General features: G+C 57.2%; 46 protein-coding genes and 2 tRNA genes (1 of these 48 running past the window's edge). 13 read left to right on the forward strand and 35 right to left on the reverse strand.

Annotation, left to right across the window (positions count from 1 at the left end; genetic code table 11):
• Positions 1–539: 539 nt before the first annotated feature.
• From GQF00_RS04490 to GQF00_RS04515, 6 genes are all read right to left on the reverse strand, one after another.
• A complete protein-coding gene (locus tag GQF00_RS04490) occupies positions 540–1,310 on the reverse strand; it encodes an SDR family NAD(P)-dependent oxidoreductase (RefSeq protein ID WP_161317979.1) in 771 nt (256 codons plus the stop codon).
• Positions 1,311–1,603: 293 nt separating this feature from the next.
• Complete coding sequence (locus GQF00_RS04495) at positions 1,604–2,368, reverse strand: SDR family oxidoreductase (protein WP_161317980.1); 765 nt, start codon at positions 2,366–2,368, stop codon at positions 1,604–1,606.
• A gap of 138 nt (positions 2,369–2,506) precedes the next feature.
• Complete coding sequence (locus tag GQF00_RS04500) at positions 2,507–3,553, reverse strand: phosphotransferase family protein (protein WP_161317981.1); 1,047 nt, start codon at positions 3,551–3,553, stop codon at positions 2,507–2,509.
• Positions 3,554–3,635: 82 nt separating this feature from the next.
• Positions 3,636–4,844 carry an acyl-CoA dehydrogenase family protein gene (locus tag GQF00_RS04505; RefSeq protein ID WP_161317982.1) on the reverse strand — a complete coding sequence of 403 codons (1,209 nt, stop codon included), beginning with the start codon at positions 4,842–4,844 and terminating at the stop codon, positions 3,636–3,638.
• Between the two features lie 89 nt (positions 4,845–4,933).
• A complete protein-coding gene (locus GQF00_RS04510; RefSeq protein WP_161317983.1) occupies positions 4,934–5,614 on the reverse strand; it encodes a histidine phosphatase family protein in 681 nt (226 codons plus the stop codon).
• A gap of 300 nt (positions 5,615–5,914) precedes the next feature.
• Positions 5,915–6,544: a TetR/AcrR family transcriptional regulator gene (locus tag GQF00_RS04515; protein ID WP_161317984.1), complete on the reverse strand. Its 630-nt coding sequence runs from the start codon at positions 6,542–6,544 to the stop codon at positions 5,915–5,917.
• 621 nt (positions 6,545–7,165) lie between these two features.
• Here GQF00_RS04515 and GQF00_RS04520 point away from each other — a divergent pair.
• Positions 7,166–8,206: a 3-deoxy-7-phosphoheptulonate synthase gene (locus GQF00_RS04520; RefSeq protein WP_161317985.1), complete on the forward strand. Its 1,041-nt coding sequence runs from the start codon at positions 7,166–7,168 to the stop codon at positions 8,204–8,206.
• Between the two features lie 464 nt (positions 8,207–8,670).
• On the opposite strand, the gene GQF00_RS04525 is transcribed toward GQF00_RS04520, so the two are convergent.
• The 7 genes from GQF00_RS04525 to topA all read right to left on the reverse strand — a co-directional run bounded on the left by GQF00_RS04525 (position 8,671) and on the right by topA (position 17,204).
• On the reverse strand, positions 8,671–9,576 hold the full coding sequence (locus GQF00_RS04525) for a PhzF family phenazine biosynthesis protein (protein WP_237440398.1): 906 nt from the start codon (positions 9,574–9,576) through the stop codon (positions 8,671–8,673).
• Between the two features lie 253 nt (positions 9,577–9,829).
• Positions 9,830–10,462, reverse strand: coding sequence for a TetR/AcrR family transcriptional regulator (locus GQF00_RS04530; RefSeq protein ID WP_161317987.1), 633 nt, complete (start codon positions 10,460–10,462; stop codon positions 9,830–9,832).
• A gap of 172 nt (positions 10,463–10,634) precedes the next feature.
• Entirely contained in the window at positions 10,635–11,918 is a 1,284-nt protein-coding gene (locus tag GQF00_RS04535; RefSeq protein WP_161317988.1) for a hypothetical protein, read from the reverse strand.
• A gap of 3 nt (positions 11,919–11,921) precedes the next feature.
• A complete protein-coding gene (locus GQF00_RS04540; protein ID WP_161317989.1) occupies positions 11,922–12,716 on the reverse strand; it encodes an outer membrane lipoprotein-sorting protein in 795 nt (264 codons plus the stop codon).
• Between the two features lie 153 nt (positions 12,717–12,869).
• A complete protein-coding gene (locus tag GQF00_RS04545) occupies positions 12,870–13,640 on the reverse strand; it encodes an alpha/beta fold hydrolase (RefSeq protein ID WP_237440399.1) in 771 nt (256 codons plus the stop codon).
• A 129-nt stretch (positions 13,641–13,769) separates the two neighbouring features.
• Complete coding sequence (locus GQF00_RS04550) at positions 13,770–14,300, reverse strand: DUF6586 family protein (protein ID WP_161317990.1); 531 nt, start codon at positions 14,298–14,300, stop codon at positions 13,770–13,772.
• A 171-nt stretch (positions 14,301–14,471) separates the two neighbouring features.
• Complete coding sequence (gene topA / locus GQF00_RS04555) at positions 14,472–17,204, reverse strand: type I DNA topoisomerase (RefSeq protein ID WP_161317991.1); 2,733 nt, start codon at positions 17,202–17,204, stop codon at positions 14,472–14,474.
• A 291-nt stretch (positions 17,205–17,495) separates the two neighbouring features.
• Here topA and GQF00_RS04560 point away from each other — a divergent pair, with 291 nt between their 5' ends.
• Positions 17,496–17,942, forward strand: coding sequence for a universal stress protein (locus GQF00_RS04560; protein ID WP_161317992.1), 447 nt, complete (start codon positions 17,496–17,498; stop codon positions 17,940–17,942).
• 140 nt (positions 17,943–18,082) lie between these two features.
• Here the strand turns inward: GQF00_RS04560 and GQF00_RS04565 are convergent, their stop codons facing one another.
• Entirely contained in the window at positions 18,083–18,733 is a 651-nt protein-coding gene (locus GQF00_RS04565) for a cyclic nucleotide-binding domain-containing protein (protein WP_161317993.1), read from the reverse strand.
• A 310-nt stretch (positions 18,734–19,043) separates the two neighbouring features.
• Here GQF00_RS04565 and lexA point away from each other — a divergent pair, with 310 nt between their 5' ends.
• Genes lexA through GQF00_RS04580 form a run of 3 tightly spaced genes read left to right on the forward strand, consistent with a single transcriptional unit; the run spans position 19,044 to position 20,878 of the window.
• Positions 19,044–19,658: a transcriptional repressor LexA gene (gene lexA / locus GQF00_RS04570; RefSeq protein WP_153501689.1), complete on the forward strand. Its 615-nt coding sequence runs from the start codon at positions 19,044–19,046 to the stop codon at positions 19,656–19,658.
• 31 nt (positions 19,659–19,689) lie between these two features.
• Positions 19,690–20,103, forward strand: a complete 414-nt coding sequence (locus tag GQF00_RS04575; protein ID WP_161317994.1) for a DUF1499 domain-containing protein — start codon at positions 19,690–19,692, stop codon at positions 20,101–20,103.
• Positions 20,054–20,878 (forward strand): TatD family hydrolase, encoded by an 825-nt coding sequence (locus GQF00_RS04580; protein ID WP_161317995.1) that lies wholly within the window; start codon positions 20,054–20,056, stop codon positions 20,876–20,878. Before GQF00_RS04575 ends, GQF00_RS04580 begins: the two co-directional genes overlap by 50 nt.
• Positions 20,879–20,976: 98 nt before the next feature.
• Here the strand turns inward: GQF00_RS04580 and GQF00_RS04585 are convergent, their stop codons facing one another.
• The 3 genes from GQF00_RS04585 to rlmKL are packed head-to-tail and all read right to left on the reverse strand — an operon-like array spanning position 20,977 to position 23,674.
• Positions 20,977–21,285 (reverse strand): DUF6482 family protein, encoded by a 309-nt coding sequence (locus GQF00_RS04585; RefSeq protein ID WP_161317996.1) that lies wholly within the window; start codon positions 21,283–21,285, stop codon positions 20,977–20,979.
• A 50-nt stretch (positions 21,286–21,335) separates the two neighbouring features.
• Entirely contained in the window at positions 21,336–21,563 is a 228-nt protein-coding gene (locus GQF00_RS04590) for a glutaredoxin family protein (RefSeq protein WP_161317997.1), read from the reverse strand.
• The gene (gene rlmKL, locus GQF00_RS04595) at positions 21,560–23,674 is read right to left on the reverse strand and encodes a bifunctional 23S rRNA (guanine(2069)-N(7))-methyltransferase RlmK/23S rRNA (guanine(2445)-N(2))-methyltransferase RlmL (RefSeq protein ID WP_161317998.1); all 2,115 of its coding nucleotides are present in this window, start codon (positions 23,672–23,674) and stop codon (positions 21,560–21,562) included. The genes GQF00_RS04590 and rlmKL overlap by 4 nt, the downstream gene beginning before the upstream one ends.
• 271 nt (positions 23,675–23,945) lie before the next feature.
• On the opposite strand from rlmKL, the gene rmf reads away from it, so the two are divergent.
• A complete protein-coding gene (gene rmf, locus GQF00_RS04600) occupies positions 23,946–24,152 on the forward strand; it encodes a ribosome modulation factor (protein WP_161317999.1) in 207 nt (68 codons plus the stop codon).
• 170 nt (positions 24,153–24,322) lie between these two features.
• Here the strand turns inward: rmf and GQF00_RS04605 are convergent, their stop codons facing one another.
• The 15 genes from GQF00_RS04605 to GQF00_RS04675 all read right to left on the reverse strand — a co-directional run bounded on the left by GQF00_RS04605 (position 24,323) and on the right by GQF00_RS04675 (position 43,981).
• The gene (locus GQF00_RS04605; RefSeq protein WP_161318000.1) at positions 24,323–25,324 is read right to left on the reverse strand and encodes a quinone-dependent dihydroorotate dehydrogenase; all 1,002 of its coding nucleotides are present in this window, start codon (positions 25,322–25,324) and stop codon (positions 24,323–24,325) included.
• 312 nt (positions 25,325–25,636) lie between these two features.
• Complete coding sequence (locus GQF00_RS04610) at positions 25,637–28,006, reverse strand: RND family transporter (protein WP_161318001.1); 2,370 nt, start codon at positions 28,004–28,006, stop codon at positions 25,637–25,639.
• Positions 28,007–28,017: 11 nt separating this feature from the next.
• Positions 28,018–29,157: a YCF48-related protein gene (locus tag GQF00_RS04615; protein WP_161318002.1), complete on the reverse strand. Its 1,140-nt coding sequence runs from the start codon at positions 29,155–29,157 to the stop codon at positions 28,018–28,020.
• Between the two features lie 115 nt (positions 29,158–29,272).
• Complete coding sequence (locus GQF00_RS04620) at positions 29,273–30,682, reverse strand: DUF1329 domain-containing protein (RefSeq protein WP_161318003.1); 1,410 nt, start codon at positions 30,680–30,682, stop codon at positions 29,273–29,275.
• Between the two features lie 46 nt (positions 30,683–30,728).
• Positions 30,729–32,696, reverse strand: a complete 1,968-nt coding sequence (locus tag GQF00_RS04625) for a DUF1302 domain-containing protein (protein WP_161318004.1) — start codon at positions 32,694–32,696, stop codon at positions 30,729–30,731.
• Between the two features lie 212 nt (positions 32,697–32,908).
• Entirely contained in the window at positions 32,909–35,512 is a 2,604-nt protein-coding gene (gene pepN, locus GQF00_RS04630; protein WP_161318005.1) for an aminopeptidase N, read from the reverse strand.
• Between the two features lie 107 nt (positions 35,513–35,619).
• A complete protein-coding gene (locus tag GQF00_RS04635) occupies positions 35,620–38,013 on the reverse strand; it encodes a hypothetical protein (protein ID WP_161318006.1) in 2,394 nt (797 codons plus the stop codon).
• A 234-nt stretch (positions 38,014–38,247) separates the two neighbouring features.
• A complete protein-coding gene (locus GQF00_RS04640) occupies positions 38,248–38,520 on the reverse strand; it encodes a YeaC family protein (RefSeq protein ID WP_161318007.1) in 273 nt (90 codons plus the stop codon).
• 125 nt (positions 38,521–38,645) lie between these two features.
• Positions 38,646–39,536 (reverse strand): NAD(+) kinase, encoded by an 891-nt coding sequence (locus GQF00_RS04645; RefSeq protein WP_161318324.1) that lies wholly within the window; start codon positions 39,534–39,536, stop codon positions 38,646–38,648.
• Positions 39,537–39,596: 60 nt separating this feature from the next.
• Positions 39,597–40,670 carry a cyclic nucleotide-binding domain-containing protein gene (locus GQF00_RS04650; RefSeq protein WP_161318008.1) on the reverse strand — a complete coding sequence of 358 codons (1,074 nt, stop codon included), beginning with the start codon at positions 40,668–40,670 and terminating at the stop codon, positions 39,597–39,599.
• A 110-nt stretch (positions 40,671–40,780) separates the two neighbouring features.
• Entirely contained in the window at positions 40,781–42,148 is a 1,368-nt protein-coding gene (locus tag GQF00_RS04655; protein ID WP_161318009.1) for a hypothetical protein, read from the reverse strand.
• 721 nt (positions 42,149–42,869) lie between these two features.
• Positions 42,870–42,946: transfer RNA gene (locus GQF00_RS04660), tRNA-Asp, on the reverse strand.
• A 28-nt stretch (positions 42,947–42,974) separates the two neighbouring features.
• Positions 42,975–43,050 (reverse strand) — tRNA-Val (locus GQF00_RS04665).
• Positions 43,051–43,202: 152 nt separating this feature from the next.
• Complete coding sequence (locus tag GQF00_RS04670; RefSeq protein WP_161318010.1) at positions 43,203–43,391, reverse strand: hypothetical protein; 189 nt, start codon at positions 43,389–43,391, stop codon at positions 43,203–43,205.
• Entirely contained in the window at positions 43,388–43,981 is a 594-nt protein-coding gene (locus GQF00_RS04675; RefSeq protein WP_161318011.1) for a TetR/AcrR family transcriptional regulator, read from the reverse strand. Before GQF00_RS04675 ends, GQF00_RS04670 begins: the two co-directional genes overlap by 4 nt.
• Positions 43,982–44,140: 159 nt before the next feature.
• On the opposite strand from GQF00_RS04675, the gene GQF00_RS04680 reads away from it, so the two are divergent.
• The 7 genes from GQF00_RS04680 to GQF00_RS04710 all read left to right on the forward strand — a co-directional run bounded on the left by GQF00_RS04680 (position 44,141) and on the right by GQF00_RS04710 (position 55,018).
• Positions 44,141–45,925 carry an acyclic terpene utilization AtuA family protein gene (locus GQF00_RS04680; RefSeq protein WP_161318012.1) on the forward strand — a complete coding sequence of 595 codons (1,785 nt, stop codon included), beginning with the start codon at positions 44,141–44,143 and terminating at the stop codon, positions 45,923–45,925.
• Between the two features lie 63 nt (positions 45,926–45,988).
• Positions 45,989–46,858, forward strand: a complete 870-nt coding sequence (locus GQF00_RS04685; RefSeq protein ID WP_161318013.1) for an SDR family oxidoreductase — start codon at positions 45,989–45,991, stop codon at positions 46,856–46,858.
• Positions 46,858–48,468, forward strand: a complete 1,611-nt coding sequence (locus GQF00_RS04690; RefSeq protein ID WP_161318014.1) for an acyl-CoA carboxylase subunit beta — start codon at positions 46,858–46,860, stop codon at positions 48,466–48,468. The genes GQF00_RS04685 and GQF00_RS04690 overlap by 1 nt, the downstream gene beginning before the upstream one ends.
• A 143-nt stretch (positions 48,469–48,611) precedes the next feature.
• Positions 48,612–49,769 carry an acyl-CoA dehydrogenase family protein gene (locus GQF00_RS04695; protein WP_161318015.1) on the forward strand — a complete coding sequence of 386 codons (1,158 nt, stop codon included), beginning with the start codon at positions 48,612–48,614 and terminating at the stop codon, positions 49,767–49,769.
• 208 nt (positions 49,770–49,977) lie between these two features.
• Entirely contained in the window at positions 49,978–50,784 is an 807-nt protein-coding gene (locus GQF00_RS04700; RefSeq protein ID WP_161318016.1) for an enoyl-CoA hydratase/isomerase family protein, read from the forward strand.
• A gap of 191 nt (positions 50,785–50,975) precedes the next feature.
• On the forward strand, positions 50,976–52,943 hold the full coding sequence (locus GQF00_RS04705; RefSeq protein WP_161318017.1) for an acetyl/propionyl/methylcrotonyl-CoA carboxylase subunit alpha: 1,968 nt from the start codon (positions 50,976–50,978) through the stop codon (positions 52,941–52,943).
• A gap of 245 nt (positions 52,944–53,188) precedes the next feature.
• Positions 53,189–55,018: a long-chain-acyl-CoA synthetase gene (locus tag GQF00_RS04710; RefSeq protein ID WP_161318018.1), complete on the forward strand. Its 1,830-nt coding sequence runs from the start codon at positions 53,189–53,191 to the stop codon at positions 55,016–55,018.
• 422 nt (positions 55,019–55,440) lie between these two features.
• Here the strand turns inward: GQF00_RS04710 and GQF00_RS04715 are convergent, their stop codons facing one another.
• From GQF00_RS04715 to relA, 3 genes are all read right to left on the reverse strand, one after another.
• Complete coding sequence (locus tag GQF00_RS04715) at positions 55,441–56,454, reverse strand: porin (protein WP_161318019.1); 1,014 nt, start codon at positions 56,452–56,454, stop codon at positions 55,441–55,443.
• Between the two features lie 173 nt (positions 56,455–56,627).
• Positions 56,628–57,410, reverse strand: a complete 783-nt coding sequence (mazG, locus tag GQF00_RS04720) for a nucleoside triphosphate pyrophosphohydrolase (protein WP_161318020.1) — start codon at positions 57,408–57,410, stop codon at positions 56,628–56,630.
• Positions 57,411–57,548: 138 nt separating this feature from the next.
• Positions 57,549–57,671, reverse strand: the final stretch of a protein-coding gene (relA, locus tag GQF00_RS04725; RefSeq protein ID WP_161318021.1) for a GTP diphosphokinase. It continues 2,115 nt past the right edge of the window; 123 of the gene's 2,238 nt are visible here — the last part of the coding sequence; its start codon lies beyond the right edge, outside the window; it ends in the stop codon at positions 57,549–57,551.

A 57,671-nucleotide genomic window follows, 5' to 3' on the forward strand; every position in this document is an offset into this window, starting at 1 on the left:
GTGCCTACGCACTTAATACATGCTCAGTTCGTCATCTGAATTAACAAAAACTTTGTTGACTCGTTCAGAACTGAAATCTCTTAAAGATCCCATCCCGAACAGGTCCCACACGTTTGCTTGCCTGATTGTTAAAGAGCGTCTCAACCGAAGCACCGTCTTGCGTTGTTGCCCCGTCGAGGAGTGCGCATTCTAGAGATTTTCCGGGGGGCGTCAACACCTTTTTTCGAACAAAAGTCAGAAATAGTGATTTCCGCTGCGTAGGGGTGTATTTCATGGCCAAAATGCCGAAAAAACAGCCAGTTGCCCGAGAATTGGTGCCTGCCGCAGCGCGGCTGGTAAGCTGTCATGCCCTCACGTTCTAATGCGCTGTATAGGCTTTGGGCACAATTGCAAATAATGGCATTTTCCAGCGGCACGCTGTGAGCCCCTCTCGACCCAACCTGGGAGGCGCCACACTGGGACCCAATAATGTCAGGATGCCCCCATTTGGGTGCCAGGGATGCAGGTTCGCTGCAGGCACACTCCCACGGCTATTCCACCTAGAACGCCGAGACGCCGCCATCCACCGCCAGCGCCTGACCGGTCATGTAGCTGTTGGCCGGGGACAGCAGCATCAGCATGACGGTAACAATCTCTTCCGGTTGTCCCAGGCGCTTCATGGGACTGCCGGAGGCCAGCATGGCGTGCACCGTTTCCTTGTTCTCTGACAGTTCGCCCTCGTCCACCATCGGCGTGTGAGAGTAGAACGGGCAGATGGCATTGATGCGGATGTTACGACGGGCATATTCCACCGCAGCAGTTTTGGTCATGCCGATCACCGCATGCTTGGCTGCGGAGTAGGCGCCAATCTTGGGTGCGCCCCCGAGCCCCGCCATGGAACTGACATTGACGATGGCGCCACCGCTTTCCTTCATGGCTGCGATCTGGTGCTTCATGCCGTACATGACGCCCTTCACGTTGATGTTGATCTGCTGATCCAGCACCTCGTCAGTGAGCGCCTCAAAGGGGATAAATCCATGGGCGATGCCGGCGTTGTTCACTGCCATGTCAAGATGGCCGAACTGGGCCAGGGCAGTGTCCACCATGGCCTTGCAATCCGCTTCGCTGGACACATCGCAGCGCACTGCCGCCACCTTGATGCCCTGCCCGGCCAACGTGTCCGCCACCGCATTGAGCGCATCCATATTGATATCGCCCAACACCAGACAGGCACCGCGCTTGCCCAGCTGTTCCGCCAGCAGCTTGCCAAAACCACTGGCCGCACCGGTGATGATGACGCTCTTGGCAGTGAAATCGAGGATTGGATCCATGGGTGTTCTCCTTCGTTGAACAGCTGCGAGCTACAACAGGGGATGGGCTGGCAGTTAATGAACCGCGCCGGGCTCCTCGCGGCAACGGGATTGGTAAAACATTGCCATGTGGCCGCTGTAGGAGCGCCGTTCACGGCGCGAAGACGATGACTTCGCGCTTTATGCAGGCCTCCAGGCAGCAGGATCTGGTGTGATCTGAAATCCCTGATCCTCCTGCGGTGGATGCCGTGCCGCGCACGGTTCGTCCCCTGGAAGGGAACTCCTGCAGCGGCTTCTGCGCTCGTAGCTCGTATTTAGATGGTAAAGCCGCCGTCCACCACCACACACTCGCCAGTGACATAGCTGGACGCATCGGAGACCAGATACAGTACGGTGCCAGCCATTTCTTTCGGCTCGGCGTGGCGGCGCATGGGGATCTGGGCGATGGCGTGCTTGTAGATGTCATCGTTGGTAAACAGGGCGCCAGCGAACTTGGTCTTGGTCAGACCGGGCAGCAGCGCATTCACGCGGATATTGAATGGGGCGCATTCCTGGGCGAAGGATTTGGTCATGCTGATAACCGCGGCCTTGGAGATGGAATAGATGCCCTGCATGTCGCCTGGATGCAGGCCGTTGATGGACGCGGTGTTCACAATGGCACCGCCACCGTGCTCTCGCATCAGCTTGGCCCCGTTCACTGACATATAGAAGTAACCACGCAGGTTCACGTCCACCGTCTTGTCGAAGGCATCCACCGGCGTATCGAGGATATGCCCGAAGTACGGATTAGCAGCGGCATTATTCACCAGAATATCCAGCTTGCCGTGGGTCTCGCGGATATGGGCAAAGATTGCTTCGATCTGCGCCATCTCGCCAATGTGGCACGCGAACCCTTCGGCACTGCCGCCGTCCGCGTTGATGGCATCCGCCACCGTCTGGCAGTCATCCTGCTTGCGACTGGAAACGATCACATGGGCGCCCTGCTCCGCCAGCAGGCGGGCTATCTCTTCACCGATGCCACGGCTGGCGCCAGTAACCAGGGCAATCTTGCCCGTTAAATCAAACAGCTTGGTACTCATCATTACTCTCCCGGAAAAAACGCTTCAAGCTACAAGCTGCAACGCGTGAGACGGGGGCTTCCATCCGGCAACGTCCTGCCCGCGCATCATGGTTGTTTTTAGGTTTTATTGAAGCTTGTAGCTTGAGGCTTGGGGCTGTTACGCCCCGTTATGGATAATATCCACCGCCATGCTGGCCAGTGGCTCTACCAGTGCGCCAACGGTGACTGCCTCCTTGCTGGAGGCATTGCCGTCTTCAGCGCGTTTGGCCACACCCTGGCAGATGGCGGCCAGGCGGAAGAAGCTGAAGCACAGGTAGAACTCCCAGTTGTCGATTTTGTCGATACCGCGTCGTTTACAGTATGCGGCCACGTACTCTTCTTCGGTGGGGATGCCAAGTGCCTTGCGATCCACCCCGGCCATACCCGCCATCTTGGCTTTACCCTGCGGCATGCGCATGCCCATACACTGATAGGCCAGGTCCGCAAGAGGGTGGCCCAGGGTAGACAGCTCCCAATCCAGTACGGCGATCACTTTCGGTTCGCCGGGATGCCACATCATGTTATCGAGACGGAAGTCGCCATGGGCCAGGGCCACCTGGCCATCGTCTTCCGGCTGATGCTTTTCAAGCCAGGCCATCAACTCATCCATGGCAGGAATCTCTTTCAGCTTGGACGCTTCATATTGCTTGGTCCAGCGGCCCAGCTGACGCTCGAAATAATTGCCCGGTTTGCCGTAATCGCTCAGACCTGCCGCCTCCAGATCCACACTGTGCATGGCCGCCAGCACCCGGTTCATCTCGTCATACATGGCCGCGCGCAGGGCATTCCCCTCTTCGCCTTCCCCACACTCCGGCAGGGAAGCGTCCCACAGGATGCGCCCTTCACAGAACTCCATGACATAGAACATGGAACCGATCACGTCACGGTCTTCGCACAGGTGCAACACCCTGGGCACCGGCACATCGGTGTCCCTGAGAGCATCCATGACACGGTATTCACGATCTACGGCATGGGCAGACTTGAGCAGTTCACCCGGCGGCTGGCGGCGTAATACATAAGCACCGGACGGCGACGTAATCTTGAAGGTGGGGTTGGACTGGCCCCCCTCGAATTTGTCAGCTTCGATGGGACCCTTGAAGCCATCAATGTTTTGCTCGAGGTACTCGGCCAGTTTTACGGTATCCAGCGAATCCACCTGGGACATGGAGCTCTCCTGTTATTCTGTCTGCTGCGCAAATGGCTCATCACGACACGCCCTGATTCAGGGCGCGCCGGACACGATCGGTTCAGGCGAATTGCTTGGCCAGGGTCCGGCCCAGCTGCATCATGTGCACCTGATCCGGTCCGTCTGCCAGCCGCAGGCTGCGGGCATAGCTGAAGAAGTGGGCCAGCGGCGTATCCTGACTGACACCCACGGCACCGTGGATCTGAATCGCCCGATCGATGACATTTAACGCCATATTGGGCGCAACCACCTTGATCATTGCGATCAAATCCTTGGCGACTTTGTTACCTTCGCGGTCCATCAGGTCCGCCGCCTTCAGAGTCAAGAGGCGAGCCTGCTCGATTTCGCACCAGGATCTGGCCAGATCTTCACGCACGGAACCCTGTTTGCTCATGGGCTGACCGAACACTTCCCGCTCGTTAACCCGTTTGGCCATCAGCTCGAAGGCTTCCTGAGCCGCCCCGATCAGACGCATGCAGTGGTGAATACGACCCGGGCCCAAGCGACCCTGGGCGATTTCGAATCCCCGCCCCTCGCCGAGAATGATGTTTTCCCTGGGCACCCGCACGTTCTCGAAAATCACTTCTGCATGCCCTTCCGGCGCATCGTCATAGCCGAATACTTTCATGGGGCGCACGATCTTGACCCCCGGCGTGTTGGTGGGCACCAGCACCTGGGACTGCTGCACATGGCGGCTGGGGTTATCCGGGTCGGTCTTGCCCATGACAATGAGGATCTCACAGCTCTTGCGCATGGCCCCGCTGATATAGAACTTGCGGCCATTGATGACATAGTCGTCACCGTCGCGCTCGATGCGGGTTTCGATGTTGGTGGCGTCAGACGACGCTACCTCCGGTTCGGTCATGGCAAAGGCGCTTCGAATTCGGCCTTCCAGCAAGGGCTCCAGCCACTGCTTCTTCTGCTGCTCATTGCCGTATTTGGCCAGCACTTCCATATTGCCGGTATCCGGCGCGGCGCAGTTGAACACCTCGGACGCTATCAGGCTACGGCCCATTTCCTCCGCCAGCGGCGCATATTCCAGGTTGCTCAGGCCGGCACTGTACTCGCCATATTCCTTCGGCAGAAACAGGTTCCAGAGCCCCTTCTCCTTCGCCCTGGCCTTGAGTTCATCCATCACCGGCGGGGTTTCCCACGGGTTGGCCGCCAGTTCCTCACGGAACCGGGCTTCGGCCGGACGGATTTCGGTGTTGATGAATTCACGAACCTGAAGCACCAGATCCTTCATCTTGTCGGTGTATTGAAAGTCCATGCAGCTCTCCCTGTGCGCCTTGGCGCCTTGTCTGATTGCAAACGATAGGCGGTCTTGCTGCCGCCCTTGAACGCTGCGTACGTTGCTGTCTAGAAATAGGTAATGGCGTCGAACCGGTCTGCCCGATCCAGATGCGGCACATTATTGAAGCTGGCCACGCGTACCGCCTTTCGATTAAAGAAACCGTGAATTACGCTGGTGTTGCGGATCTGCAGGTTCAGCTCCACCACGGTGTCATCCGCGGTGTTGAGGGCATGCTTCATGAACATACCCATGGCGCCACCGGAACTGACGATGACCACCTTTTCCTTGTCGCTGTAGTGGTGCTGAATGTGGTCGCGAGCGGCGGCAACACGGTCAGAGAAATGTGCCCAGCTCTCCGGCAGCTCGCCATCCAGCTCACCATGACGCCAAGCCTGCATGGCGGCCTTCAATGCCTTGTAAAAAGCAGACGCATGAGCTGCATCAGCTTTAGCGTTGTCTTCAGGGTGCTGTGCCTGCCAGGCGTTGACGATAGCGTGGAAATCGAATTCATTGAGGCCGGTGTGAATCTCGGAAGGCAACACGATACCCAGCCCTTCGCAGATCCCCGCACCGGTTTCCTGGTGACGCACCAGATCGCCAGTGATCAGCCCATCAAACTGCATGTCCCGTTCGGCAAAGTACTCGCCCAGCCAGCGCGCCTGCTGGTGCCCCAGCGGAGATAGCTGATCGTAGTTATCACTGCCGAACGACGCTTGTCCGTGCCGGACAAGGTAAAACTGGGCCATGCGCTTCTCCATTGGGGCGATTTTCAAAGTAAGCCCAGACTAGAACAGGCCGCACTGTTAGTGAAATTGATATTTTGAATCCCAACCAATAAGTTTCATGCATACCAAACAAATGGAGAAAAGCTGGACGGGACGTCATGGCCGGACAGGCGATTGCCCGCGAATTGATCGGGGAGAGAACGCTGAAGGGTCAAGGCTGGTGGAAAAACGGAGAACCCCCTGTGCGAACGGGCAGCGCCATCTTCTCTGTTGATAGACGAAAGCCGACTCCCGGCGAGGGCAAGATATCCTGTGTTGTACTCAGCCGGTCCGCATCACACCCTGCAGGGCCACGTCCACCACTTCTCGCACCAGATGGTCTAATTGCTCAGGCGTTTCGTGGTCGCGGGGGTGGTACCAGTTGATCACGGAGTTCATGGCACCAAACACCGGCTTGATGGCCACACGGGGCCGACGGGCACGCATGGATCCTTCTTCTATCCCCTGCTCCAGCACCGAAAGAAACAAGCCTTCGCATTGATTGCGCCGCGCCTGCAGGCTGGTGAGTTGCTGGCGCTGGGTTTCCGTGGTGGAACTGCGCAGCAGCATCTGCACGGCTTCCGACACCGTGCGCTGGTAGTGCCGAGTGAGAATCAGGGTACGCACATAACGGTGGGCCATTTCACTGAATCGCTGGGAAGCGGGCATGTCGGCCGAGGCTAGCGGAGTGACTTCATCCAGCAGGGCATCCATGGCCCGGTGGTGAATCTCAAAGAACAGTTCAGCCTTGGAATCAAAGTAGTGATAGACCATTCCCTTGGTGGCGGACAGTTGCCGGGCGATATCGTCAATGCTGGTGGCACTGAATCCACGCTCCATGAAGCACCATGCCGCAGCCTCCAGAATGGCATCACGGGGGTCACTGGCCAGGGCTTCGCTTTGTTGCACCATGGTGGCTGTCCTCGGTCTTCTTGTTTTACACAGGAGTAAATACTTACCTTCTAGTCTGGCACAGGGCTGGGGTTACACCATTGACCTTGCGGCGCAGACAACACGTTGGCGCGCCCTACTGTTGGGCATTTTTTGGCCCGATCCCACCTCTACATGTTTTGCTGCAGGGGTTATAGCCGTGCACTATCCCTGCAAGCTGGATTTTTGCTTGCAGCGATGGCGGACGCTGGTTAGTCTGATGCCATCTTGAACAGGAAAGATTGATGATGAACGCGATTGCCACTTCACAACTGCACCAAACCGCCTCTGTGTTGGTTCGTGCTGCCGTGTCTGTCGCTTTCTATTTCGGGTATTGGTTTAGCCGCTCGCGCGCCTGACTTTACCCAGGCGCGCCCGCTACGGGACGCCTGCCGAAACCTCTGAAAACCCCGGTCGGTATCCCGCCCGGGGTTTTTTTATGCCTGATCGCCTGACAAAACATCGAGACGCCACACGGGAGAGACACCATGTATCGATATCAGCCGACAACACTGCAGCTCAAGGGCCTCTGGCCACAGATCCTTTTGACATTACGACGATGAATGAACGCGTGCCGTTGCACGCAGAGCACAAGGAAAGACCATGCAACAGCTTCAGAATAGTGCTATCAGCAGCCACACCGATGAATCCCGGCGCAGCCTGCCGCTGCCCACACCATCGGTGCTGCGCGAGCGCCTGCCCGTGGACACCGATCTGGCCCGGCAAATTGCCAGCCACCGCCAGACCATCCGTAATATTCTCAACGGCGACGATGCGCGGCTGCTGATCATCACCGGGCCCTGCTCACTTCACGATCCCAAATCGGCGCTGGAATACGGCCACAAGCTCGCTGCACTGGCGCAAAGCCTGTCTGATCGCGCTTTCATCGTAATGCGTGCCTACGTGGAGAAGCCCCGCACGACGATAGGCTGGAAAGGCATGCTTTACGATCCCCATCTGGATGGCAGCCATGACATGGTCACCGGGCTGAATGTGTCCCGTCACCTGTTGCGGGATCTGGCCCGGCTGGGTTTACCGCTTGCCACGGAGCTGTTACATCCCATGGCGGCGGATTACCTGGGCGACCTGCTCAGCTGGGCGGCCATCGGTGCGCGCACCACTGAATCACAGGTTCACCGGGAAATGGTCAGCGGCCTGCCTATGCCCGTGGGCTTCAAGAACGGTACCGATGGCAGCATCGGGGTAGCCTGCGATGCCATGGGCTCCGCCGCCCATCCACACAGCCACATGGGCATGGACGAGCAAGGCCATGCCGCCCTTCTGCAAACCGCCGGCAACCCGGATACCCACCTGGTGCTGCGCGGCGGCCATGATGGCCCCAACTACGATGCCGACAGTGTTGCGCAGGCGGTGGCAGCGCTGCAGCAGCGGGGTCAGAATCCACGTCTGATTGTGGACTGCAGTCACGCCAACAGCGGCAAGGATCCATTGCAGCAGCCTGCGGTGATGCGCGATCTGTTGGCACAACGGGCCGCAGGTCAGCAGCACATTGCCGGGGTGATGCTGGAAAGCCACCTTGAGGATGGGCGCCAGGGCCAGGACGGCGAGCTGGCTTACGGGGTGTCCATCACCGATGGGTGTCTCGGATGGGAGAAGACCTGTGCGTTGCTGGAGGGAGTTTAGCTACAAGCTGCAAGACGAGGGATGGGTGGTGAGTCATTTGAACCGCCCTGCCCGCGCAGCATCGATGGCCTGGCTTTTTCTGATGGATGTTACCTGCAAACAAAACAGGTAGGCTGAAAGGCTTGGCTTGCAAGCAATCTCCCACCGATACCCCTCTGTCGCAGTGGTGGCTGAAATACCCTTCGATAAAAACCCGCCACTGCCCACCGGATTTCATTTTCGACTTTAAACTTTGAACTTTTAACTGAGTCCCGCGGGCACAGCCTTTCCGTCCAGAACTCCCTACCCCGCGCCTTGCAGCTTGAGGCTTGTAGCTTGCAGCTCTTTATTTGCCCCGCTGGTTTTTCAGGTAGACCACGAACGCTACACAGGCAATCACCAGCAGAAAAATTACCAGAGCGGTGAGCCATTCATACAGTGTCAGATCATTCAGCACAGTCTGCTCCCGGTTACTTGATCACAGTTCAGGAATACAGCAACGAACCGACACCCATCTTCACCACCTTCCCGCCAATACGACAACGCAGCGCCTTGCCGGCATGCTTGTCGAACTCTGCCCGTAACAGGCTTTTGCGGGTATCAAGACTGCCGCGATCAATAGAGAAAGTATGGGTACCCTCTGCGGTGTCTTTCTGTTCAGCCAGGTACGCAATAAATTCCGGCATCACATTGCCAATGGGCGGATAGACATCCCTGGGTAAATTCGGGTTGAGAATCCTGCCATGGAAATCGGATTCGCCGGTAATGGTTCCCGGCGCGAACAGGAAAAGCTCAGTGGTATAAACATGTCCGCTCAATGCCGCCCAATAGCCGGTATTCAAACTGGCGGCCAGCACATGCTCTGGCTTGGTAAACGGCACGATCAGAGTGGGCTTGTCCACGCTGACCACCATGGGTTTGTACTTGCTGAAAGAGATATGTTTTTCGTGCGTATTCAGGGCCGCTGCAAGCTTGCTGATTTCCGGGGTGTAATGATCGATAGCGGGATCCAGCTCACGGGCAAACTGGATGGCACCAGGCCCGGCCTCGCCTTTGTCCACAAAACTCTTGATCAGCTGGTCATTCTGTTTCAGCAGGAAAGACGCAAAGGTGCCCTCATCCTTGGTCAGGCCCATTTCATGGGCGACGTAGGAGGCGGCCAGAATGGTATGGGCACCGAACAGCTGCTGGCCTCGTCCATTGAACACGGACACCGGGGAGCGACTGTTGCCGGGTTCAATAAAGACGGTTTCCGTTTGCTGGAACTCACTGGCAATTGCGGCCTTGCCGCGTGCATCAATGGGTTCACTGCCAAGCGTTACCACGGGTATTTGCGTACCCTGAAAGGGGGCGCCAGCGAATACATCCAGCAAGGCATAATCGAGGGCCATAACATCCATCCTGTTTATTGTTTTTCACCCTTCGACTATGCCCTACAGATGATTTTTTGCAATGGGGATTGGGCGCCCAACGCCGAATGCCAGAGGCATAACGACTCGGGCTATGCAGGAATGCTGTGCCCGGCATGTCAGCGGGTTTAACGTGGAAAGTTAAAACTCAAAACGGGTCGCGTCGCGCTGTACAACTTTAAACGTTGACCCTGCAACTCGCCCGTATGGCTTCCCGCGTCAGGCGTCCTGCCTGTTAGGGCATCGGCGCGGTGATGCCGCCGATCAGGAAAGGCAGCAGACGGCGGGTAATGTCTGCCTCAGTGACTTCCATGTTGAAGTCGTTGCGGCTGATTTCCTTGAGGGATTCCATGCCAGACAAAGTGAAAATGGCTGCGCCCAGCCCAAACTGGACTCGCCAGAACAATTCGCGGGGCGGCATCTGCGGCAGGGCTCGCTGCATGTGATCCTGTAGTCGGCTGAAAACCGCACCGTATTGCTTGTGAAGATACTCGCGCAAATGGCCCACCGGCTGGCTATAGGCTTGCCCGGAAAGTCGAAAGAAAATGGCGGCGCGGCGGGGATCGTCAGGATGCGTGCCGAGTGCGAGACGAGAGATCAGGGACAGCAAATTTTCCGGCGTATCCGGTGTGCCGGTCTCTTCCATTTCAGCCAATTTGGCATTCAGCGCTTCGGAAAACGGGGACAGGAACCGTTCGAACACGGCCTGTATCAGCGCTTCCTTGGAACCAAAGTGATAATTGACTGCGGCAAGGTTAACCCCGGCCTTGCTGGTAATGGCTCGCAAACTGGTTTCCGCAAACCCTTTCTGGGCAAACAGCGCCTCCGCCGTATCCAGAATCCGGTCCACTGTTCCCGGCTGTGCCATACCCTGCCCCTAGCGTTCAAAACATACGTTTCAAACATACGTTTGGCAGAAGGCGCGGTCAAGGCTTCCTGACTGGCTACAGCCTGAATCGATGACGCTGCTGCCAGGGCTTTGACCAGGCGCCGCAGTGCGGAAGCAGAGATGGCCTCCCTTCCAACTTTTAACTCAATACTCAGAAGTAATACACCAGTTCCGCCTGCACAAAATCCGATCGACTGATCGGGCCCAGGCCCGGGTTGGTGTTCACGTTACGCAGGGCATCGCGATACAGCGCGGATGGACTTCTCGGGTCTGCGGCATCGGTGTAGAAACGGGCTTCCAGGGTTGCCTTCAGGTTATTGCCGAAACGCCGGCTGGACTCCAGGCTGATGGCCTTCTCTTCATCCTCGGTGTCATAGATGATGCCGGCAAGAATTTCTGTGGAGGCCACATCGTTGAAGGTAAACCGGGTACCCAGCAGTACATCGCTGGCCACCGGAGAGGCCAGGCTGTCGTCCCTATCTTCCCAGATGTATTCCAAAATCCAGCCCAGATCCGTGGCGCTGCCGAACAGACCTACCTGGGTATATTCAAAGCCGCCATCCAGTGCGTTGAAACGTTCGCCCTGTCCGGACCGGCTGATGCCTTCCAGTTTCCACAGCCAACCGTTGCGCAGGTACTGCAGCTCCAGGCCGGTCTGATCGATGACGTTATAGAGCGGAGTAAATTCCGGATTGGTACCGCTCGGTAACTGTCCGGTGGCCAGCAAGGTCTGCACTTCTGCCAGCGTCAGGTTCTGGGGAATCAACAGCGGATCCCGGCTGGTACCGGAAAAATGCGACAGGGCCAGTTCAATGCCGTTATCGAAGTATTGCTGGTAGCGAATGGCGAAATCCACCCGTCCATCTTCTTTGGATGATTCATACACCGCATCGTCGGATACCGGCAGCGGTGTGCGCGGGCGCCCTTCTTCACCAGCGAAGGTTCGCTCGCGGAACCCCGGCAGCACGAACAGGTCGATGATCCCCCAGTCTCGCACCAGGGACAGGTTGATCATGGGCTGACCAAGCTTTTCCTCGCCGTCCACCTGATCCACCTGATCGGTCTGGTTGATGATATCCACCAGATGTCGCCCTTCAGTCACACCCCAGAACACCTTGCGAATGCCCACCCGGGATTCCCAGCCATTGCCCACATGAATCCACGACAGTTCGCGGATATCCCAGTGCGTTCGCTCGCTGTCGTTTTCGTCCACACGGACGTAGGGAATGAACGTGAACAGGTCATCCCGGTTGTTCCATTCGTGGAGCAATTCGGGTTTCAGGTACGCAGAGCCGTTGCTGGAGTAATCCGCTTCGGGGTAAGGCGATTCCTGGGTGAAGTAGCGACCTTCCAGTGCCGCTTCACCGCGGAATTCCCAGCCCGGCGAGAGCAGCGGCAGGGCCAGCAGCGATGCCGTTAAAAAACATTTTTTCATGGCTTAGCGGGCGCGCTTGAGGCTGTTCTTGTTGAAGTCCGCTTCGCCAAGACCAGTGTCATACTGGTAGTTGCTCCAGAACAGGTCGGTTGCCTTGCCGGTCTGGTGGTTAACCATGGACATCTTCGCCGGCTGCCAGAACTTGCCCTTGTACTGGGTAAAATCACTGGATTCCAGGGTCTTGAGCAAGCTGCCACGGCGGTCGTAGTAATCCACTTTCCAGGTCCGGTATTCCTGCTGATCCAGCCAGACCACCATTTTGGTATAGCCGGAGTGTTCATCCGTGGGGTAACGCTCCATCACGTAGCAGGTCAGTTCACCACAGGCTTCGTCGCGCAGGTACTTATAGGTGTACTTTTCCACTTCCTGGCCACGCATGTCCTCGAAGCTGAATTCACTGCCCATGAACGGGCCGGACTTGTTGCGCGAGGCAATGGTCTTCACCCGGCGCAGTGCCGGCAGGTACAACCATTGATCATCGTCTTTGGTCTTGTAGCTGAAAGTCAGCATGGCAGTGCCACGGACATCGCGGGGGGTATCGAAAATGGTCAGACTCTTGTCACCCTCTGCCTCGCCGCTGCCTTCCAGGGTTTTGACGCGCAGTTCGCGCTCGGCCTGATCGCCACGCTTGGTGATCAGCACCATCTTCATCTCCGCCTGAAAGTCACCAAAACCTTCCCCGCGGGCATCCGCTTCGCGGGCAATTTCCAGCCCCTTTTCTTCGGGAGTCTGGGCAGCTGCAGAAAGGGGAAAAGCGATGGCCAGTGCCAGGCCGGCAGTCAGCAAACGAGATGTCATGGGTGTCCTCATACTGTCAGGGATCGTTGTTGTAGCGACGACGTGGGCAACATCGTGTTTACCATGATACCTGCCCCGCCGGAAACAGCGATGCCTATGAGGCCAAAACTTCGGACGGCAGTGTCAATTAATATCACTGTCCCGATATAGATGTCAGATCGAGGCCCCCGCCCTGCTGAAATAACCGTATTCAAGAAAGGCTAGAACCTGTTGGATGACCGCTCTTTTTCGCATGATAAAAGCATGGCTGGCGGGCACTACCAGATAGTCTCGCATTTCCTTGAGGCGGGTGCTGGGCAGCGAGACCTTGCCGTCATCATCGCCGGGAATCATCCACGACAACCAGGGATCCACTGTGCGGGTACCGGCGATGACACCGATTTCCGCCGCCACCGGCTCGAGTCTGGCGGCGATACCGTCAGCGCCGGTACCCAGCTGCTGCCCCGCCGGGCCGGTGAGTTTCTGAAACAGCCACCAATCCTGCATTCGATCCACCACTTCACTACCGTGATTCGGCGGCGCCAGCATCACCACACGGCCCAGTTCCGGGATTGTCTGATCCTGCAGATAGCTGCGCACCAGAATGCCACCCATGGAGTGGGTCACGAAATGAACGCGGCCGGCGGTCCGGCTCCGGCACCAGCTCAACGCCTGGCGGATTTCCTGATTGGCCAGAGACTGCACCGGTGCAGAGGTGGAAGGATAATCCTGGTTGTAGACCAGGTAACCGGCTTCGTTGAGAGAATCCTCAATCCGGGACATGGCCCAGGCAGAGCGACGCAAGCCATGGAGAATAACCACACAATCGGACTGCTCTTGCGTCAGTGCTGGTTGCTCATCCGCCCTGGCTGGCTGCATGCTCGACAGCATCCAGGCAGACAGGACAAGCAGCAAGAGGGTGGTCACGCGGTAAGGGCGAGTCATGGTGGCTCCGGCCAATCATTAACAACCGGCCACCTTTGTAGCAGCCCGGCATGCCAAGGATTCAGACTGCCGGAGGCTTTTTCAACGTTACGGGTGCCTGACGGTCGTCTGGACGGACCAAGGCACCGGTTACCACTCTTCCAGGTAACCCACGCAGTGTTCGATCAACTCGCCAACCCGGCTTGCCGCCTGCGACAGACGCTCCAGATCACCTTCAGCCAACGGCGCATAACGATCTTCCGCCATCAGGTTAAGGGCATTGGCTTCGCTGGGTGGCGCCGGGCGCCGGGCCAGACCAGAAGCCCCCAGGGCTGTCTGCATCTCACTATCCAGCCAGGCCACCAGATCGCCTCGCTCCTTGCGGGCCTGTGACAACACAGCGACCTCCGGGGCTTCCACTCCGGCCTCGACAAAGGCCTGCTCAAGAGCGGACAAACTGAACAACGAATCCGCTCCTGCCACCTGATAGGTCTTGGCGGACTGACGAATCATGCCAACCAGGGCGGAATAAAGATGAAACACCACCGCACCGCGCAGGGCCAGACGAAGAGTCGGCGTGGCATCACGCTGATCATGGGTCAGCTGACGCAACATGGCATTGGCAAAATAGATCCGCTCACGCAGGCCACTGACGGTGTTTTCACGAACCATTCGGGACATAACAAAATCCTGGAAAAAAGCTGCAAGCTACAAGCCTCAAGCTGCAAGGCGCGGGGGAGGCCATCGTGGAAATAGGGCCCGTGCCCGCGCTCCTGTTTCGTCGCAGCACGGAGCACAGAGCCTTCAGAACAATAGATGCGAGCCTCGTGTTGTAGCTTGCAGCTTGTGTCTTTACTTCTTCGCCGCCGTCTTCTTTTTGGCAGCAGGCTTCTTCTTCGCAGCGGCTTTTTTCTTGGCGGGGGCTTTCTTTTTAGTCTGCTCCTCAACCCATTTACCGTCGCGGTAGAACGCCATCCAGCCCGTCGCCTTGCCGTCGATCTCGCTCATCACGTACTGCTCTTTGGCCTTTCGGCTGTAGCGCAGTACACCAGGGTTGCCATCCGGATCTTTAGCCGGCGCCTGGGCAAGATACTTGTGCTTGGGATCGAGCTGCTCAGCCACGCTCTGGATTTCCAGAATCAGCGGCGGACGGGTTTCCCGGTTTTTCGGGAATTTGCTGGCCGCCATGAACAGTCCGGACGCACCATCACGCAGCAGGTAATGATCGTCATCGTACTTTTCACACTTGAGGTGCGGCATGGGGATCGGGTCGGCACGGGGTGGCGCCGGCTCGCCGCTCTTGAGCAGCTTGCGCGTGTTGCCACAGGCTTCATTGGTGCATTTGAAGAACTTGCCGAATCGTCCCGTGCGCAGTTGCATTTCGTGATTGCACTTCTCGCAATCCAGGGTCGGGCCATCGTAACCCTTGATACGGAATTCACCCTGCTCGATGACATAGCCGTCGCAGTCCGGGTTGTTACCGCAGACATGCAGCTTGCGCTTCTCGTCGATCAGGTAGTTTTCCATGGCGGTGCCACATTTTTGGCAGCGCTTCTTGTTTCGCAGTTCGGTGATTTCCGCTTCGTCGTCGTCCGCTTTTACATCTACCGCTTCTTCTCCGGGCAGCAGATTCAGGGTCGCGGTGCAACGCTCCTTGGGCGGCAGGCTGTAGCCGGAACATCCCAGAAACACACCGGTAGAACCGGTACGGATCTGCATGGGACGACCACAGGTGGGACATTCGATATCCGTGTCCGTGGGCAGGTTGGCACGCATACCGCCGATGGCCTGCTTGCCTGACCCTTCGCCCTGGGCCGCTTCCAGCCGGGCCACAAAGTCCTTGTAGAACTCGTCGAGCACGTCTTTCCAGTTACGCTCACCCTCGGCAATCTCGTCGAGGGTTTCTTCCATGCTGGCGGTAAAACCATAGTCCATCAGGTTGGGAAAGTTTTCCGCCAATCGATCCGTGACAATGTCACCCATCTTCTCGGCATAGAAACGGCGGTTGTCCTGGCGGACATAGCCTCGATCCTGAATGGTGGAGATAATCGCCGCATAGGTAGACGGGCGGCCAATACCGCGCTTTTCCAGTTCCTTTACCAGGCTGGCTTCGGTGTAACGGGCTGGCGGCTTGGTAAAGTGCTGTTCCGCATCCACCTGGTCGATGGCGAGCACATCGCCTTCCTTCACATCCGGCAGCAGGGTGTCTTCCTGACCTTTGCGCGAAGCCGGCGGCTGGATGCGGGTCCAGCCGTCAAATTTCATGATCCGCCCTTTCGCCTTGAGCTCGTAACCGTTTCCGGTGGCGGTGAGCGTGCTGCTCAGGTATTCCGCCGGCGGCATCTGACAGGCAATGAACTGGCGACGGATCAGCTCATAAAGACGCTGGGCATCGCGCTCCATGTCCTTGAGGTGCTCGGAGCGACGGTTTACGTCTGATGGGCGAATCGCTTCGTGCGCTTCCTGGGCACCTTCCTTGCTGGAGTAGGACAGCGGCTTTTCCGGCAGGTACTTGTCACCCAGATTCTCACCGATCCACTCACGACAGGCCGTCACCGCATCCGCGCTAAGGTTGGTGGAATCCGTACGCATGTAGGTAATGTGGCCGGCTTCGTAGAGCCGCTGTGCCATCATCATGGTCTTCTTCACGCCGAAGCCGAGACGGGTACTGGCCGCCTGCTGCAACGTGGAAGTAATAAAGGGTGCAGAGGGCCGGGACTTGGTGGGCCGCTGCTCACGCTGGGTGATGGTCAGCTGGCCTGCCGCTTCCAGCGCCTGGCGATGAGCGCGGGCATCATCACCATTGTTGGGCCGGAAGTTTTCGCCGTTATGCTTGGCCACCTGCATGCGCAGGGCTTCGCCCTGTTCACTGTGGGTGTCGCTGTACATCTCCCAGTATTCTTCCGGGGTAAAGGCGCGGATTTCGCGCTCGCGCTCCACCACCAGCTCCACCGCCACGGACTGAACCCGCCCGGCAGACAGGCCACGGGCGATCTTTTCCCAAAGCAGCGGGGAAACCATGAAGCCCACGACACGGTCCAGGAAACGACGGGCCTGCTGGGCTTCCACCCGATGCAGATCCAGCTTGCCAGGCTCTTCAAAGGCCGACTGAATGGCCTTCTTGGTAATTTCGTTAAATACCACCCGCTCAAAGCGGGCGTCATCGCCACCGATCACTTCCCGCAGGTGCCAGGCAATGGCTTCCCCTTCGCGGTCCAAATCCGTTGCGAGATAGATGCGGTCGGCTTTTTCTGCCAGTCGCTTGAGTTCGTCGACCACCTTGTCCTTGCCGGGAAGGATCTCGTAATGCGCATTCCAGCCTTTTTCCGGATCAACCCCCATGCGGTTGATCAGCTGAGCCTTGGACTTCTTCTTTTTATAGGCTTCGCGCTCTTCCTTGGGCAGGGAACGCGTATACGCCGCTTCCTTGGCACGCTCCTGAGGGGTGCTTTTTTTGGAGCCGCCACTGACCGGCAGATCCCGCACATGGCCGACGCTGGACTTCACAATGAAGTCATCGCCCAGGTAGCGGTTAATGGTTTTTGCCTTGGCAGGCGACTCCACAATGACTAGCGATTTTCCCATTCTCAGGTACTCAACATCCGATCTAAGGCTTGCGATGGGCGCTATTTAGACAGCGCCAGCATGGCCGGGTCAAGCAGGATCTGACTCGGCCTTCCTTTTTTAGTACTAGACCAGAGCCCCCACCGAGAGCAAGCCCACGTACTGAAATAGCTCATGTACAAGTACAACCTACCTGCCTCAAACCCGCATGAGGCAAGGCCTTGATCCGGGTCAGAGAATCATGACGACAGTCTCTGGAAAGCCCTCCAAAGACCGTTATACTCAGGGGAACAGCCGCTCATGGAGAAGATCGTGCCTACACCCTATCGCAAGATTCTGGTCGCCATTGATGGCAGTGACGAGTCATCTCAAGTGCTTTCCCGCGCTGCTGGCGTGCTCTCGGGCAATGAGGGCGAGCTCCACCTGATCCATGTGATCGAACCGCTGGCGCTGGCCTATGGGGCCGATGTCCCCATGGATGTCACGGATCTGCAGACTGGCCTGATGGATCAGGCCAGGGCCATGGCCTCACGCTATGCCTCGCAGTACAGCATCGACGATGCCAACGTACACGTGGAGTTGGGGTCCATCGAAAAAACCATTCTCGACATGGCCGACAAACTGGAAGCCGACCTGATAGCCGTAGGCAGCCACACCCGCAGCGGTTTGGCCCTGCTGCTGGGCTCCACCGCCCGCGGCCTGGTGCCGGGAGCGCATTGTGATGTGTTGGCGGTCAAGGTGGACCAGAACAGTAATTAATCGTTAATAACGTCGCGATGCGATGTTTCTGCTTTTAAAACGCATGAGGCCGCGCCCGGATCCGGGCGCGGCCTCATGCGTTTTAAAAGCAGGAATTCGCTATTTCGCGAACTATTAATTATTCATTATTAAGCGTCTTCTCAAGTGAGCTGCAACGCTCCCGTATTCCCCTGCCCTTCCTCATTCCAGCGACACAGCAGCTCTGCCAGGCCTTGGGCCTGGATACGCAGGGCCTCAAGCTCTTCTTCGCTGCCTTTCTCACCATTGAATACCGGTAACTTGCGCATGGACTGGACCAGTTCATGATCGGGCTCGGCCATCCGTTTGACCTCCAGGGTCCAGCGGATGTGATGGACGATCATGTGGTAGAAAGCAAGCCGAGTGGCCAGAGTATAGGGGCTGTCGTCTTCGCTGAAATCATTGAAGTCCAGACTGGCAATGACCGCCTCCCGGGAGTTTTCCGATACGCGAATATCCGCACTGCGCGGCGTGCCCAGCAACATGGACAAGGTGCCAAACACCTCCCCCGGAGACACGTAGTAGCGCGGTGGCTGCCCATGGGCGTCATCCAGCACTTCCAGTTGCCCCCGCAACAGAAAATACAGGGCGGAATCCACATCCCCGGCACGAATCACTTCATCACCAGACCCCGCAAGCCACAGGCGCGTGTTGCTTTCCAGCAGGTAAAACTGGCCCGCATCATCGCGGAAAATCTCATTGAAGAAAGGCACTCCAGACAACAGTTGCCGAATCCTTTCCTGGCCATAATCGTTGTTATCGGCCTTTTCCATCTGTTACCCCACAAACGCTGATGGACTGAAAGTCTTAATCCTATTCGGCCTGAGAAATGAGAACAATGTCTCATAGAAGCAGATTCACAAATATCGGTGTAAATGGCCCGTTTGGATTAAAAAATCACAGAAGGCCCATCTCATCTGAAGTCAAATCGACAGGCCTGTGACCTTATGGACAGGGTGGACAAATAACACTGTTCATATCATCAGTAGTCATGCTAGGATCAAAAATATCGCACAGCTTGTCAGCTTTAGCTGACACGACGGACTCTGTGCCGTCACCCTCTGCGCAAACATGGAGAAGGTTATGAGCAGCAAACTCACCGATCGTCAGCAGCAGGTACTGGACTGTATTCGCGAGTGCATCGCGGACACCGGCATGGCCCCCACCCGGGCGGAGATCGCCGACATCATGGGCTTCCAGTCCAAGAATGCTGCTTCAGACCACCTCCGTGCCCTGGAGCGCAAGGGGTATATCCGTCTGCACAGCGACCGCTCTCGCGGCATCCAGCTGTTGGATAATGCCTACTGGTCCGAGGAAGAGCTCCCCATCGTGGGCAAAGTCGCTGCCGGGGTACCCATCGAAGCCATTGAGAATGTGGAACGCACCGTGCCGGTTCCCCAGGGCCTGTTCAAGCAACGCCCCACCTATCTATTGAAGGTACAAGGTGACAGCATGGTGGACGCGGGGATCTTCGACGGAGACCTGATTGCGGTTCGCAAATCCAATGTGGCCCGAAGCGGCGAAATTGTAGTGGCACGCATTGACGAAGAAGTCACGGTGAAGACTCTAAAGTTGAACAAATCCAGCGCCACGCTGTTGCCAGCCAATGAGGCCTATGAACCTATCAAGGTTCCGGCAGATCAGCTGGTGATCGAAGGCATTTTTGTGGGGTTGATCCGTGATCCGAATTCTTACTAGCGTTTTGCTTATGGTTTTGAGTAGCAGCGTCATGTCCGATAACAACTTGCTCGCACCGTGCCCGAACTCCCCCAACTGTGTGTCCAGCCTGACCAGCAGTGACAAGCACAGAGTGGAGCCTCTGGCGGTTTCCGACAGTCGCGAAACCAGCATGGCGCGCCTCAAGGCCGTTCTTGATGCCCAATCCCGCGTGGAATATGACGTGGTCGGCGAATCCCGCATCCAGGCCCGCTTCAAGAGCCTGATACTGCGCTTCACTGACGACGTGACCTTCTATGTACGCGAGAGCGGTGTGGTTGAGGTGCGTTCCGCCTCCCGGGTGGGATACTGGGATTTAGGTGCCAACCGTCGTCGGGTAGAATCCCTGCGCGAACAGCTGGCAGAGACCCGATCCAATGACCAAAGCGCAAAGCTCAACAACGAATCCGTCCGTCCTTTGGGCTGATATCGGTGTAAATCTCACTGATAAACAGTTCCACGATGACCGCGACGCGGTCATCCAGCGGGCTCGGGAGGCCGGTGTGTGCTGGCAGTTGCTCACCGGCACCAACCTCGACGAGTCCCGCCTGGCCATCGAACTGGCCGGGCAACATGATGATCTGTTTGCCACCGCCGGTCTCCACCCCCACAGTGCCCGCTTTTACTCCCCGGACCTGGAGAAGGAATTCCGCGAATTGCTGCGCCACCCTGCCGTGCGTGCCGCCGGGGAGATGGGTCTGGATTTCAACCGTGACTTCTCTCCACGCCCGGACCAGGAGGCCGCCTTTGAAGCGCAGCTTGCCCTGGCGGTAGAGGCTCGCTTGCCGGTCTTTCTCCATGAACGGGATGCTCATGAGCGATTTCAGCCGATTCTGAAAACCTTCAGGGATGATCTGGTGGGCGCAGTTGTGCATTGCTTTACCGGTTCCAAAACCGCCCTGTTTGATTATCTGGATCTGGATTGTCATATCGGCATTACGGGCTGGGTCTGTGATGAGCGACGCGGCAAGTCACTGGCCGGGCTGGTGCATAACATTCCCGATAACCGCCTGCTCATCGAAACCGATGCCCCTTACCTCCTGCCCAGAGACCTTCCTGAAGCGCCCCCCAAAAAGCGGCGTAACGAACCGTCTCTGCTGCCCTGGGTCGGGCAGCGCATAGCGACTTTGCGACACCAGGACGTGGAAACCGTGGCAGCCATGACCACTGCCAATGCGCAGACGTTGTTTGCCGCAAGGTAAGTCAGTCTACGAAAGACGGGGAAGCTGGGCCGGCAGAGGTCTGGGCGGGTTCGCATTGCTCCGGGATTGCCATCACTTTAAGGCGAGCGGTTGCCTATTCAGGCGTGGTCACTGCGCCAGTGAAAGTTCACCCTGAGGGGCGGAATCACCTCGCCTTCCGGCTGACCCACCATCTCGGCATGGGCGGAGTGATGAAGCAGAGTAGCCCTGGCCGTGGACACATGGCTGAGCTGGTTATTGGCATGCTCGGGGCCATTGAAACGCTGGATCTTGCCGTTCTGGTCAACGACCCAAAACCACTCCCCTTTGACCCGAACACGGACGGTACACACGGAAAGACAGGCAGAGGTAATTTCGATTTCCTCCACCTGCCGCTTGCTGAGTTTGCTTGCTGTGATCGTTTTCATGCACACAGGATTACGCGTTCACGGTGAATCCTGCGTCATGAGTACAATGCTCAGTTTTGCTGCAGAAAAGCCTGCACATCCAGCAGCCCAAATGGCCACCCCAACTCCTGCCCATTGCGGGCCAGTACAGGGATTCGCTCACCATAGCGAGCAATCAGATCATCATCTTCCGCCACATCCACCGCGTCAATTTCCACCCCGGGATCCACCATCAGCAACAGTTCCCGGGCCTGGTCGCAAAGGTGGCAGCCCAGAGTGGTATAGAGAACGACTGTCATGGCTCCTCCACATGGCGGATGGCGTAGAGCACATGGATTTTGTCATTGCGCCGGAAGTCTTCAGGAATGCTCCAGCGAGTCAGATCTTCCACTGCATACCACTTGGTGATGGATTCATCGAGTTTGAAACGACGGTAGTTACAGGAGAAATACAGCACACCGCCCGGCTCCAGCCTGCGCATGATCTTGCGAATCAAGTCACCGTGGTGCTCTTCCACCACGAAGTCACTACGCGACTTGTTGTTGGAAAACGTGGGCGGGTCGCAGAACACCATGTCGAACTGTTCCTTGCACTCATCAAGCCAGCGCATGGTGTCCGCCCGCTCCAGGCTATGCTGATCGGTGGAGAAGCCATTGAGCGCCAGATTACTGGCCGCCCATTCCAGATACTTTTTGGAAGCATCCACAGTGACGGTGCGCTTGGCGCCGCCGACGGCCGCGTGGACGGTAGCCGAACCAGTATAGGCAAACAGGTTGAGAAAACGCTTGCCTGATGCCTCTTCGGCGATACGCAAACGGATCGGCCGGTGATCAAGGAACAAGCCGGTATCAAGGTAATCCTGAAGATTCACCAGCAGTTGTGCCTGGCCTTCACGCACTGGCCGATAATGACCCTGGCCGTCCAGTTTCTGGTACTGCTGATTGCCCTTCTGACGTTCTCGGGTACGCAGATGCACCTGCTCACGATGCACACCAAGCGCGGCGCGCACCGCGGTCACCGCCCAATCCCGGCGCTCGCGGGCCTTCTCCGGGTCGATGGTCTTGGGCGCCTTGAATTCCTGTACCAACACCTGATCGCCGTAGATATCCACCGCCACATTGAATTCCGGCAAATCCCGGTCATATAACCGGTAGCACTGGATATCTTCGCGGTCCAACCAGCGTCGCAGGTGCTTGCCGTTCTTTTTTAAACGGTTCACCAGCGGCATGGCCCCTTCAGGCACATCGAAAGCGGCGCTGTCAGCCACCCGTACCACCTGGGCGGGCTGTTGCTGGCGCGGGGAATAGAGGCGAATAAAATTATTGAAGGGGCCATTTTTCAGTCGCCACTGGCTCTCCAGGTTCATGCCTGAGCGATCCATGACCTGAGCATCTGCGCCGAGCAAAATCACTGGCCAGTTCGGCGCCAGGCGCGCCATGATCCGGCCCAGTCCCAAGTGCAACCAGCCCGCCTGCTCCTGCTCGTCCAGGCGCTCCCCCCAGGGCGGGTTGGTAACCAACACACCCTGATCCGCCACATCGCGGGGCCGCAGAGCGCCCAGTTCACGGCGCTCGAAATGGATAGCGCTGCGCACCCCGGCGCGCTCGGCATTCTGCTGAGCCAACTGGATGGCCTTCAAATCGGCATCGAAGCCTTTCAGGGACAGTGGTGGCACAGGCAAATCAGCGCTGGCAGCGGCTTCATCCATGGCGGCCTGCCAGAGCTGACGACGACAGCCCCGCCACTGCTGGAAGCCATAGTGTCGCCGCATCAGGCCCGGGGCACGCCCGGCAGCCATCCACGCGGCCTCAATCAACAGCGTGCCGGATCCACAGAACGGATCCAGCATGGCACCGGGACGATCCGGCTTGTTCCAGCCCGCCGCCCAGAGCATGGCCGCCGCCAGCGTCTCCCGAAGCGGCGCCCGCCCCCCGGCAAGCCGATAACCCCGGCGGTGCAGCGGATCACCGGCCAGGTCCAGCCACAGATGTGCCTCATTGGGATCCAGACGAGCACGCACGCAGCAGCTGCCACGCACATCGCGGGAAATTTCAAACTGCGACGGCAACGCCTGGATAAAACGCTTGGCACTGATACGGTTGTCGCCACGAACGCCGGCGCCATGCTCCACATGGATATGGATCGGAGCATCATTACCCACCAAAGCGGGCCAATCCTGACTCGCAGCCAGTTTTTCCGGGGCGATATCCGGTGTTACCCCCAGCGTGGCCAGGTGTAACAACACTCGCTCAGCCAGGCGCGACCACAGGCAGACCTTCAGAGCATCGGCTGTGCCACCAGAGAACGCCACATGGGCTCTCCCCGTCTCCGTTACCGATATGCCCAGAGCGGTCAACTCGTCAGCCAACAACGGCGCGATTCCCGGCATACTGGTGGCAACAAATTCCATTATCAGTTCCTCGTAAGTGACTGTTTTGTGCAATCACAAAAATGTTTTTTCAATGCTTTCAGTGCGTTACACAAATGTCATCCCGCTGTCCTTTATACGTCATATGCTTAAAGAACGACGATGATATTGCTACTCGGTATTCGACACTACTCTACCCGTTTTCCATACTGAATTTGTCGACCCCGGAGGTGAAGTCCACAACACAACGGGCCTGTTCGCATTGCCCGGGGTTATTTCTTTTTGTACCGATGTATGTGAAAGGAAAGCGTCTATGAAGCGACAAAAACGAAACAGAGACGACCGCGCCTTCAACCGTGGCTACAACGCTGGCCTCGATGGAAAATCCCGTGAAGACTGCCCCTTTGGATCCCTCCAGGCCCGAACCAACTGGATGGGTGGATGGCGTGAAGGCCGTACCAATCTCGCTCAAGGCATGCTGGGTGTGGCCAGCATTCAGAATCTGAAGAACATCGGTTAATTTTTTCCTAGTTCACCAATGCGCCGACGCGTTCGCGCGCCGACCCACAGGGCCCCACCAGGGCCCTTTTTAATGGCAGTTTCACCACAGAGGGCACAGAGCACACAGAGTAAGCCCCTTCTTTACCTCAGTGATCACTGTGGCAAAACCCGTCTTGTCTTATCAGATATCTACTTCCAGGCTCGGGCAATTCTGTTGACCAGGCCCGGGCCCTGATAGATCAGGCCGCTGTAGATCTGCACCAGCTCGGCGCCCAGGACTTTCTTGGCAAGGGCATCATCAGCGCTGCGAATGCCACCCACGCCAATAATCGGGATCCGGCCATTGAGTGCCTTGCTCATTGTTTCCAGCGCCTGATTGGCTATGGGGGTTAGTGGCGCGCCGCTGAGGCCACCTTGCTCATCACCATGGGGCAAGTCTTGAACGCCCTCTCGGGATAATGTGGTGTTGCCGACACAAACGCCATCAATGCCATGTTTCACAAAGGCCTCGGCCATGGCCTGCAACTCTTCTGCGCTGTTGTCCGGGGCAATCTTGATCACCAGCGGCACCTTGCGGCGATGTTGTTGATCCAGGCGGTCCTGGGCTTCCCGCAGGGTCGCCAGCAAGCGGTCCAGGGCGTCCCCGTGTTGCAGCTCGCGCAGGCCGGGGGTATTTGGCGAAGACACATTGACCACCAGATAGGTCGCATAGGCATGCACCTTCTGCTGGCAAATCAGGTAATCCTCCACCGCATCTTCCACCGGGGTGTCCTTGTTCTTGCCGATATTGATGCCCAGCACCCCCTCATAGTTGCTCTGCTTCACCGCATTCACCAGATAATCCACACCCAGATTATTGAAGCCCATGCGGTTAATGATGGCTTCAGCTTTCGGCAACCGGAAAAGACGGGGCTTCGGGTTACCCGGCTGGGCGCGCGGGGTAATGGTGCCAATCTCGATAAAGCCAAATCCCAGATCTGCCAGCCCATCGATGCAATCACCGTTCTTGTCGAGCCCGGCAGCCAGCCCGACGGCATTGGGGAACTCGATGCCCATGACCTTCACCGGTGAAGACACCTTGCCGGCAGGCCAGAGTTTGCCAGCACGCTTGCGCAGCATGGCAAGGGTGAGGTCGTGGGACTGTTCGGCAGAAAGGGTGAACAACAGGGGTCGGGCAAGGGAATACAGCATGGATGGGTCCGCAACTGGTGAGCTGGCGGGCATTATAGCCAAGGGGGGCGGTGACTTCGATGCTTTGTGTCGGACAGAGAGGCGCGGTGCGCGGCATGCCTTACCCACACGCCAAACCCGGGATACATTACCTCCTTCCAAACTAGAAGCTTGTTGGCAAACGATACGGGTTTCTTCATGGGGTAATCACCTGCAGGCAAGTTGCCACAGGTTTTGCCTGTTGGGTGTTGCATGTACAGCCGCGGAGCGGCCACAAAAAAAGCCCGGCTTACGCCGGGCTTACACACACAACCAACGAAATCAGCGCGCCGGTTATTTCGCGGCGCTGGCCGGCTTGAGCAGGAAACGCGCCAATGCCGGAAGTAGCCACAGGGCACCGATCATGTTCCACAGGAACATGAAGGTCAGCAGGATGCCCATGTCAGCCTGGAACTTGATGGAACTGAATACCCAGAAGATCACGCCAACGGCCAGGGTAATACCGGTGAATGCCACCGCCTTACCCGTGGTCTTGAGGGTTTCCTTGTAGGCCGACTCAAGATCCATGCCTTGCTTCAGGTACTCGGACAGTTTGCTGTAGATATAGATGCCGTAATCCACACCGATACCCACACCCAGCGCGATGACTGGCAGGGTCGCCACTTTCACACCAATACCCATCTGCGCCATCAGCGCCTGACAAAGAATGGAAGTCAGGCCCAGCGGTACGATGATACAGATCACCGCTCGAATGGAACGGAAGGCGATCAACACCAGGATGGACACCACCGCATAAACCAGAGCAAGCATCGGATACTGGCTGGCTTCAATGGTCTGGTTGGTAGCGGCTTCCACACCCGCATTACCGGACGCAAGTTTGAACTCGATGACATCCGTGCTGTTGCGGGTCTCGGAGAAGTCCGCTACCGCCTTGGTCACCCGATCCAGAGTCTCGGCCTTGTGGTCATCAAGGAACACATAAACAGGGGTCAGTGAACAGTCCAGGTTGTAGAGACTGTCCGGCATGAAACCCATGACGTTGTTAAGGGCATACTGATCCCGGGAAATGGTGGCCCACTTCAAGGAGCCCTCATTCATGTTGGTGGAGATCATCTTGGTGGCGGAGGAAATGGTTACCACATCCTGCACCCCCTCCACGTTCTGCAGGGTCCACGCCAAGTCATCGGCAGTCTGCATGGCCTGGTAGGTATTACAGGCTTCCTGCGGCGTCTTGCCCATTACGACAAGCACATCGGCACTCACCGAGTAGTTGGAAACCAGGAAGTTCACGTCGTGGTTATAGCGGTAACGGTCCTTGGGCTCATAACCACGGGGGCAATCCCTGTCTTCACACGGGTCCGGCCACAGTTCGGGCGCCCCCTTGTCCAGATCCCCAATTTTCAGATCCTGGCTCAGATAGATGCCTCCGGCATAACCGATCACCGCCAACAAAATGGATGCTGCTGCCATGCCAGGACGGGTAAAGCGTGCAAACATGCCAGCCAGCGGATGGTCCTTCTTCTCCCCGGCCTGAATCTTGCGAACTGCCGCCTGGCCAACACCCACGTAGGACAACACCACCGGCACCACAATCAGGTTGGTGATGATGATCACGGCGACCCCGATGCTGGCAGCCATGGCCAGTTCACGGATTACACCGATATCGATCATGTACAGGGTCAGGAAACCGATGGCATCTGACACCAGCGCCACCATGCCCGGTACCACCAGCGCCTGCAGGGTGGACTTGGATGCGTCCAGGGGAGACTGCCCACCGGCCACATAGTTGGCCAGGGTATTCACGATCTGCACCCCGTGTGACACCGCAATGGCAAACACCAGGAACGGCACCAGCATGGAGTAGGGATCAATGGTGAAACCCAGCGAGCTGACGATGCCCAGCTGCCAGATCACCGCCACAAAGGAACAGATGGAAACGGTCAGCGCACTGCGGATACAGCGGGTATCCAGCAGCAGCAGCAAGGCAATCAGACCCAGGGTCATGAAGAAGAACATGGCCACTTCCTGGGCCGCAGACATGACGTCACCGGCTTTCTTGGCCAACCCGACAATGTGAATGCGCACATTCGGGTACTTGTCCTGATAGGTCTGGCGGATCTCTTCCAGGCTGGCAGACAAGGCAGGGATATCCACCCCGTCGTCGCCCAGTGCATCCAGCAGGTACGCATGCACCACACTGGACTGGAAGTTATCAGCGACCAGACGGCCCACCTGCCCGGAGCGCAGCACGTTGGTGCGCAGCTGCTCGAGACTTTCCGCGGAACCATCGTAGCCAGCGGGGATCACTTCCCCGCCCTGGAAACCCTGCTCGGTCACTTCGTTCCAGCGTACATTGCTGGTCCAGAGCGAGCTGATTTTACTGGGATCCACCCCTTCAAGCGCGAACACCTCATCGGTGATCTCTTTCAGCGCCGTCATGTACTCGGCGTTGAAAACATCCTCGCCCTGGGTTTCCGCCACGATCAGACGAATATCATTACCCAGACTGAGATCATTTTTATGTTCAAAGTAATTCTGGATATAGGGATGGCCCAGCGGCACCATCTTGCTGATATCCGTGTTCAGTTGAATCTTGGACGCCTGATACCCAAGCAGTGCAGTCAATGCCACAAAGAGGATCAGCACAACCTTGCGCGCCTTGAACAGCCCGCCGGCGATGTTTTGAGAAATGCTACCTGACATGCTGAGCCCCTTTATTTCACGTCTTCAATCACACGCACACCACCCCGACCAGCGATCAGGATGCCGCCCTTTTCACGGGGCAATACGGCGGAGATAGATTCACGGTCCGGCAGGAACCGAAGAGAAAAGCTTTTGCCTTCGTCATGGCTGGCAAGAATGCCACCGGCGTTGGTGACCAGCACCACAGTGCCGTCAGCGAGTACCGCACCATCATTGACGCCACGGGTCAGACCACTGGGCACCCTGCTCCAGCTGACACCGCGGTTGCCGGTCAGCCAGATGTTGCCCTGCAAGCCATAAACCAGTGCCTTGGCATCAGACAGCACCGTAGCGCCAAATAGCGTGCCGCTATAAGGGCTATTCAGACGCTCCCAGTTGGCACCCTGATCCAGTGAGCGGAACATGGCACCTTTTTCACCAACCAGATACCGCGTGGAGGTATCGGCCGCCGCACTCAGATCGTAAAGATGCCAACCGTCTCCATTTTTCAGGGTATCGAGCTTCTTGCTCCAGGTAGCACCACCATCGGTGGTCTCCAGGTAGTAGCCATACCCCCCCACGGCAATAGCGCGATTCCGGCTTTCGCACTGCACGTCCAGCAAGGGGGCACCGGAAGTATCTACCGGTCCGTTGGAGCTGGAGGCGTTATCCGCGTAGGGATCATCGCTATATAGATCGTCCCCATAGGGATCATCACTGTAGTCATCTTCAGCGTAAGCATCATCGGCATAAGGGTCGCCGTAAATGTCGTCCATGGACAGGTCATCCACCGCAACATCACCCTGAGATTCGGTTTCCTCAGTACCATCACCACCCAAGGGGTCGCTGTACTGTACCGCCCAGGTTTCGCCGCCGTCGCTGGTGCCAAGCACCAGAGCATCGTGCCCTACTGCCCAGCCATGACGGGCGTCAGCAAAACAAACGCTGGTCAACAACACTTCCGTTGGTGAGGCCGCGACTTGCCAGTGCGCCCCTTCATCATCGGAGTAGAGGATTTTTCCGCGATCCCCAACAGCAACAACACGACCACCTGCATCAGCCAGATCCAGATAGGTATTTGCCGCCACCAGAGGGGAATCATTTGCAACAAACTCTGCCTGCACAGTTGCAGACAGCACGGCCGAAACAGCCAAAACAGTTAATTTTTTCATTGTCCCATCTCTTCCCGAGGGCCCCTTCACAAGGAGCCGAGTACAAAACGACCGGGGTGATGTGCCCCGGCCGTCTTGTGCATGCGATCATGCAATCGATCGCGTTTTTTCTTTCTTAGCCACGACCACGGCGACGCAGGGCTGCCGGGTGGAAGTAACGGTCATCCGGTACCGGCTGGCTGTAGTCGAGAATGGACGGCTCTTCATTATCCAGGAACTGCACGTGATAACGCTGGGAGCGCAGATCATGGAAGGCGTCCAGCGCGGTCCACTGGGTCGGCACTTCATAGTAGTTCTTGATGTAGGCCAGGCTGACACGCCACAGCTCGCCACGACGGTCATACTGGTCGATGGCGGCAATCTGCCAGGAGTCCGCATCAATATAGAAACGACGTTTCTGGTAGATGTGACGCTCGCCTTCTTTCAGGTTCGCTTCCACTACCCACACACGATGCAGCTCCCAACGCTGATAATCCGCGTTTACGTGACCTTTCTGCAGCAAGGTCTCGTAGCTAACATCCGGGCTGTCCATCTTGTAGTTGTTGTAGGGAATGAACATCTCGACCGGCTTGGCATGAACCAGCTTCCAGTTGTACTTGTCCGGTGCACCGTTATACATATCGGTATCATCGGCTGTACGCAGGCCATCTGCAGCAGCGATCGGGGTATCGTAAGCCAGGTTCGGCGCACGACGGACACGACGCTGACCGGCGTTATAGCCCCAGGCCTGACGTGGCATCTTCTTCTGATCAAGCATTTCGTGTACCAGTACCGCACCGCCAGCCAGACGTGCCGGCGCCTTGGTGAAGGACAGGTAGTAGAAGATCACATTGTCCAGGCTTTCGAAGTTGTACTTGGGATCGTAGTAACGGAAGTAGATTTCCTGTTGGGAAGTAATCAGCGAGTAAGCGCCGCTACGCTGGACCGCCACTTCAGAAGCACGACGAACCACGTACAGACCACGCCAGCGCAGGATATGGTTCCAGATTGCCTGCAATGCCTTGTCTTCATTACTGCCACTCAGTATCGGGAACGGAATACCACCAAACGCCTGATCCACACCGGTTTCACCCAGTTTGGCCTTGCTCGCATTACTCTTGGTATTGTCGTAAACCCACTGTGGCGCCGAGGTAGAACGATGACTCGGGTACACATTCAGCTTGAAGGTATCCGGGTAGGTCTTGAGCATCGCTTTGACCCCATCCGGAACCTTGTCAGCATACTGACCGACGTTCTGATTGGTGATGGTAAAAACCGGCTTCTCATTCGCATAGGGGTCAGGGTGATGCTGCCCCGGACGGGTGTAGCTCTTGGGGATGTCCTTGCGCTGAATGCCACCAGTCCAGTCAGGAATACCCAGACCGGTAGAGACAGCTTTACCGTTGCCTTTTACTTCAGCACCGAAGGGAGTAAGGGTCTTGCCCAGTTTGGCTGCCTCGGCAGCGGGAACCGCCGCCTGAACCGTGGCCGCCACGCTGATAGACAGCGCCAGCGCGCTGCCCATTGCGGTCAATTTCTTCAACATGATTTGCTCTCCGTTAAACCGGGCCGCACTGCGGCCCGCAACAAAATTAGAAAGAGTACTTAACAGAAACCGAAGCGTTGTTTCGGTCGGCCAGTTTGTTGGAATAGTCAGCACCCCAGAAAGTGGTACCAGACATGGCCACTTCCAGGTTGTTCAAGTACACAAAATTAACGCCAAGAGTGGCGGCTTTACGGTCTTCCATGAAGTTGCCACCGATGGGGGAATTGCCGTTCACGTCATGGGCGAAACGCACACTCGGGCTCATGGAGATACCGGCGAAGACATTGCTGTAGTCCGCTTTTACGACCGCGCGGTAACCCCAAGAAGTGGGATCGAGATTATACTCGTTGGGATTCTCCGGGTTCAGAATCTCGGCTTCGCTCCCAAGAATCGCGGCAGTAGAGTTGTAATCGAGATCCGGGTTTTCCAAGCCTTCGATATGCTCCACGCCAAGCTCAAGCAGAGCGATAAGGCCGTCTGCTCCAAAAGTGGGGCCGAAGTTATAAATATTCACCAACGAGCCGTTGTAGCTTTCTACTTCGTCATAAAAATAGTAAAGCTGACCCGCTTCAACCTTCTGAGAGCCATCCAGACAGCTTCCACCAAGCTCAATCCGCACACAATGAGAGGTGAAGTCAGCGATCTCCGGGCTTGGGTTCACAGCCACCCGAGCCAGGTTCTGAATGAGGTTGTCCCCCACTTCGTTGATGATGGCCCGATTCGGACGGTAGGCGATCTCACCCGCGACGGACAAGTTGCCAAAAGCGGTATTGAAACTACCACCAATCATGTCCTGGTCTTCAACGTAAGCCATTTGATACTCAGTGGTATCAATGGTCTCCGGTGCTCCAGCAGGCCCCAAACCATTAATCTGATTCAGACGAGACCCAACAACCGGGGTTTTGGCGTGTGTTCGAGTGTAGTAGAGAGCAAACTCTGTACCATTCAGGCTATCGGCAAAATAACGATAGGCAAAACCAAACTGGCCACTGTTGGATGCCTCTTTGTCACGAATTCGATCAACCGTCACCTGAGTTGCTTCGTACTGGTAATCGGAGAACTGAGACGTGTAGGCAGCAAACGCGTTCTCAAGCCCTGGTGCACCTGCACCCGCAGCAACGACCCGACCATCAATAATGACATGATCTGCCCCATTGCCCGGGAAAGCATCGTGCGTAGAGAAGTAAGTACCTACAGGAGCATCTTCCGAATTTTTCCAGTCGAACTGATAAAATGCTTCTAACGTGGCATTGAAAGTCAGACCGTAAGAAAAATAGAGGCTGTTGAGAGGCAGCAATGCTTCCTTGATCTCCGAACCCGGCAGGCGCAGGGCGTTGAGATCGAAGTAGTTGGCGGTGTTAACACCATTCTGCAGGAAGAGTGCTTCACCCCAGTTAATCACCTGCCGGCCCAGACGAACATTTAAAGGCTTTTCGAAAAGATCGAAGTTGCCCCACACATAGGCGTCCAGCATTCGGGCACGCTCACCGGCATAACGCTCAGCGTCACTGGTGAAGTCATCACCAACACCGTTATTGGCATAATCGGAGTAAGTGGCATAACGAGTAAAACCATTACCCGGTACGAACGGGGCAGAATTATTCAGCACACCGCCGTCATGGCCGCCGCCCATGATTTGCTGATCGTAGAATGCCGTACCACGAAGAAACAGGCCGTACTTGCCCTGCCAGCTCAGATCGAGTTCCGGTGTGATCTTGTAAACCAGTGAAGCCAGCCCGGTATCGAAGTTGTTGTTGGCATCGTTCTTGTTGATTTGAGAACCAAAGCCTTTGCTGGTCATGTCCACCACATCACCGGTTGCGGCGAGCATGGCATCCTGTGACTCGGTCCGGAACAACGCACCCACTGACAGAGTGGTGTCCAGTCGGCCTTGCCAGTCCGGATTATCGAACTGAAGCTGAACCGCCGAAGCCGGTGCAGAGAAGGCCCCGAGGGCGGTGATACTGGCGACAGCCATCGCCAGCCTGGTTTTACGCAGGTGGTTATTATTCATGTAGCTACTCCGAGTTGCCAAATGGCTTTATTGTTCTTGCTGCTGTGTCCCTACACGAGGTTCAGATCCCATCTTTCCTACTGAAACACGCCACTAACAGCTAATACCTAATTCTTACACATTAGAACCTAAAATAAATCCCCCCTGAGGGGAGATTTACGACCAGCCAGTCACGATGCATTTCGCCCATCGAGATATGCAAATATTGACTCCTACTCCGCCAGTATCCGTGCCAGCACCTCTCGCAGGTTCGGGGAGGCCTTCTCACTCACGGATTTGAGTAAACCGCGGAAGACCTGTTGGCGGGAAGGCTCCAGTCGATGAAGTCGTGCCGCCGCATTGGCAATGCGAGCCGCAATCTGGGGATTGAGTTCATCCACGGTGGCCAACGCGCTGGTGAACACCTTGTAGCCCTTGTCTGTATTGAACGCAGAAGGGTTGCTGCCGGCCAGGGCGCCCAGCACCGCCCGGACCCTGTTCGGCACCTTCCAGTCAAAGGCCGGATGTGCCAGCAGCCTTTCCACGGTATCGATGGTCATCTCTCCCGGCGCGGAGGCTTGCACGGAGAACCACTGATCCATCACCAGCGCTTCATCTTTCCATTTTCGTGCAAACTGCTGCAGGGCCTGCTCTGCACCGGGTAAGCGGTGATGCACCAATACCCTCAACGCGCCCAGCTCTTCGGACATGCACAGCGGCAACTCGAACAATTCCACCGCGATACGTGCAGCCTCATGGTGGCCTCCGGCAGCCAGGTAATCCAGTGCCAGATTACGTAGCTGACGGCGCCCCATTGCCACACCGTCCATTTGCAACTCGGTGGCCAGCAGGTTTTCAGACAGCGACAACCATTGAGATTGCAATACCTTGCCCAAGGCCTGTTTCAGGTTCTGATGCGCCATGTGAATGCCAGACGGATCCAGAGGAGAGTGGCGATCACCCAATGCGACTTCCGTTGGCAGCGTCAGCAACAAGGCAGCCTGGGCAGGGTCTTCCCCGGCCCGGTCAATGACCTGCTCAAGCACCGGCGCCAACCGGACAGCCTCCTCATCCGCATTACCCTGCCCGCGTACCAATCTATCAAGCGCGGCAAAGTAAAGCCGTTGGGCAGCTGACCAACGGCAATAACCGTCGGTGTCGTGGGCCAGTAATGTGGCCAGCTGATCCGGACGATAATCAAACTCGAGCACCACCGGTGCCGAGAAGCCCCGTAGCAGGGAGGGCGTTACCGATTCACTGACAGGAAAATGAAAGCTCTGCGCTTGCTGATCCAGTATCAGCACCGTTTCTCGCAAGCCGTCCTGATCCAACGCCACCGGCGCGCCATTCTTGTCCAGCAAGGCAAGGCGCACAGGGATTACCAAAGGCTCCTTGTCAGCCTGGCCCGGGGTCGGCGGAGTATGCTGCCGAAACGTCAGCGAATAATCGTCACCCTCCTGCTCGGCCTCAACAGACAGAATTGGCGTCCCTGCCTGGCTGTACCAGCGACGGAACTGCGCCATGTCCATGCCGGACACCTCTGCCATGCAATCCACAAAATCATCACAGGTGACGGCCTGTCCATCGAAGCGTTCGAAGTAGAGATCCGTGGCTTTGCGGAACTGTTCGGCACCCAGCAGGTGGTACTGCATGCGAACAATCTCTGCCCCTTTCTCGTAAATCGTCAGTGTGTAGAAATTGTCGATTTTCTGGTACTCGGAAGGGCGAACCGGATGCGCCATGGGCCCCTGGTCTTCCGGGAACTGATGATTCACCAGAAAATCCACGTCGCCCACTCGCTGTACCGCCGCCGAGTTCATGTCTGCGGAAAACATCTGGTCGCGGAAAACGGTAAAGCCTTCCTTGAGGCTGAGCTGGAACCAGTCGCGGCAGGTGACACGGTTACCGGACCAGTTGTGAAAATACTCATGGGCCACCACGGATTCCACCCGCTGAAAACCGGCATCGGTGGTGGTAGCCGGGTGCGCAAGGACACAGGAGGTATTGAAGATATTGAGGCCCTTGTTTTCCATGGCACCCATGTTGAAGTGGCTTACCGCCACGATCATGTAGATATCCAGGTCATACTCGCGCCCATAGGTTTCTTCATCCCAGCGCATGGCGTGCTTGAGGGACTCCATGGCGTGATCCAGCTTGTCGAGATCGCGATGCTCGGCATACAGACGCAGTGCCACTTCACGCCCCGAAACCGTGGTAAACGTATCTTCCAGGCAGGCCAGATCACCAGCCACCAGGGCAAACAGATAGCAGGGTTTCGGGAACGGGTCTTCCCAGGTCACCCAGTGGCGCCCGTCCTCTTCGCCCTGCTCTACCGGATTGCCATTGGAGAGCAGCAAGGGATACTTCTTCTTGTCCGCGCGCACGGTAGTGCGGAACCGGGACAGCACATCCGGGCGATCAGGGAAGAAAGTAATATGACGGAAACCCTGGGCTTCACACTGGGTGCAGTACATGCCGTTGGACATGTACAGGCCTTCCAGGGCGGTATTTTTTTCCGGTTCGATGTCGACAACGGACACCAGTGTTGCCTGCTCCGGCAAACGGCTCAGGGTTAACTCCCCGTTTTCATAGTGGTAGTCGGCTTCCTCCAATACCTTGCCATCCAAGGCCAGAGAGCGAAGAGTCAGCCCCTCGCCGTTGAACATCATGGAATCGGAAATCACTGCATCAGGATTACGCCGCAACGCCAGCTCACTAGTCACCGTGGTCACACCGTCATGGATATCCACATCAAGCGTCACGCTATCCACCAGATACGCCGGGGGCAGGTAATCCTTGAGGCGGGTAGTGGTTACAGCAGCGTGGGCAGTTTCCATCAAACAACTCCTGACATTGGCTTTGGAATAACAGTTTAACGCGTCCCTGAAACGACAACACCCCGCCGAAGCGAGGTGTTGCAACAACTTCACATTGAAGGAAAAGCTTACGGCGCAGGAACCTCAACATCCCCTGGCGCCTGAGAACCAATCGCCACCTGGGTGCCGCCGGAGAGTACAAAGCTCATTACCTGAGCCTGCAACTCTGCCGTCACTTGCGGCGCGCCACCGGACGGGGTCAACAGGGAGCCATGGCCTCCAGCTGTCATCTTGACGATGCCGGCATTACCCTGGCTTGTCAGATCAACAGCACCCGGGGCCAATTGGACAGCGCTAGACAGTGACGCCAGACCATCCGTTCCCATCATCGGCAGAGACGGATCACCATTCGGCACAACCGTATCACCATTGATTTGCTGCAGCAGCACGGGCTTTCCTGCCGCTGCCAGAGCACCCACAGAGCTAGCGAAGCTCACCGGATCCCCTGAAGAAACTGTACTCTGCGCGACGTAGAGGAAGCTTTCATAGTCAGAAGTACCCACATTCACCCCGTTGGCTGCCAAACCAGCCTGAATACGCGGAGCAAACGCCTGTGAGTTATTCAGCAGATGGGCAAGCTGGGTTCCGCCTACCGACACAACCAAACCATTAAGGCTGTTCAGGTTGCTGCCAAAGTTGGCATCCGCCTGAATCGCGACCTGGTTAATACCGGTATAGGTAGTCCCAACGATGCCGCCAAGGGAAGCACCAACCAAAGTCACATTGTCAGTATTGAGTGCACCGTTGCTGTCAATATCCAACGCACTGATCGCACCGAGACTCGCGTTCAGGTTCAGCAAATCCATCACTGCCTGACGCAAGTTATCACGGGTGTTCTTCAAATCGGCAAGGTTAATAAACCAGCTGCCGGAACCATCAAGCGCGGTCGGAGAATCGAAGTTCATAGGGGCCGGATTACCGGAGGCATCCTGGGCCACATTGAAATGACGCTCATGCAGATCCAGACCATCATAGATGGTGGAGAATGGGATCAGCGCACTGTTTTCCACATTCAAGGCACCCGCAAAAGCACTGTTTGCAGGCACACCGTGAACCGGCAAATCGATCGCAACGGTAGCGATACAACGGGAAGCCAGAGTATGCGCCAACGCCATCACGGAGGTGCGATCACTGGTAATACCGTGGACATAAATCACGGTCGGGTAGCCAGTATTGTCCCTGACATTGGCACAGCTGGCACCACCGAGTTCTGCCGGAGTCAACGCCGGGTTAGGCAACGTCACCTGCAGCGGAACGGTCTCTGTACCTGTTTGAGCCGCAAAGGGATAGCGGTATGTAACATTATAGGAACCATCCACATCCATCGGCGGGATACCCATACCGAGCTGGGACCCCAGCACCTGATCGGCCGTCCAGGACTTCTGCAGGAAGCTGAAATCCAATGCGCTTGCTGGCGCGGACTGGTAATACGGCAAATCAATCGCCCCGGTGAACAGCTTGCCAACATCTGCTGCGAGCGCCCCCTGGGTAAGCGTATTGAAATCCACGCCAGTCATAGCGCTGACGGCAACATCCCGTGCCTTTGGAGTGCTTAAAAGGCCAAGGCCCTCGAGCGCGCTCGCGCCGGCCAGTGCTGTAGAAGGATCAACGCCCGCCTCAATCTGGGACAGGGCAATCGCTCCTCGAGGAGCCGCCATTGCTGTCAGCGGGGTTTCCGGGTCGGTTGTCGTAAAGGTATAGGAAATCGCCACGCTATCCTTGGCAACATCAACCGGAATCATGTCACCAGACAACGCATTAATCAGACCACCTGCAATCGTTTCCCAACCCTGGATGGCGCCACGCACCGCCTGAAGGGAAGCAGTTACCGCAGGCTGATTCTCGCCCAACAGATTGTAGGCTGTGGACGCTTTAATCGGGTCGCCATTGGTGTCCAGCACGCTGTTGGTAACGAAAACCAGGTACTTGGTTTTTGCCAGCAAGGGCTGCAGAGGAGTAATCCGCAACGTATTGTCGGTGCCCCCATTCAATGACACAACAGAAGCGCTGATTGCTGTCGAGCCAAACGCGGTCTGGTTAACTCCAACAATGTTTGCAGGGTTCAGTGCATCACCGTCACCACCGCTGGTATCCAGAGGCACAAGATATACGTTTGGCAGGCCAGCACATCCACCCGGAACACAGATGGTGGACTCATCGATGCTGCCACCAGCAAAACCGATATCGAAGTAAGCGGTGCGGGAAAAACCGTCGAGCGCATTCACTGCAGCTTCAATGGCATTTTCCGGCACACCCACGTTTGCCGTGCCGTCACTGGTGGCCGCATCGGCAAAGATCAGATCCGTGTTGAGGGGCAGATCCGACGTTACCGGGTTGAATTTGGGATAGGTACCAAGGAAAGTCGCACCTTCACTCTGGTCCTCTACACTGTCACTGCCGCCACCACAGGCAGCCAGAGCCATAGCAACTGCGACAGGCAGTACTTTCTTGTAGATATGCATGTGGTCTCCCGAACCATTTGTTATTTAATTCTTTTATTACCCATTTGGGTAAAAAATTTCGCTACAGGCAGGAAATCGCTAATCCCTGCGGGCAGGCACAAAATACCTAGCCCGGTTTTGGCCTTATACGAACAATACAGTATGTAGCGCTATCGACCAACGCCAGTAGAAAACAAAAAGGCCCGGAGGGCCAATAAAAAGATGACCTGACAGTCACTCTTCACGCGAACCCCGCTATTGCAGGGTATCCGGCCCACGCAGAGTCACTGCCTGCTCTTGCGTGTCACCCTTGTCACCCTTACAGGCCTGCTCCATGTAGCCGGTACGCTGCTCTTCCGGCAGGTTCTGTGCTTCCCAGGCCAGCACTGCCTGCATGCAAAGTTCCCGCTGCTCCTTGCTCAGCACACGGCCATCCGGCCATTTTCCCAACTCCACGGCCTTGCGCATGTTGTCGCAGATTTCCGGGGTCATGGTGGCGATCAGATCTTCAAAGCTTTGGTAAGTCATGGTGTTTTCCGGTTTTGACGGCATGTCGGCGAAGATGGGCCTGCACCCATTACCGCCCTACGAAAGCCAGAGGTTTGTCTCTTACCTTCGTTGTTAACTATTCGTGATTAACTATTAATTGCTCTTCAGTTGCTGTCACCAGGCCGGGTGCTCCAGCCCAGTTTCGAGCGACAGGCCTGATAAAAATCGTGCCCCGGCGGGTGAATCAGATACAGCCGGTGGGGCTTCTTGCGAATCACGATCACGTCATCCACCTGCAGACGAATGCCCTCGGTGCCATCACAGCTCACCAGGGGACGCACCTTCTCGGTGGTAATATGGATCTTGATTTCCGAATCCCCGGCCACCACCAGCGGGCGACTGGTGAGGGTGTGCGGGTTCAGTGGCACCAATACCATGGCATCCAGTTTGGGGTGCATGATGGGGCCACCCCCGGACAACGCATAGGCTGTAGACCCCGTCGGCGTGGAGATGATTAGACCGTCGGAGCGCTGGCCATAGACAAAGTGGCCATCGATACCCAGCTCGAAATCGATCATGTGTACACTGTCACCGGACAGCAGAACCACATCATTCAGGGCACTACCCTCACCCACCACGGTCTTGCCGCGCCGCACCTCCAGATCAAGAAGAAAACGTTTTTCGGTGGTGTATTCGCCGTCCAGCACCTGCCCCACGCGGGATTCGATTTCGGACGGGAGAATATCGGTAAGGAACCCCAGATGCCCCCGGTTAATACCCAGCACCGGCACCTTGTAACGCGCCAGGATACGGGCAGCACCGAGAAGACTGCCATCACCACCGACCACGATCACCAGATCACAGGACTCCCCCATCTGGGCAGGGGTGGCTGCCTGCAGCCCCATTTCGGGCAAGTTTTCGATGATTTGCTTATCGAGGATGACGGTGCAATCGCGACCGTGCAAAAAGTGGATCAGCTGGCGCAGCGAATACAGCGCCTGCTCACTCTCGGAACGGGCAATCAGACCGATATTGCGAAATTTGTCGTGAACCACATTGATCCCGGGGCAGCGACGGCTGCTGTCGGTTGCGGGGGCCGCCACCGTCAGCAGCGATCACCCCTGGGTCATGCTTTCGTTCAGGGTAGCAGCATTGGCATTCAGGCCGCCATCCAAGACGATCACATCCAGGCCGGCGTTTTTTAACAAAAATGCCGCGGTTGCGCTACGTCTTCCTGTATCGCAATAGGCCGCATAGGTTCTTGAAGGGTCCAGAAGGCGGGATTTCAGGCGCAATACGTTGAGCGGCATATTCGCAGCGCCCCCCAGATGCCCCTGGTCAAATTCGTCACTGGTGCGCACATCCAACCAGGTGGCGCCCTTCTCCACCGCCTCCTGCACCTTGTCCACCGGCAGGGTGTTGATGATCGGCTCGCGTAGCAGGGCATCAAAATCCTTGCGGTCCAGGCGCATCAACACCCCATCCGTAGCCATGGCCACAGTGGCATTTCTGGGCTTGCCAGACAGCAACGCCTCTTCCCCAAACCACTGCCCCTCCTCAAGCATGGCCACCGGCGTCGGCTCATTGTCACCCATGCTCACCGCCACCTCGCAAACGCCTTCCTTGAGGATGTAACAGCAATCTGCCGCTTCGCCCTGGCGAATAATCACGTCCCCCTCTTTCTGGCGGAAGGCACGCAAACGACGGAAAATTTCGAGAATATTGGTGGGCGGTACCCGATGAAACAGCTTGGAGCGAAGCAGACGAATCATCCACTCGCGATCGTTCTGGTAGGCCGAGTTGGCGTTGATATCAAGAATCACATAGCCGGCAGACTGATCCCAGGACAGGATGGTATCCAGCCGGAAGCTGTCAAAGCGGACCACACTGACTTCTCCCACTGCCCGTGCCGTGCTGCGGCGGGGCTGGGCATGATCCAGGGGATGCCAGGAGGCGGAGTCCCCGGCACTGACCACTTCAGCCACTCCGTTTTCGTCAGTGAGTTCCACCTTGCCGCTGAGCAGGTAGATGGTGGTGTTGTCTTCATCACCTAACGAAAAAAGGACATCACCTGACACATAGCGGCACACCTCCTGCTGATCCAGCAACCAATCCAGCTGGTCGCCGGACAGTGCATTGACTGGCACAAACGTCTGCAAAAGGCTTTTATCTATGGATTCTCGAGCCATCACTGCCGCTCCCGGTCTTTTTGAACTCGTATATTCTGGTTATATCCAGACTAACTACTGCAAAAAGCCGACCACTTCCGCATTCAGCGGAACTGGTCCACAGATTTTGCTTACCGGAACTTCAGCACATTATCGATGGCTGAGTCGTTCCGGCAGTTCGGACATCGGTTGGCATTACGGTCCGAAACACCAGGCTTGAACTGGTTGGGCACCTCCACACGAATGACGCGCTTGCCACACACCTGACTGTCCACCCCTGCACTTACCTGGCAGACCGGATTTTCATAGTGCGCCAGCCATGCACGATAATGATCCTCCGTCACCAGACATTTGCGTGCTGCAAAGGCCACTGGGTTATCCATGTATTCTGACATCTGCTCGGCCGGGATAGAGATATGCCCGGCGCCGGGATGAAAGGCGATAAAGCTCAGCCCAAGATCCTCCAGCTTCTCCAGCACCTTTTGAGCGCCACTGCTGGCTTCTTTACCCTGGTTACGCTTGAGCTCACTGATCTGCTCTTTTAACTGACCGATAACATCATCGCGGGTCAGCACATCCATTTCCTTGGCGTGGATCTGCTCTGAGAGCTTCGCCCGCTCCTCTTCCAGCCGCTGCTCCAGGGCCAGCTTGTACTGTTCGGTAAGCACCTCAAGTTCGCTGCCCTGGTTGGCGCTCTGGTGGCTCTGCTCCTCAAGACTTCGATTCAGGCTTTGTACTTGCGCCTTGAGTGAGTCATTCTGCTCGCGCAGGGCACCGTTCTGGGATTTCAGGGCCTTGAACTGCCCCAGCACTTTCTCCAGCTGGGCATTGAGAATCTCTTCCTTTTGCTGGGCCGCATAGCGTAGCTTCGCAACTTCTTCAGTCTGGGAGTTTTCCATCGTCTGCACCCGCAGGCGCAACTCTTTGATGATCCGTGCCAGTCGCACACGCTCTGCATCTTCCTTCTTGCGGGAGTCGTCATCGTCTGGAGTGACGGTGGGCGCCTGCCCGGCCAACACTGGAGGCACTGCTACGCTGGTATCCATGTCATCATCGATTTCCAGCCCCATCTTGGGACCACGCTCGAGAATCAGATCACGAATAGCAATAAAGTCGTTGGCCCCCGGTTTCATCCCCGGGTCCCACAACTGATCCTGGTGCCACGCCACCGGGCACTGACTGCGACAGGCAAGGCGAATCGGCCCCGCCCCCATGTCAGGCCCCTGGGCACCGTGTTCAGCCAGGTGGCGCAGAGGTACGTTCCAGGTGGTATCGGCCATACCATCTTCATCAAAATCGATGGTAAACAGCACCATCGCCTTTACTTTCAGGTGCCCGTTCACCAGACAGTAAGCGCCGCGAACCTCTTTATCGGCAAACTCCGGCACGCCCACCATGCCATCGAGAATCGCCTCAAAATCAGAGTACAGCATGCTCTTGCTGATACCCCGATGATCAAAAAACAGAATGGCTTCGGACGTCACTGCGGATGCAGACATGTGTGCCTTTCCTTTCCCTGAAATTATTGTAAGTGGCCAACATCACGACACAGTGCCACACCCAGAAAGTGACGCCCAGAGTCAATGTGTTGCCAAATATAGTCAGCCCCAAAAGCAAAGTGTGGCCTGAATGGCTCCCAAAAAAAAGCACATTCGTCGACTGTGCAGGATGCCGTAGTCAGGCGTCGCCAACCACAACCGGGATCACGTTGCGAGATATATCCCGCAAAAATGGGTTAGCTGGAACTACTCTGCCAGCAGGGGAAATCAGGATAAAACGCAACAGGAGGGAGACAGACAGGAGAAGGGAATATCAGATGAGAGGGAGAGACGGGAGGATTACAGTTCCTCGCCGTCGTCAGCCCAACCATCGTCTTCCAGCCATTCATCCAGGCTTTCCATCATCTGCCTCTCCTCAAGGCGCTCTTCAAACAGTTCTTCCATGGTATTGCTCCTTTTTTTTCATTGGTTCGCCATTTCACATGGCAGTCAGGGAATTAGACACGGCAAACGTGACAAGTTCATTAATGAGGCGTCAGACGCTTGATACTCGACGCCCGACAAAGACAAATCACCAAATAGCACGAATCAAGATGTGGCGGCCAGGGCGGGGAACAACACAAGAGGAGAAAGAGAGGCTTTGCGCTATGCATTCGATATCAGGCGTCTGGCGCATAAACAAAAAAGGCCCTCCTTTCGGAGAGCCTTTCATGCTGAATAGTGGCGGAGCGGACGGGACTCGAACCCGCGACCCCCGGCGTGACAGGCCGGTATTCTAACCAACTGAACTACCGCTCCACATTCCTTTCGGAATTCTTTCAAAATCTGGTGGGTGATGACGGGATCGAACCGCCGACCCTCTGCTTGTAAGGCAGATGCTCTCCCAGCTGAGCTAATCACCCATGTTCGCGTCGCTGCGAAGTGGGCGCCATTTTAGGGATTGGGCCGGGGGTGTCAACGGCTTTTTGCAGAAAAGTGATCGTTTGCCTACAAAATGGCCGAAACGGCTAAAAAAGCAACGAGCCACGAGCATCTCGCCCCTGGAAGCTCGTGGCTACTCCCTTTCCAGGGCCTCAATCTTCGCCTTGGCCTCTTCCAGCGTATAGCGCCCGGGAACCGGATCACCGTTGGGCCTGGCGATCAGGTAGTGGTGGACATCCAGCGCCCAGGTGTCGCGGTTCAGCTCACCCTCTTCAAGAATGCTGTAACCGGTTTCCCCCCAGGCAATGGCATTGCCGATCATGGCTGCTCTCCAATGACCCGGGCCAGGATGATCTCAGCCAAATCATCCAGGGTCATCGGGCCGTCCCGATCGAACCAGTTTGGCGCCCAGCCGGTCATGCCGGTAAGCAGGCGACGCATGATAAAGGGATCGGTTTTCATGGCTCCCTGCGCATGCAACTCATTAAGAGCATCCAGCCACAGCTGTTCGTAGATACTGCGCAGGGCGAGTGCTTTACGCTGCTTGTCTTCACTGAGACAGCGCCATTCCGTGACCATCACCGTCATGGCCTCGGCGGTATCACCAACAATGGACTGCAGCTCAGCGCGAATCAGCGCGCGCAGCCTGCCCTCGGCGGTGGATTCCGCGGCCACCGCCTGCTCGAGACGCGCGGTATTGAAGTGAATCACCTCTTCCATCACGGCATAGAGGATGTCCTCCTTGCTTTTGAAGTGATGGAAGATGGAACCGCTCTGGATGCCCACGGATGCGGCAATATCCCGTACGGTGGTGCGATCAAACCCCTTGTCCCGAAACAGGTGTGCCGCCGCACTGAGCAACCGCCCGCGAGGAGAATCATCAATTCCGTTGATTGCCAGTGATTCAGCCATTGTTACCCTCATCAATATAAGCCGCGCATTATCCCGGTTTGAGGCAGGTAGCGGCAAGGCAGGAACGAGTTGAACCTTCAACTGTTCTTCACCCTTTACAAACCAAGCGCTTGCTTGGTAGCTTACGGAACCATGCTCAAACAGGCAAATGGAGCCAACATGACCGATCCGATTCGCATCGGCTGTGCCGCCGGTTTCTGGGGCGACACCAACAGCGCGGCCTTTCAACTGGTCCGTCAGGCCGATATCGATTATCTGGTATTCGACTATCTGGCCGAGGTGACGCTGTCCATCATGGCCGGCGCCCGCATGAAAGACCCCACCGCCGGCTATGCCCATGACTTCGTCAACAACGTCATGGCCCCGCTGGCCGCGGACATCAAGGCAAAGAAGATCACGGTGATCAGCAACGCCGGGGGCGTCAATCCGCGCGCCTGCCGCGATGCGCTGCAAAAAGTCTTTGCCGAGGCCGGGGTGGAACTGAATATTGCCCTGGTGGAAGGAGACGACCTGAATCCTCGCCGCGGTGACTTTACCGATGCCAGGGAAATAGACAGTGGCACGACCTTGCCACCCATGACTCTGACCATGAATGCCTATCTGGGCGCCCTGCCCATCAAGGCGGCTCTGGATGCCGGCGCCGATATCGTTCTCACCGGCCGTATCGCCGATTCCGTCCTGGTGCTTGGTCCGCTGATGCACGAATTCGGCTGGGCCGACGACGACTATGACAAGCTCGCCCAGGGCTCCTTGGCAGGCCACGTGATTGAGTGTGGCGCACAGTGTACCGGCGGTAACTTCACCGACTGGCGCCAGGTTCCTGATTTTCACAACATGGGCTTCCCGATTGCCGAATGCTTCGAGGATGGCCACTTCGTCATTACCAAGCCTGCCAACACCGGCGGCCTGGTGAGCACCGCCACCGTGGGCGAGCAGATTGTTTATGAAATTGGCGATCCCCGCGCCTACCTGCTGCCCGATGTGGTCTGCGACTTTACCGGGGTCACGCTGGAGCAAGAGGGAGATAACCGGGTCAGTGTCAGCGGCGCCCGGGGGCGTGCCCCCACCGACAGTTACAAGGTGTCCGCCACCTACCCGGATGGCAACAAGATCACCGCCTCCTTCCTGATGGGCGGCATCGATGCGGCCGAGAAAGGCCAGGTCGTGGCCGACGCCATCCTCAAGAAAGTGGGCGGTCTGTTCACTCAACTGGGCATGGCCCCGTTCCGGGAAACCAGCTTGGAAATTCTCGGCAGCGAAAGCACCTACGGTGCCCAGGCCCAGCGCAGCGACACCCGCGAGGTGGTGGTGAAGATTGCCGCCCTCCACGACGACAAGAAGGCCCTGGGCCTGTTCGCCCGGGAAATCGCCCAGGCAGCCACCGGCATGGCACCGGGACTTTCCGGGCTGGTAGGCGGTCGCCCCAAACCGTTCCCGCGTATCCGCCTGTTCTCCACCCTGGTGAACAAAAGCCAGGTGCCGGTGACGGTGGATGTGAATGGCGAAACCGTTGCGGTGGATATCCCCGCAGGCCAGCCCTTTGCGACTAGCCAGTTGCCTGCTGACGCTACCCTGGAAAGCCACACCGGTGACGTCACCGTGCCGCTGGTTAAACTGGCCTGGGCCCGCAGTGGCGACAAGGGTAACCATGCCAACATCGGCGTCATTGCCCGCAAGAACGAGTATCTGCCTTTTATCAATGCGGCGCTCACCGAAGAGTCCGTGGCGGCCTACATGCAACACGTGCTCGACCCGGATACCGGCAGCGTCAGCCGCTGGGCCATGCCCGGCATGAACGCCTTCAACTTCCTGCTGAAAAATGCCCTGGGCGGCGGCGGCATCGCCTCCCTGCGCATTGACCCCCAGGGCAAGGCGTTCGCCCAGCAACTGCTGGATATGCCTGTTCCGGTTAGCCAGGCCATCGCCGACGAAGTGGGTGCCTGAACGTGATTTTAGCGTCGGACGTACGACGTACGACGCTTTCAACCAATAGATAATGGAGTCCCCATGTCATACCGTTCCGTCTTTAAAGCCGACCTGTTCGCCGGCAAGAACATCATCGTCACCGGCGGCGGCTCCGGAATCGGTCGCTGTACCGCCCACGAGCTGGCGTCCCTGGGTGCCCGTGTGGTGCTTATTGGTCGCAAGCAGGAAAAACTGGATTCGGTGATCGCAGAGATTGAAGAGGATGGCGGCAGCGCCATTGGTTTTTCCTGTGACATTCGTGACGAGGAAGCGGTCAAGGCCACGGTGGCAGACGTCTACAAGGCCGTGGAAGTCGTTCATGGTCTGGTCAACAACGCCGGCGGCCAGTTCCCTTCTCCGCTGGCACTGATCAACCAGAAAGGTTGGGAGACCGTGGTGCGCACCAACCTCACCGGTGGCTTCCTGATGGCCCGGGAAGTATTCACCCAGGGCATGAACAAGAACGGCGGCGCCATCGTCAACATTGTCGCCGACATGTGGGGCGGCATGCCCGGCATGGGCCACTCCGGGGCTGCCCGGGCCGGCATGGTGAACTTCACCCAGACCGCTGCCTACGAATGGGGCAGCTGTGGCGTGCGTGTTAATGCGGTGGCCCCTGGTTGGATCATGTCCAGCGGCATGGACACCTACCCGGAAGGTTTCAAGCAGACCCTCAAGACCCTCAAGGCCGCCGTGCCGCTACAGCGCATGGGCAACGAATCGGAAGTATCCGGGGCTATCTGCTTCCTGCTCAGTGATGCCGCCGCCTTTATCAGTGGCGACACCTTGCGCATTGATGGCGCGGCCAGCCAGGGTAACGTGGCAATTTTCCCCCTGCCCGCCCACGACAAAAGCCAGCCGTTTGACGGCTTCCACCGTGCCACCACTCCGGACGTCTTCAAGGATCTCTAATGTCAGTTATCGAGTCTGCGCTGGATACCCAGAGCGAGGAATACCGCCAGAACCGCGAGGCCCTGCTGGCCGCACTGGCTGAATTTCGTGGCATCGAACAAGCGGTGATGGATGCTACTGAAAGCAAGCGGCCCAAATTCGAAAAGCGCGGCCAGCTGCTGCCTAACGAACGGATCTCCCGATTACTGGATCCAGGCTCACCGTTTCTCAGTTTGATGAACCTGGCCGGTTACAAGATGCACGACGACAAGGACGGCACCGAAGCCGGCGGCGGCGTCATTGCCGGAATTGGTTATGTCTCCGGTGTACGCTGTCTGGTTACCGCCTCCAACTCGGCGATCAAGGGCGGTACGGTGACCCCCTCCGGACTGCACAAGACCCTGCGCCTGCAGCGCATTGCCCTGGAAAACAAATTGCCGGTGGTGAGTCTGTCAGAATCCGGCGGTGCCAACCTGAACTACGCTGCGGACGTCTTTGTAGAAGGCGCCCGGACCTTTGCCAACCAGGCACGCCTGTCTGCCGCCGGCGTGCCGCAGATTACCGTGGTTCACGGCAACGCCACAGCTGGCGGCGCCTACCAGCCCGGTCTGTCCGATTATGTGATCGTGGTTCGCAACCGCGCCAAGATGTTCCTGGCCGGCCCCCCCCTGCTGAAAGCCGCCACCGGCGAAGTGGCTACCGATGAAGAACTGGGCGGCGCAGAGATGCACGCCGGCATTGCCGGTACGGCCGAATATCTGGTGGAGAACGATGCGGATGGTATCCGTCAGGCCCGAGATCTGATGAAGATGCTGGGCTGGCAACGGGCAGCGCAACCGGCACCGGCACATCAACCTCCCGCCTATGATCCGGAGGAACTACTGGGCGTCATTCCCGCCGATGCCAAGAAACCCTATGACGTGCGTGAAGTCATTGCCCGTATTGTCGACGGCTCCGAGTTTCTGGATTTCAAGAACGAGTGGGACGGCGCCACCGTGTGCGGCTGGAGCACCATTGAAGGCAAGCCGGTAGGCATCATCGGCAACAATGGCCCTATCACCCCCCGGGGTGCTGCCAAGGCTGCCCAGTTTATCCAGCTGTGTGACCAGACCCGCCGGCCTCTACTGTTTCTTCACAACACTACCGGCTTCATGGTGGGTACCGATGCCGAACAGAACGGCGTTATCAAGCACGGCTCGAAAATGCTGCAAGCGGTGGCCAATGCCCGGGTACCCAAAATTTCCGTGGTCATCGGCGGCTCCTACGGTGCCGGCAACTACGCCATGTGTGGTCGCGGCCTGGACCCGCGCTTCATCTTTGCCTGGCCTAATTCAAAAGTCGCCGTGATGGGTGGCCAGCAGGCAGGCACCGTGCTGCGCATCGTGGCGGAAGCCAAACAACGCGCCGCCGGCATTGAGCCGGATGAAAAGGTGCTGGATATGCTGCAACAAAGCACCGCCCAGAAACTGGACAGCCAGTCCACTGCACTCTACGGCACCGCAAGGCTGTGGGACGACGGCATCATCGACCCAAGAGACACCCGCAAGGTGGTCGCCTACGCACTGGATGTATGTGCAGATGCAGACCAGCGGGAACTGCACCCGAATGCGTTCGGGGTGGCAAGACTTTAAGCGACGAGCTGCGAGCCTCTAGCTACGAGAAAACACTCTTTTCTTAAACTCGAAGCTCGTAGCCAGCAGCTGCAATCCCTCTGATCGTCAGTTGCAACACAAACAACCAAACAGAACAGAACGAACACGACAGGAATCAGACCATGATCTTTACTCAAGAACACGAAGAACTTCGCCGTACCGTCCGCAATTTTGTGGAGAAGAAACTGAACCCCCATGTCCGTGAGTGGGAGGACGCCGGGCGTTTTCCGATTCATGAGGTGTTCAAGAAGATGGGCGATCTGGGCCTGCTGGGGGTAACCAAACCCACCGATTTCGGCGGTATGGGGCTGGATTACTCCTACGGTCTGGTAATGAGTGAAGAGATGGGCCGCGTGCACTGTGGTGGCGTGCCGCTGGCGGTGGGGGTACAGACCGATATGGCCACTCCGGCCCTGGCCCGTTTCGGCAGCGATGAATTACGTCGTGATTTCCTCGCCCCTGCCATCGCCGGTGACATGGTGGCATCCATTGCCGTATCCGAACCCCATGCCGGTTCCGACGTGGCCAACACCAAGACCACCGCCAAAAAGGACGGCGATGACTATGTGATCAACGGCACCAAGATGTGGATCACCAACTCGCCCAGTGCCGACTTTTTCTGTCTGCTGGCCTGTACTTCCGATGACAAGCCCCACGTCAACAAGTCCCTGATCGTGGTTCCCAGGGATGCCGCAGGCATCACTGTGGACAAGCCCCTCAACAAGCTGGGCATGCGTTCCAGCGAAACCGCCCAGGTGTTCTTCGACAACGTACGTGTCCCCCAGCGCAACCTGATCGGTCAGGAAGGCATGGGCTTCATGATGCAGATGATGCAGTTCCAGGAAGAGCGCCTGTTCGCTGCCGCCAACAGCCTGATGGGCATGCAGCACGTCATCGACGAAACCATTGCCTATGCCAAGGATCGAGACGTTTTCGGCATGCCACTGATCGACAACCAGAGCGTGCACTTCCGTCTGGCGGAACTGCAAACAGAAGTAGAAGCCCTGCGCGCCCTCACCTATCGCGCCTGCGAAATGTACGTGGGTGGCAAGGACGTCCTGCAGCTGGCCTCCATGGCCAAACTGAAAGTGGGCCGTCTCAGCCGTGAAGTGGCAGACAGCTGCCTGCAGTACTGGGGCGGCAATGGTTTCATGTGGGAAAACCCCGCCGGCCAGCTTTACCGGGACGGCCGCCTGGGCTCCATCGGTGGCGGCGCGGATGAAGTAATGCTGGGGATTATCTGCAAGACCATGGACATTCTGCCGGGCAAGAAGAAGTAAAGGAGCAAGCTACAAGCTTCAAGCTGCAAGGCGCGGGTTGGGCCTCTTTGAATTTGAGCGCTCTACCCGAGCTTAGACCATGAAGCGCGGACAAGGCGGACATCGACAAAAAGCGGCCTTGTTCGCGTTGAAACTTGCGACTTGAAACTTGCTCTTAAGTAATAGCGCCTCAATCGGCGTTCCTGCGGCGGCTCTGTAGAGAGGATTTATGACTTTACCCACAACCGAAACGCTGAACCTGAACCAGGACGGCCCGGTTCTGCATATCACCCTGAACCGTCCACAAAGCCGTAACGCCATGAGCCTGACCATGGTGAATGAGCTCATGGCCGTGTTCGAGGCGGTGAAGGATGACACGGCGGTGCGGGCCATTGTGCTGCGCGGTGCCGGTGGCCACTTCTGTGCCGGCGGCGACATCAAGGATATGGCCGGCGCCCGTCAGAAGGCCGCTGAGGGTAACAGCGATGCGTATGTCTCCCTGAACCGTCGCTTCGGCGAGATGATTACGGCTGCCAATCAGCAGCCACAGGTGATCATTACGGTGCTGGAAGGCGCCGTACTTGGCGGTGGTTTCGGTTTGGCCTGTATTTCCGATGTGGCCATTGCGCACACAGACGCCACCTTCGGACTGCCGGAAACCGGGCTGGGGGTGATTCCGGCACAGATCGCCCCCTTTGTGGTGGAGCGGATTGGCCTGACTCAAGCCCGCCGCCTTGCGCTTACCGGCATTCGATTCAAGGGAGAGGAAGCCCTTCGTCTCGGCATTGTCCATGAAGTGGCCGCCGATGACGCAGGGTTGCTCGCATCGCTGGAAAACACCCTCAGGGCAGTTCGCCGGTGCGCCCCCAATGCCAACCGGGTGACCAAGGCACTGGTATTAAAAGTGGGACACGAACCCATGAATACCCTGCTCGACCAGGCGGCCCTGGACTTTGCCGCTGCCGTGAATGGCAATGAAGGCCAGGAGGGCACCATGGCGTTCGTACAAAAACGCCCTGCGTCCTGGAACAACTAAAAGATTGATTTACCACAGAGGACACAGAGTTCACTGAGTAAAACCATAAGCAGACAAAAACGCCGAGGGATGACGAGAATGTGGACTCTTGCAGCCCAACCGAACCGTTTTTTTTTGCTCTGTGAACTCTGTGCCCTCTGTGGTGAAAAAGCATCACGACCACCGGGCCCAAACACCGGTAAGGGAACATTATGAGTTTTGAAAAAATCCTGATTGCCAACCGCGGGGAAATTGCCTGCCGGGTTATTGCGACAGCACAGTCCCTGGGCTATCGGACGGTGGCGGTCTATTCCAAGCCGGATGCCGGTGCCCGCCATGTACAAATGGCTGACGAGGCGATCTGCATTGGCCCAGCTCTGGCCAGTGCCTCCTACCTCAACGTAGATGCCCTGCTGGATGCCTGCCAACAAACCGGTGCCGATGCAGTACACCCCGGATACGGCTTTCTCTCCGAGAATGCCGGCTTCGCCAAAGCCTGTAAGGAATCCGGCATCACCTTTATTGGCCCGGACGAGGACGCCATTCACCTGATGGGCTCCAAGCGGCTCTCAAAGATCGCCATGATTGAAGCCGGGGTGCCCTGCATTCCTGGCTATGAAGGCGAAGACCAGAGCGACAAAGCCTTGCTGAAGGAAGCAGAACGGATTGGTCTGCCATTGATGATCAAGGCCAGCGCCGGTGGGGGTGGCCGGGGCATGCGCGTGGTAACGGATGCCAGTGAGATCGCCGCCCAGCTGAAAAGTGCGCGTCAGGAAGCCGCCAGTGCCTTTGGCAGTGATGAGCTGATTCTGGAACGGGCCGTGATGCAGCCCCGCCATGTGGAAATCCAGGTATTTGGCGATCGCCATGGCAACGTAATCCATCTGGGTGAGCGCGACTGCTCAGTGCAGCGCCGTCATCAGAAAGTGGTGGAGGAAGCCCCCTCCCCGGCGGTAGATGCCTCTCTGCGGCAGCAGATGGGCGAAGCCGCCGTCAACGCGGCCAAAGCCTGCAACTACGTTGGCGCAGGCACCGTGGAATTTTTGCTGGCTCCCAGTGGCGAGTTCTACTTTCTGGAAATGAACACCCGCCTGCAGGTGGAACACCCTGTCACCGAGCTGGTCACCGGCCTGGATCTGGTGGCCTGGCAGATTCGCGTCGCCCGTGGCGAGGCTCTGCCGCTCACCCAGCAGCAGGTCAGCCTCACCGGCCACGCCATGGAAGTGCGCCTGTACGCGGAAGATCCGGCACAGAACTACATGCCGCAAACCGGCCCGGTGCTGCAGTGGCAACCCGCCACCGGCGAGGGGGTGCGCATTGACCACGGCCTGGTACCCGGTCAGCAGATCGGCAGCCACTATGACCCCATGCTGGCAAAGATCATTGCCTGGGGTGAAACCCGTGACGATGCTCGCCGGCGGCTTATCCGCGCGGTGGAAGACACCCGCCTGATGGGCGTAAAGGACAACCGTCAGTATCTGGCAGCCATCCTGCGCCACCCGGTATTTGCAGAGGGCCAGGCCACCACGGCCTTTATTGGCGACGATTTCGCCACCGACACCAGTCTCTCAGAAACCCGTGTGCCGGATAGCCTGTGGGCGCTGGCCGCCATCCTGCTCAGTCGCCAGCACAGCACCCACCCCCACCTGGCGGGCTGGCATTCCAGCTCCGTGGGCCAGCAACCCCTGCAACTGGGCTGCCAGGGTGAGACAACCACGGCGTCGCTCAGTTATCACCCGGATTGCACCGAGGTCACCCTGGGCGAAAACACATTGACGCTGGTGGAATCCGGACCGGACCGTATCAGCGTGGACGGGATTAGCCGTCATTATGCTGCCATCCACCATGACAACCAGCTGTGGCTGGAATTCATGGGACAAACCGCCTGTTTCGAGGACCTGACCCATGCGGCCGTTGGCAGCGCCGAGCAAGCCGGTTCCGGTCAGATCCGCGCGCCCATGGATGGCGCCATTGTCGAAGTGCTGGTGCAGGCAGGCGAGACCGTCAGCAAGGGCCAGGTACTGGTTAGCCTGGAAGCCATGAAGATGGAGCACAGTCTCAAGGCGGACTGTGACGGGGTGGTGGAATCCCTGTCGCTCAAAGCCGGGGACCAGGTTAAACGCCAACAGCTACTGATTAACCTGACACCCACAGACAGTGCCCGGGACAATGCACAATAATGGCATCAATTTAAGACCGTGCATTTTGAGCCAAAACCGTTCCAGCCCCCGCGCCCCGCGGACTGGAACGAAGGTGGCAACTTGCCCTGCTCTGGTGCTGCGGTTAAGGTAAGCGCCCCGCTTGCCAAATTCCAGGGCCTGACCGAGATGTCAGGGGTTACAGTTATGCTCCGCCTCAGCCAGGGCATTGTTGTATCCCGGTGAACCTCTCCGGCCTTCCCAAGAACACACAAATTGGAGCACCCATGAGCAGCGCAGACATTATTACGTTGCCCCAGATTCTGTCCCGGGTTCCCGAACTGGTTTCCAATCTGCCGGCCATGATCAAAGGGTCGCGGATGGCCAAGATCACCGATACCAACAAGCCACTCGGGCTCGGTATCGCCATCGAGCGCGCCACCAGCATGAACCCCAACGGCGCCGCCGTGATCTACGAGGACACCGAGCTTACCTACAAGCAGTTCAATGCCTGGGCCAACCGTATCGCTGACTACTTGGCCTCCATCGGCCTGAAGAAAGGCGACACGGTCGCCGTGGACATCGAGAACCGTCCGGAACTACTGGCCACCGTGGTTGGCTGTGCAAAGCTCGGCGTCTGTGCGGCGCTGATCAACACCTCCCAGCGTGGCAAGGTGCTGATCCATTCCTTCAACCTGGTGGAGCCGAAAGCGGCCATCGTCGGCCAGGAGCTGGTGGAGGCCGTTGAAGAGGTGCGTGACCAGCTGGACCTGAAGGACAACTTCTTCTACTTTGCTGATCAGGACACCCTGGACAACCCCGGCGAAGCTCCGGCTGGCTACAAGAACCTGGCCACCGAGATCAAGGATTGCTCCAGCGAGAACCCGGCGTCCAGCAAGCAAACCTTCCTGCGAGACCCGCTGTTCTACATTTACACCTCCGGCACCACCGGCCTGCCAAAGGCGGTCGTGTTCAACCATGGCCGCTGGGAAAAGGCCTTTGGCGGCTTTGGTTTCTCCGCCGTGCGCCTGAACAAGCAGGACCGCATCTACACCACCCTGCCTTTCTACCACGCCACCGGCATGGTGATTTGCTGGGCATCCGTGATCGCGCCAGCCGGCACCCTGGTCATCTCCCGCAAGTTCTCCGCCAGCCGTTTCTGGGAAGACATCCGCCGCTACAACTGCACCGCTTTCGGTTATGTGGGTGAACTGTGTCGCTACCTGCACGAGCAACCGGAAAAGCCCAACGACAAGGACAACCAGATCCATACCATTGTCGGCAACGGCCTGCGCCCGAGTATCTGGAAAGGCTTCAAGGAACGTTTCGGCATTGATCGTGTGGTTGAACTGTACGCTTCCTCCGAAGGCAACGTGGCGTTCACCAACGTGTTCAACTTTGACAACACCGTGGGCTTTTCACCGGTGAGCTACGCCATCGTCAAATACGACAAGGAACGTGATGAGCCGGTCCGCAACAGCAACGGCAACATGATCAAGGTGGGCAAGGGCGAATCCGGCCTGATGCTCGGCGAGATTACCGACAAGACCCCGTTCGACGGCTACACCGACCCGGAAAAGACAGAAAAGTCCATCTTCCGTGATGTCTTCAAGAAAGGCGACGCCTGGTTCAACACGGGCGATATGATGCGCGACATCGGCTTCCGTCATGCTCAGTTTGTGGATCGCCTGGGGGATACTTTCCGCTGGAAAGGCGAGAACGTATCCACCACCGAGGTTGAGCAGATTCTGGATGGTTTTGATGGTATTCAGGAGTCTGTGGTGTACGGGGTAGAAATCCCTAACACCAACGGTCGAGCCGGCATGGCGCAGGTACGTCTGACCTGCAGCCACGACGAGTTCGATTTCCAGGGCCTGTGTGATTACATGAAGCAGGAGCTGCCCCCGTACGCGATTCCTGTATTCCTGCGTATCAATGAGCAGGAGATGGAAACCACCGGGACCTTCAAACACCAGAAAAACAAGCTCAAGGAGCAGAAGTACGATCTGGCCCAGCAGGACAACCCTGTGTATGCCCTGCTGCCCGGCGAGTCCTGCTACAAGCAGCTGAGTGAAGAAACCCAGAAAGGCATTGATGGCGGTGAATATCGTTTCTAGGAAACGCCGCAACCATCACGCCTGACGCTTCATACGCAGGCAAATAAAAAGGCCGCCCTGGTTACAGGGCGGCCTTTTTTGTGCCCGCCAGGCGGGAGTAGCACGCTGTACGAAGCAAAATCGCAAGGCGTACCACAGCGTTCACAGAAACAAGGAATCGAGCCCCCCTGCGGCTCTGGGTGCCCCGGGATACAAGGCTTTGGTTTCAGGCGACATTCGCCTGCAAGCAAGCTCCTACAGGCAAAGACGAGGTTCGTGTGCAACCCGGCTCTCACAGGGAGGTAACCCCGGTTATTTTTCTCAGGGGTGCAGCCGCAGAGCGGCCCAATAAAAAAAGCCCGCCATAAAGGCGGGCAGCTGTCACTTGCGTCGAGGAAATACTGGCCGGGACACCTCGTAACAAGGTACCCGGCCTTATTATTTTAGAACTTGTGTTCCATGCCGATACCGAAGATGGTCTCTTCAGTGTCAGCCACGTCGAACTCAAGCTGGGTACCGTAAGCGTAGACTTTGCTGGCTTTAGCCAGTTTGTAGTCGGCGCCCAGGCTCAGCTGAGTCACTTCTTCTTCAGACACGTCGCCTTCGGTCATGCCGTACTGGGCTTTCAGCTTCACGCGATCAATCTTGAAGGCGGCACTGGCCACTACGGAATCTTCTTCACCATCACCTTCGGTCTCTTCAGCCATCTGGTAGAGCAGACCCAGTTCCAGGTTGCCCGGCTTGAAGCCTACGGCGGCGCGGGTGATGTCCAGAGTCACGCTGGTACCGGTTTCATCGGATACCAGTTCATCTTCCATGTCGGCATCGTGAGAGATGGCACCGAAGAACATGTCCTTTTCAGCCACCAGAGATACAGAGATGGTGTCGGTCAGGCCGTTTTCGTTCTCGCCATCGCCATCGAAATCATCGCTGTCTTCGTTGGGGATGAACGCTGCGTTCAGGGTCAGCATGTCAGCCAGCTTGGGAGTGCTGTACTGAATGATGTTGGAAGCACGGTTTTCACCCGCCAGGATGTTCTTGATATCACCACCGATATCGTTGAACTGGTCGATTTTACCCTGGGCTTTCTTGGTGGGAGTGTCGAATTTACCCGCTTTCAGGGTACCGAAACCGCCTTCCAGGCCACCGTAGATGTTACGCTGGGTGATGGTCTGGCCACCCTTGTCGCCGTCATCAACGTTGATTTCGAATTCAGCCTGGTAGATGGCTTTCAGGCCAGCCACGTCCAGATCGAAATCACCTTTAACACCCAGACGGGAAGCGTTGCTGTTCAGCTCCCACTTGTCTTCGTTCTTCGGCGCTGCCGGCTCCGGATCGACCTTGGCGTTTTCCAGGGAAATGTTAACTTTACCGTAAACGGTCGGACCATCAGCCAGGGCCAGACCAGGCATGGCTACGGCAGCCCCCACAGCGATCGCAAGCAAATTCTTCTTCATTCCAACACTCCTTCAATCAGGCAATATGTAATCAGCAGGGGTCAATCAGGCTGACGCCCTGTCTTTTAAGCATCGCTTCTGCTTGGGAGGGCAGTATGGGGAGAGGTAATGACGGAAAAGTTGCTCTTATGTGAAGTTTTTATTTCACGGGAACGCGGGGCAGCTTCGACAGGTCATCGTGCATTTTTTTTCGCTGCCTGCCAGGCCAGCTCAAGGGTCTCCGGGTCCAGTGAATCCAGGGGCTCTGGATGGTCCCGTTCCATGGCACGGAATCGTTTCTCAAATTTGGCGGAGGCTTTTCTTAAGGCCTGTTCGGGGTCGATTTTCAGGTGGCGGGAAAGGTTCACCAGGGTAAATATGACATCACCAAGCTCATCTTCGATGGCTTCCTTGTGACCGTTCTGCAGCGCTTCATCCAGTTCCGCCAGCTCCAGATTCACCTGTTCACGCACCGGCGCAACCTCCGGCCAATCGAACCCCACTTTGGCGGCCTTCTTCTGGATCTTTGCGGCTCGCTGCAAGGCAGGCATGCCCGCTGGGACACCATCCAGCGCACTGTCATGGTCCCTGCCCTTTGACGCCCGCTCCTGCTGCTTGATCTGCTCCCAGTTGGCTTTCACCGCCTGCTCGTCCGCAGCAGGGTCATCCCCAAACACATGGGGGTGGCGCCGAACCATCTTGTCGCACAGCACCTGCACCACATCATTGAAATCAAACAGACCCTGCTCGCGAGCTATCTGAGAGTGGAACACTACCTGCAACAGCAAATCACCCAGTTCTTCCTTCAGCTCCGGGTAATCCCGCTGGGCGATCGCCTCTGCCACCTCGAAGGCTTCCTCAATGGTATAGGGGGCGATGGAATCAAAGTCCTGTTTAATATCCCAGGGGCAACCGGACTCCGGGTCACGAAGTTGGGCCATGATCTCAAGAAGCCGGGTTATGGGAGTGGTAGGCATGCTTTCCCCTGCTGATAGCGGCCGAACGTGCGAATTACGCAGGACCGGAATGAATAATTAATAGCGAAGGACAAAACCCAACGTGCGAGATTGCCCTTCGGGTTCCGTTATTAACTATTCATTATTAATTATTAACTGCTACTTCTTGTAGCGCCGCACTTCAAGCACACCCTTGAGCTGGTCCATCTTGGCCAGCACCTTGCCCAGGTTACCCAGGGAGGCGATTTCCAGGGTGAGGAGCATGGTGGCGGTGTTGTCGTC

It is taken from the genome of Alcanivorax sp. DP30 (genome assembly GCF_009882945.1).
In the GTDB taxonomy this organism is placed as follows: domain Bacteria; phylum Pseudomonadota; class Gammaproteobacteria; order Pseudomonadales; family Alcanivoracaceae; genus Alcanivorax.

Bases quoted from the DNA above. Each gene is read 5' to 3' on its own strand.
- GQF00_RS04545 (WP_237440399.1), bottom strand. From the start codon at position 13,640: ATGACTCGCCCTTACCGCGTGACCACCCTCTTGCTGCTTGTCCTGTCT.
- GQF00_RS04690 (WP_161318014.1), top strand. From the start codon at position 46,858: ATGTCAGTTATCGAGTCTGCGCTGGATACCCAGAGCGAGGAATACCGC.
- GQF00_RS04505 (WP_161317982.1), bottom strand. From the start codon at position 4,844: ATGGACTTTCAATACACCGACAAGATGAAGGATCTGGTGCTTCAGGTT.
- topA (WP_161317991.1), bottom strand. From the start codon at position 17,204: ATGGGAAAATCGCTAGTCATTGTGGAGTCGCCTGCCAAGGCAAAAACC.
- GQF00_RS04700 (WP_161318016.1), top strand. From the start codon at position 49,978: ATGACTTTACCCACAACCGAAACGCTGAACCTGAACCAGGACGGCCCG.
- pepN (WP_161318005.1), bottom strand. From the start codon at position 35,512: ATGGAAACTGCCCACGCTGCTGTAACCACTACCCGCCTCAAGGATTAC.
- GQF00_RS04640 (WP_161318007.1), bottom strand. From the start codon at position 38,520: ATGACTTACCAAAGCTTTGAAGATCTGATCGCCACCATGACCCCGGAA.
- GQF00_RS04695 (WP_161318015.1), top strand. From the start codon at position 48,612: ATGATCTTTACTCAAGAACACGAAGAACTTCGCCGTACCGTCCGCAAT.
- GQF00_RS04495 (WP_161317980.1), bottom strand. From the start codon at position 2,368: ATGAGTACCAAGCTGTTTGATTTAACGGGCAAGATTGCCCTGGTTACT.
- GQF00_RS04490 (WP_161317979.1), bottom strand. From the start codon at position 1,310: ATGGATCCAATCCTCGATTTCACTGCCAAGAGCGTCATCATCACCGGT.
- GQF00_RS04650 (WP_161318008.1), bottom strand. From the start codon at position 40,670: ATGGCTCGAGAATCCATAGATAAAAGCCTTTTGCAGACGTTTGTGCCA.
- rmf (WP_161317999.1), top strand. From the start codon at position 23,946: ATGAAGCGACAAAAACGAAACAGAGACGACCGCGCCTTCAACCGTGGC.
- GQF00_RS04655 (WP_161318009.1), bottom strand. From the start codon at position 42,148: ATGTCTGCATCCGCAGTGACGTCCGAAGCCATTCTGTTTTTTGATCAT.
- GQF00_RS04670 (WP_161318010.1), bottom strand. From the start codon at position 43,391: ATGATCGGCAATGCCATTGCCTGGGGGGAAACCGGTTACAGCATTCTT.
- GQF00_RS04580 (WP_161317995.1), top strand. From the start codon at position 20,054: ATGACCAAAGCGCAAAGCTCAACAACGAATCCGTCCGTCCTTTGGGCT.
- GQF00_RS04515 (WP_161317984.1), bottom strand. From the start codon at position 6,544: ATGGTGCAACAAAGCGAAGCCCTGGCCAGTGACCCCCGTGATGCCATT.
- GQF00_RS04615 (WP_161318002.1), bottom strand. From the start codon at position 29,157: ATGAAAAAATTAACTGTTTTGGCTGTTTCGGCCGTGCTGTCTGCAACT.
- GQF00_RS04535 (WP_161317988.1), bottom strand. From the start codon at position 11,918: ATGAAAAAATGTTTTTTAACGGCATCGCTGCTGGCCCTGCCGCTGCTC.
- GQF00_RS04525 (WP_237440398.1), bottom strand. From the start codon at position 9,576: ATGGCCCTCGATTATGCCTTGCTGGATGTATTCGCTGGCGCCCCCTTT.
- GQF00_RS04635 (WP_161318006.1), bottom strand. From the start codon at position 38,013: ATGCATATCTACAAGAAAGTACTGCCTGTCGCAGTTGCTATGGCTCTG.
- GQF00_RS04610 (WP_161318001.1), bottom strand. From the start codon at position 28,006: ATGTCAGGTAGCATTTCTCAAAACATCGCCGGCGGGCTGTTCAAGGCG.
- GQF00_RS04565 (WP_161317993.1), bottom strand. From the start codon at position 18,733: ATGGAAAAGGCCGATAACAACGATTATGGCCAGGAAAGGATTCGGCAA.
- lexA (WP_153501689.1), top strand. From the start codon at position 19,044: ATGAGCAGCAAACTCACCGATCGTCAGCAGCAGGTACTGGACTGTATT.
- GQF00_RS04705 (WP_161318017.1), top strand. From the start codon at position 50,976: ATGAGTTTTGAAAAAATCCTGATTGCCAACCGCGGGGAAATTGCCTGC.
- GQF00_RS04625 (WP_161318004.1), bottom strand. From the start codon at position 32,696: ATGAATAATAACCACCTGCGTAAAACCAGGCTGGCGATGGCTGTCGCC.
- GQF00_RS04585 (WP_161317996.1), bottom strand. From the start codon at position 21,285: ATGAAAACGATCACAGCAAGCAAACTCAGCAAGCGGCAGGTGGAGGAA.
- GQF00_RS04590 (WP_161317997.1), bottom strand. From the start codon at position 21,563: ATGACAGTCGTTCTCTATACCACTCTGGGCTGCCACCTTTGCGACCAG.
- GQF00_RS04685 (WP_161318013.1), top strand. From the start codon at position 45,989: ATGTCATACCGTTCCGTCTTTAAAGCCGACCTGTTCGCCGGCAAGAAC.
- GQF00_RS04520 (WP_161317985.1), top strand. From the start codon at position 7,166: ATGCAACAGCTTCAGAATAGTGCTATCAGCAGCCACACCGATGAATCC.
- GQF00_RS04540 (WP_161317989.1), bottom strand. From the start codon at position 12,716: ATGACATCTCGTTTGCTGACTGCCGGCCTGGCACTGGCCATCGCTTTT.
- GQF00_RS04715 (WP_161318019.1), bottom strand. From the start codon at position 56,454: ATGAAGAAGAATTTGCTTGCGATCGCTGTGGGGGCTGCCGTAGCCATG.
- GQF00_RS04575 (WP_161317994.1), top strand. From the start codon at position 19,690: ATGTCCGATAACAACTTGCTCGCACCGTGCCCGAACTCCCCCAACTGT.
- GQF00_RS04510 (WP_161317983.1), bottom strand. From the start codon at position 5,614: ATGGCCCAGTTTTACCTTGTCCGGCACGGACAAGCGTCGTTCGGCAGT.
- GQF00_RS04500 (WP_161317981.1), bottom strand. From the start codon at position 3,553: ATGTCCCAGGTGGATTCGCTGGATACCGTAAAACTGGCCGAGTACCTC.
- GQF00_RS04710 (WP_161318018.1), top strand. From the start codon at position 53,189: ATGAGCAGCGCAGACATTATTACGTTGCCCCAGATTCTGTCCCGGGTT.
- GQF00_RS04620 (WP_161318003.1), bottom strand. From the start codon at position 30,682: ATGTTGAAGAAATTGACCGCAATGGGCAGCGCGCTGGCGCTGTCTATC.
- GQF00_RS04550 (WP_161317990.1), bottom strand. From the start codon at position 14,300: ATGTCCCGAATGGTTCGTGAAAACACCGTCAGTGGCCTGCGTGAGCGG.
- GQF00_RS04605 (WP_161318000.1), bottom strand. From the start codon at position 25,324: ATGCTGTATTCCCTTGCCCGACCCCTGTTGTTCACCCTTTCTGCCGAA.
- GQF00_RS04680 (WP_161318012.1), top strand. From the start codon at position 44,141: ATGACCGATCCGATTCGCATCGGCTGTGCCGCCGGTTTCTGGGGCGAC.
- GQF00_RS04675 (WP_161318011.1), bottom strand. From the start codon at position 43,981: ATGGCTGAATCACTGGCAATCAACGGAATTGATGATTCTCCTCGCGGG.
- mazG (WP_161318020.1), bottom strand. From the start codon at position 57,410: ATGCCTACCACTCCCATAACCCGGCTTCTTGAGATCATGGCCCAACTT.
- GQF00_RS04530 (WP_161317987.1), bottom strand. From the start codon at position 10,462: ATGGCACAGCCGGGAACAGTGGACCGGATTCTGGATACGGCGGAGGCG.
- rlmKL (WP_161317998.1), bottom strand. From the start codon at position 23,674: ATGGAATTTGTTGCCACCAGTATGCCGGGAATCGCGCCGTTGTTGGCT.